The organism is Streptomyces alanosinicus (assembly GCF_014650595.1).
Classification (GTDB): Bacteria; Actinomycetota; Actinomycetes; order Streptomycetales; family Streptomycetaceae; genus Streptomyces; species Streptomyces alanosinicus.
This window is the reverse complement of sequence record NZ_BMVG01000038.1, coordinates 1-56,216: the sequence shown is the minus strand read 5'-3', so window position 1 is coordinate 56,216 and position 56,216 is coordinate 1. Positions and strand designations below refer to the sequence as shown.

Sequence of the window (56,216 nt, the reverse complement as noted above, 5' to 3'; positions counted from 1 at the left end):
CGGCAGGCGGGACTTTCGCAACACGCCCTAGCTCCTCCCGTCCGGTTCTCCGGACGGTGCCCCCTCGGACAGCGGCCGGATCAGCGTCCCGATGCCGGCGCAGAGCAGGTCCAGGCTGCGGGTGAACTTCTCGTCAGGCCCGCGCTCGGCCGCGGCGGCCGCCGTCCGGGGGAAGCTCCGGTGGAGGGCGGCACCGTCCTCGGCCGTGACCGGCACCGCGGGTGGCTCGCTCTGTTCCTGGAGCACGTAGCCGGTGACGTGGCTGAGCACGGTGTCGGCGGCGGTGCCGCGATGCTCCGGGGGCACGCCGGCCTCGGCGAGGGTGGTGAGCAGCCGTTCCATCAGCGAGAGCGCGCCGGGGCTGAGGGTTTTCGGGCTGCCGGCGAGCATGATCGCCCCACCGGGGTGCTGCCGGATGCTCTGCCGCAGGGCGACGGCCTGCGCCGTGACCCGCGCCGACCAGCCTGCCTGCGCGGGCAGTCCGGCCAGGGCGGCGGTGCCGGCCTCGTATGCCTGCCCGGCCACCCGGTCGGCCATCAGCTGGAGCAGCGCGGCCCTGCTGGGCACGTGGTAGTAGAGGCTGCCGGCGTGCACGTCGAGCCGGTCCGCGACCTGGCGCACGGAGAAACCGTGGTAGCCGGTCTGCGCGAACACCGCCATCCCCGCGTCGATGATCCGGTCTGCGGTCAGCTTCACGGCCGCAGTCTAGCGAGCCGAGCCCGCTTTCAAACACTGTTTGAAAAAGCCCCGGGTCACGCTACTGTCATGATCAGCGAAATCGCACACGGCCTGGAGGGGGGTGGTGACGATGGACATCGTGCTGTTCAACGTGACCACGGCGGCACTGATGGTGCTGATGTTCAAAGGTGGTCTGGCCTTGATCGGCCAGAGCACGCTGGGACAACGGCGGATCCCCTGGGCCGGTGTCGGCCTGACCGGGATCGCGCTCGCCGGGGTGGCCCTCCAGCTCTGCTGGTCGGGGGCGATGGGCGCGCTCGACGCGGACCCGTCGAAGTCCGGCTGGTGGCGCGTGGTCACCTCGGTCTTCATGCAGAACGGCGGCTTCGGCGGGGCGGCCTGGAACATCGTCACCCTCGCCGCCGTCGCGGCCTTCGCCGACTGGTTCTGGGGTGCGCCGCTGACGCTCGGCCTGTTCGCCGCGGGCATCCTGCTGCCGGAGCAGATCGACAAGCTGTGGGGCCAGACCTCCCACAGCACCGACCCCCGCAACTTCGCCGGCAGCTCCGGTGCCACCTACTTCCTGGGCGCGACGCTGGCCGCGGCCCTGCTGCTGCGCGGCGGCGCCGACGAGAACTCCGGCGAGGCCGCCGGCCAGGGTGCCGGGAAGGGCTCCGACGACGAGGGCGCGAGCCGCGGCACGGCCGTCCGCAAGAACCGGCTGCTCGCGCTCGGCGTGCCGGTGCTCGGGCTGGCGATGTGGTTCGCGCAGGAGAACGGGCACGGGCTGGTCTCCTGCTACGGCTTCGCCCTCGGCGCACTCGCCTGGGCCGTGTTCCGCACCGTTCTGCACCCGGACCGCGACCTCCGGCAGCCGCCGCGCACGACGGTCGCCTCACTGACCGGGCTCGTCGGCCGGCGGACCCGCAGCGCCGGCTAGCCGGCAGGCCCCCGCCCCGCCCCACGCCACTCGCGCCATTCCACCTTGACCACGAGGGAGCCGGCATGTCGGAAAACCTGCGCCGGGAAGTGTCGAAGCTCGTCGACCAGGAGGTGGCCAAGATCCTGGAACAGACCGACCGCGACGTGGCCCGTACGGTCAACCGCGCGCTGGGCGTGAGCGACGACGCCCCGGCGTTCGACACCGCCCGCTGGCAGGCCCGGCTCGACGAGCTCCTCACCGCCCACCACATCCCCGGCGCCGCCCTCGCCGTGCTCGCCGACGGCGAGATCCACGAGGTGGCCGCCGGCATCCTGCACACCGGCACCGGCGTCACGGTGACCCCGGACTCCGTGTTCCAGATCGGCTCCGTCAGCAAGGGCTACACCGCGGCCATGGTGGTGCTGCTCGCCGACGCCGGGAAGCTGGACCTCGACGCGCCGGTCGCGGACGTCCTGCCGGACTTCGCGGTCGCCGACGCCGGGGCCACCCGGACGATCACGCCGCGCCAGCTGCTCAACCACACCAGCGGCATCGAGGGCGATTACGTCAACGACACCGGCCGGGGCGACGACTGCCTGGCCCGCTACATCGAGGGCGTCCGGACCGTCGGCCTGACCAACCCGCCCGGCGTCACCATGTCGTACTCCAGCACCGCCTACAACGTCCTCGGCCGGATCGTCGAGGTGGTCACCGGCCAGACCTGGGACGAGGCGCTCAAGGAGCTGCTCCTCGCCCCGCTCGGGCTGGAGCACACCATGACCCTGCCCGAGGAGGTGCTGCGCTTCCGCGCCGCCATGGGGCACATGGGCGAGCCGGGCGAGACCCCCGTCCCCACCCCGCTCTGGAACATGCTGCCGCGTTCGGCCGGCCCGTACGGCGGGATCAGCGCGACCGCCGCCGACGTGGCCCGGTTCGCGCGGGCCTTCGTGGACGGCGGGACCGCGCCGGACGGCACCCGGGTGCTGCCCGCCGCCGTGGTCGAGGCGATGCTGACCCGCGAGGTCGAGATGCCCGACCAGTGGTTCCTCGGCGCCCACTGGGGCCTGGGCTGGGGCCTGTTCGAGTGGGACGGCGCGCGCGGCTTCGGCCACGACGGCAGCACCTTCGGCCAGCTCGCCTACCTGCGTGCCATCCCGGAGAAGGGCCTCGCCATCGCCCTGCTGACCAACGGCGGCGGGGCCGCGCCCAAGGTCTTCGAGGCACTCTGCCGCGAGCTCTGCGCCGAACTCGCCGGTGTCACCATGCCCGGGTTCGCGCCGGCCTCCGAGCCCCTGGCCGTGGAGACGGGGCCGTTCCTCGGCAGCTACAAGCGCGAGGGCTTCCTGATGACCATCACTGCCGGCGACGGCGGCCCGGACACACTGCGGCTGACGTACGAGGGCGCGGACGGCCTGGCGGGCTCCTTCGACCCGCTGGTCTGGCACCTGACCCCGGTCTCGCACACACCGGTGAAGACGGTGTTCGCCGGCCGCCGCAACGAGCAGGACGCCTGGATTCCCGTGGTGTTCTACGCCCTCGCCGACGGCAGCCGGTACGTCCACTTCGGCGTCCGCGCGACGGCCAAATCCGCCTAGCGTCGGGCTCTCACCCTTTCCGCGCAGGGCCGGCCACGCAGGTAGGGAAAACCCCCTGCTGAGTGGGGTGTTGGTCGCAATGCGCCGAGTGTGCCGGGAACGGCAGAGTCCAGCCATGAACATTTTTCGGTTCGACTCTCGGTTCGACGGAAGTTCAGCCAAGCACGCAGCCCTCGCCCTGGTGTGTGCCGTGACCGTACTGGCGGCGGCCGGATGCGGAGACGACAGCCGGCGCGTTTCCTCGCCTGCCCACCCGCATCCCGCAACGCGCGGTTCGGTGGTCTCCGTGACCCCCGTGGCGGACCTGGACGCCAAGGAGGTCGCAGCCCGCGTGGCCAAGGCGGGTATCGATGCGACACAGGTCCGCTACGGCGTGCGGGCCGACCGGATCGTCTATCGCACCGTCGATTTCAAGGGCAAGCCCACCACGGCCAGCGAGCTGGTCGCGATACCGAAGAACGACGATCGCGACCTTCGCGTCGTGTCCTGGCTGCACGGCACCGAGGTGTACCGGGGAGAGGTGGCCTCGGTGAACGACGAATCGCCCGACCGGGCCACGGCGCTGCTGTTCGCCTCGACCGGGCGCGCGGTATCCGCCCCGGACTACCTCGGCCTGGGAAAGGGCCCCGGAACCCATCCGTACGGGAACCCGAAGGCGACCGTCACCGCCTCGGTGGACGCGTTGCGGGCGACACGCACGTTCGCCCGCAGGGAAGGTCGCGGCCTCGACCGGCGCGTACTCGTCAGCGGGTTCTCCCAGGGCGGCCCCGCCACGATGCTGGTCGGGCGGGCCCTGCAACAGGGCGCCGATCCGTATTTCCGTCCGGGTGCCCTCGCCCCGGTCGCCGGCCCGTTCCATCTGAGCGGTTTCGAGGCCGCCGCGGCAGACGACAAGGTCGACCGGTCCTCGCTCTACCTCGCCTATTTCGCGACCGCGTGGAACCGGATGTACGGCTTGTACGGCGCCCCGGACCAGGCGTTCCGAGCGCCTTACGACAAGACGGTGGAGACGCTGTTCGACGGCGACCACAAGGCGTCGCAGATCGCGGCCGCACTGCCCAGGACCTCGAAGCAGCTGTTCACCGAAGCCTTCCTTCAGAAGGTGCGCCACCCCACGGGGGATCTGCGGCGCAATCTGGAGGTGATGGACACCACCTGTGACTGGCGGCCCGATGTTCCGGTGCACCTTTTTCACGCCAGGGGCGACAAGGACGTCTCCTTCACGAACTCCCTGCGCTGCCGGCGCCAGCTGACGGCCAAGGGTGCTGACCAACAGCTCAGTGATGTCGGCGAGTTCGACCACAGCACGACGATCCTCAAGGCCCTGCCACAGGTAGTGCGCGAGTTCGACAGGGCTCGCTGAGCCGACCCGCGATATCCGCGCAAAGCCCCAGGGCGCAACGGTAGAGCCGAAGCAACGGCCGGGGCCGCCACCCCCCACAGGAGAGGCCCCGGCCGTCGCGCTGGCGGGTCGCGTGCGGCCCGTACTTCCTTCAGCGCCGTGAGTGCGTTTTCTGTCACACCCCGGGGACGCTCGGCCCTTACCCTGCGCACACTCTTACCCGGTCACGAGTTAGTTGCATCTTCTACGGACATGGACGGGGAGCGGTTTCACGCCGTATCGTGCCTTTCGCGCCGACCGGGAACCAGGCGTAAAGGGAGTGCGGTGCTGGGGGACGACGCGGAGCTGACCACCGCGGTGCGTGCGGCACAGAACGGCGACGAGGCCGCGTTTCGTACGGTGTACCGCGCCGTGCACCCACGCCTGCTCGGATACGTCCGCACGCTGGTCGGTGATCCGGATGCCGAGGACGTCGCGTCCGAGGCCTGGCTGCAGATCGCCCGCGACCTCGACCGGTTCAGCGGGGACGCCGACCGGTTCCGTGGCTGGGCCGCCCGGATCGCCCGCAACCGCGCCCTGGACCACATACGGATGCGCGGCCGCCGCCCCGCCATCGGCGGCGACGAGACGGAACTGACCGGCCGGGCCGGCGAGGCCGACACGGCCGGCGAGGCCATGGAGGCCCTGGCCACCGACAGCACCCTCTCCCTCATCGCGCGGCTCCCGCAGGACCAGGCCGAGGCGGTCGTGCTGCGCGTCGTGGTCGGTCTCGACGCCAAGACCGCCGCCGAGACGCTCGGCAAACGCGCCGGTGCCGTCCGCACCGCGGCACACCGTGGTCTGAAGCGGCTCGCTGAGCTGCTCGGCGACGATGCGGAATCCGTGGGGACGCTCGGCGCGCTCCCACCCCAGAGAGAACCGCGCCGAGGCGCGGCGTCGTCCGCGACTGTGACGGATTCGCGTGCGCGGACGCAGAAGGACATGTGATGGCCGACGAGCAGGACAAGTGGCTGAACCGTGAGACGGCGGAACGTCTGCTGAGCGGTGAGTCGCTGGAAGCCGTCGACGCCTCCGCCCGTGACCAGGCCGAACGCCTTTCCCGGGCGCTTGGCGCGCTGTCCGCGCAGACGGCCCCGGCCACCGGTGAACTCCCCGGTGAACAGGCCGCCCTGGCCGTGTTCCGCAAGGCCCGCGAGGCCGCCGAGGCCGAACGGACCGCCGCCGTCCGCGCCGACGGCGCCGGCGAGGCGCCCCGGCCCGGTGCCGACGCGGGCCTGGTCCGCCTCGGTGTCCCGCCCCGTACCGGAATCCACGGCCGGCGGCCGCGCTGGGCCCGGCCGGTGCGGCTGGTCCTGGCCGCCGCGATGACCGCGGGCACGCTCGGCGGGGTCGCCATGGCCGCCGGGGCCGGGATGCTGCCCGTGCCGTTCGGGCCCGCGCACCCCCGCCCCGCCACCTCCGTCTCCGCCGGCGACCCCTCCGGGACGCCGCCCGCCTCCGACTCGCCACAGGGCAGCACCGGCGGGACTCCGGGCCCCGGCACCCCGAGCGGCAGCGCGGGCGCGCACCGCGGCGGCGCCTTTGGAGACAGCGCCGGACCGGACGACGGCACGGGCCCGAGCGCCTCGCCGGGCGCCGGTGATCCGCCCGGCTCGCCCGGCAGCCGGTGGAAGGACGCGGCCGCCGCCTGCCGGGACATCCAGGACGGTAAGGGCCTGGACGCCGGGCGCCGGCGCGCGCTGGAGAACCTGGCGGGCGGGAGCGCCCGTGTCAGCCGCTACTGCAAGGTCGTCCTGGCCGCAGCCGACTCGCTCGGCGGCAAGGGCGACGACAACGGCGGCAACGGCAACAGCGACAACGGGAACGGCCAGGGCGACGGCAAGGTGAAGGGCAAGGGCAAGGGCGGCGACAAGGACGGCGGCAAGGGCCGGCACGCCGACGGCGCCGGCGCGCCCCTTCCCCCCGCCCTCGCCCCGGCGCACCCCGCACTCGCTCCGGCGCACTCCGCCCGGACGAGTACCACCTCGCTGCGCCCCCTCGTGCCAACGCTGTGACCTGCGGTTTTGTGGTCGTTGAAAATTTCTCCGCGCAGGGTGTGACGTTTTTGAAGCCCGGGGCGCAGTAATGAGTGAGCCGACTGGTCATCGGCCATCGCACTGAGCCGGGGTTCCCCCCGTACCCATGGCTCGTGCACCTGGCGCGGGCGGGACACGTTCCCCCGGTCCCGCCCGCGCCCCGCAACCCTCTCTCACCAGTGGACGACGACCTTGTCGCCCACCCGCACCTGCGCGAACAGCTGCTGGATCGCGGCCTCGTCCCGGACGTTCACACACCCGTGCGAGCCGCCCGCGTACCCGCGCGCCGCGAAGTCGTACGAGTAGTGCACGGCCTGGCCGCGGCTGAAGAACATCGCGTACGGCATCGGCGAGTGGTAGAGCGTCGACACCCAGTTCCGGGCCTTCCACTCGATGTGGAAGACACCCTCACGGGTCGGCGAGTACTGCGTCCCGAACCGCACCGCCGTCGTCTCCACCGTCCGCCCGCCGACCATCCAGCGCAGCGTCCGCGTCGTCTTGTCGATGCACAGGACACGGCCGGTCAGACAGCGCGGGTCGGGCGCGCCGGCCGGCTGGCCGCCCATCAGATACAGCTCCCACTGGCCGGGCGGGTGGGTCATCCGCACCAGCCGCTGCCAGGTGACGATGTCCGTCCGCCCGGTCTGCGGCAGCCCGCGCTTGCCCTGGAAGCCGCGGACGGCCCGTTCGGTCAGCGGGCCGTACGACCCCGAAGGTCCTTCGGACAGCCAGTCCAGCTGGCGCAGCCGCGCCTGCAGCTCCCGTACCCCGGACCCGCTGTCGCCGCGCGACCACAGCACACGGGCAAGGGGCAGGGCCGGTGTCGGCTGGGCCGGCGTCGGCTGGGCCGGACGGGTGGGATCCGCGCCCAGGCCTGCCGGGGTGCGGACATTCAGGGGCGCCCTGGCCTTGCCATTGGCGTCCAGGGGCTGCGCGGTGCAGCCGCAGAGGGCGGCGAGGGCGGCGACCGAGGCGAGTACGGCGGCGGGTCTTCCCGAGATCCTCATGCCGGGGATGTTTCCCAGCGTGACCGTCATCGAACGACGGGGCATGGTGAGGGTGACAGGACGTACTGCGGAGGCATCCATGGCGCGTGAGTCGGAATCGGGGCTGCCGATCGAGCCGGTCTACGGACCACAGGCGCTGGACGGCTGGGACCCGGCCCGGAAACTGGGCGAACCGGGCGCGTACCCCTTCACCCGCGGTGTGTACCCCAGCATGTACACCGGCCGGCCCTGGACCATGCGCCAGTACGCCGGATTCGGTACGGCCGCCGAGTCCAACGCCCGCTACCGGCAGCTGATCGCCCATGGCACCACGGGCCTGTCGGTCGCCTTCGACCTGCCCACCCAGATGGGCCACGACTCCGACGCGCCGCTCGCCCACGGCGAGGTCGGCAAGGTGGGCGTGGCGATCGACTCGATCGAGGACATGCGGGTGCTGTTCGACGGCATCCCGCTCGACGAGGTCTCGACGTCGATGACGATCAACGCGCCGGCGGCCCTGCTGCTCCTGCTCTACCAACTGGTGGCCGAGGAGCAGGGCGTGCGCGCCGACCGGCTGACCGGCACGATCCAGAACGATGTGCTCAAGGAGTACATCGCGCGTGGCACGTACATCTTCCCGCCGAAGCCGTCCCTGCGGCTCACCGCGGACATCTTCAGGTACTGCACCGCCGAGATCCCGAAGTGGAACACGATCTCCATCTCCGGCTACCACATGGCCGAGGCGGGCGCATCACCCGTTCAGGAGATCGCGTTCACCCTGGCGGACGGTGTCGAGTACGTCCGTACGGCGGTGGCGGCGGGCATGGACGTCGACGACTTCGCCCCCCGGCTGTCCTTCTTCTTCGTGGCCCGTACGACGCTGCTGGAGGAGGTCGCCAAGTTCCGGGCGGCGCGCCGGATCTGGGCGCGGGTGATGCGGGAGGAGTTCGGGGCGCGCGACCCCAGGTCCCTGATGCTGCGTTTCCACACCCAGACGGCCGGCGTCCAGCTGACGGCCCAGCAGCCGGAGGTGAACCTGGTCCGGGTCGCCGTCCAGGCGCTGGCCGCGGTGCTGGGCGGCACCCAGTCGCTGCACACCAACTCCTTCGACGAGGCCATCGCCCTGCCCACGGACAAGAGCGCGCGGCTGGCCCTGCGCACCCAGCAGGTGCTGGCGTACGAGACGGATGTGCCGGCGACGGTGGATCCGTTCGCCGGCTCCTACGCGGTGGAGCGGATGACGGACGACGTCGAGGAGGCGGCCGTCGCTCTGCTGCGCCGGATCGGGGACCTGGGCGGGGCGGTGGCGGCGATCGAGCAGGGCTTCCAGAAGGCCGAGATCGAGCGCAACGCGTACCGGATCGCCCAGGAGACCGATTCCGGCGAACGGGTGGTCGTGGGCGTCAACCGCTTCGCCCTGGACGCGGAGGAGCCGTACGAGCCCCTCCGCGTCGACCCGGCCATCGAGACCCGCCAGCGAGAACGCCTGGCGAAGCTGCGGGCCGAGCGGGACCAGGGGGCGGTGGATGCCGCGCTGGACGCGCTGAAGAAGGCGGCCGAGGGGGAGGGCAACGTGCTGTATCCGATGAAGGAGGCGTTGCGGGGGCGGGCGACGGTGGGGGAGGTGTGCAACGCGCTGCGGGGGGTTTGGGGGGCTTACGAGCCGTCGGAGGTGTTCTGAGCTGGGCGGTTACTTCGTATGGGTGATCATGGGCGGAATCCCTCCGTTCCCGGTTACGCTCGTGGAGCGTGAGCCCCGAAAAGGAGGACGCCATGGCCGTACTGCAGCAAGAGATGACCGTCGGCGAAGCCGCCGACCTTCTTGCCCGTGCACTGCCTGGCCGCCGCGTGGAGATTCTCCAGGGGAGGCTCATCGTGACACCGCCGCCGGACGGTTCGCATGCACTGTCGTTGACGTGGCTGGTCGAAGCATTCGGTGGAGCGGGAGCGCGGAAGGTAGGGCTCAGATATGTGCAGGGCATCGGCCTGTGGCTGCCGGACCTGCCGGACGACTTCGCGGTTCCGGACTTCTCGGTCGTGGACGAGGACTTCCGTGATGCTCATGTCCAGAAGAACTGCTACGCGCCGAACGTTTTCCGACTGGTCGTCGAGGTGACCTCGTCGAACTGGTCCGACGACCTCGGTCCCAAGGTCGAGTGCTATGCCCAGGCCGGCCTCCCCGTCTACCTCATCGTGGACCGCAAGCACGACGAGGTCCTGCTGTACACCGACCCGGCCGACGGCGAGTACCCCGCCCCCGTCCGCTTCGAGCGCGGCCAGACCGTCCCCCTCCCGGAATCCGTCGGCGTCACCCTCGATCTCTCGGTGGACGCCCTTCTCGACGGCGACGACTGACCGTCTCACCCCGAGAAGCGCCCGAGATACATCCCTAGCCCCTCCGCCGTCTCGCCCGCCCAGCCCACATACCCGTCCGGGCGGATCAGGAAGACACCCGGGCCGTACGACTGCGGGGCCGCCGGGAGTGCGCGGATGCCGGGGGCGGTGGTCCGCGCGCCTAGCAGGGTCCAGTGCGGGCCCCGGAAGGCGTCGAAGAGGCGGACGCCGGACACCGTGGCGTCCGGGGCGCGGTCGCCCGCCCGGACGCCGGCCGGATCGGTCCGTGTCTCCACGCTCAGGGACGACTCCCGGTAGCCCAGCCCCAGCTGCACCGTCGCCTCGCCGCGGCGCACCTCGCCGCGGTGCACGCCCGTCGAGAGGTCGAGCATGGCCGCGGCGACCGCCCTGCGCTCCTCCTCGTAGGTGTCGAGCAGGGCGTCCGGTGCCCCGGCCCGCAGTACCGCGCCCAGCTTCCAGCCCAGGTTGTAGGCGTCCTGGACGCTGGTGTTCATGCCCTGGCCGCCGGCCGGGGAGTGGACATGGGCCGCGTCGCCGGCGAGGAGGACCCGGCCGGCCCGGAAGCGGTCCGCGAGGCCGGTGCGCGGGTGGAAGTCGGAGGCCCAGAGCAGTTCCGTGATGTCCTCGGCGGCCAGGTGTGTGTACGCGGCCGCCAGCGCGCGGATGCCGTCCAGGGACAGGTCCCCTTCCGTGCCCTCCGGCAGGCGCGCCTGGAGCTGGAAGTCGTCCGTACCGGCCAGCGGGCACAGTGCGACCCCGGTGCCGTCCTCCTTGAAAAAGGTGTGCCAGTAGTCGCGGTCCAGGCCCTTCAGACGGACGTCCGCCACCAGGAACGGCGCCGGGTCGACCCTCTCCCCGGCCATGCTCACGCCGACCGCGCGCCGGATCGCCGAGCGTCCGCCGTCGGCCGCGACGACGTAGGCCGCGCGGGCGGTCGTACCGTCGGCGAAGCGCACGCTCACGCCGTCCGCGTCCTGCTCCAGCCCCGTCACCTCGCGCCCGAAGGCGACCTGCCCGCCCAGTTCCACGAGCCGCTCGTACAGGATCTCCTGGGTGCGCCACTGCGCGATCATCCGGGGTTCGGTGTACGGCGCGCCCTCGTCGGCCTCGACCTTGTCGAACATCGACTGCCGGTCGAGCCGCTCGCCGTCCTTCCACAGCATCCGGTCCGGATAGGGGCCGCTCGCCGCCCGGACCGCGTCCAGGACGCCGAGGTCGTCGAAGACCTCCTGGGTGCGGGGCTGGAGCCCCTTGCCGCGCGAGCCGGGGAAGAGCGCGTCCGCCCGCTCCACGACCAGCGCGTCCACGCCCCGGCGGGCGAGGTCGATGCCGAGGGTGAGACCGGTGGGACCCGCGCCCACGATCAGGACATCCATCATAATTCTCCTTAACGATGTTAAGTGCCTTCGGGCATGAGCGTGCCCTTAACGCCGTTAGGCTGTCAAGTGTGAGCCCCGAGAAACGCGCCCCCCTGGATCGCCGTCGCGTCGCCGACACCGCCCTGCGGCTGCTGAACGAGAGCGGCCTGGAGGGCCTCACCCTGCGCGCCATCGCGAAGGAGCTGGACGTCAAGGCACCCGCGTTGTACTGGCACTTCAAGGACAAGCAGGCGCTGCTGGACGAGATGGCGACGGAGATGTACCGGCGGACGGTCGCCGGCAGCGCGCTCGATCCCGCCGACACCTGGCGGGAGAGGCTGCTGACGTCGAGCCGTGGACTGCGCGCCGCCCTGCTCGGCTACCGCGACGGGGCGAAGGTCTTCAGCGGTTCACGCTTCACGGGTACGGAATTCGCCCCCGCGATGGAGGCGAACCTGCGGCTGCTGACCGGGGCCGGGCTCACCGTCGCCCAGGCGGTCCACGCGGGCCGTACGGCGCATACGTACACCGTCGGCTTCGTCATCGAGGAACAGGGCGTGCGGCCCCTCCCGGGCGAGCGCCGGGAGGGGTACGACATCACGGAACGCGCCCGGCGACTGGCCGAGTACCCGCTGGCCGCCGAGGCCGGCGGGCTGCTCTTCGACGGCTACGACGAGCAGTTCGAGGAGGGACTGGCGATCGTCGTCGCGGGCATCGGGGCGCGGTACGGGCTTGCGTGACGCCCCCGCCCCCGCCCGGCCGGGCAGGCTCTGCGGCCGGCCCTAACGCCTGGCCGCGCGGGCGCTGCGGATCGCCCGGGTGAGTACCGGGGGCAGCAGGTCGACGGCGACCCGGCGGGCCCGGCTCGGGTTGCGCCTCGGTGCGGGCCGGGACGGTGCCGGCGCGGGAGCGGCGGCCGGGGCGGGCGCCGGCGCCTCCTGCGGGGCCGGCACCGGCTCCTCGGCGGCCTCCGCGTGCTTGGACGGCGGGAACTCCGGCGCCCGCATGCCCTTCGACTTCAGCCGGATGATCCGGTGGCCCGCGGCCTCCTGGACGCTCAGATGGCAGTCGGAACGCTCCCCTGCCATCGCCAGCAGCTCCTCCTGGACCGGCTCCGGGTCGCCCCAGGTGCCGTAGAGCTTCTGGGTGCTCAGACAGATGGGGCGCAGTCCGCGGTTGAGCACGGCCTCCCAGGCGGCGATGGAGACACCGGGGGTGTGCTCGGAGCGGAAGTCGTCCAGGACGACGATGCCGTCCTGGAGCAGCAGGTCGTGGGCGGCTCCTATGTCGCCGTGCACATGCTCGTACAGGTGCGAGGCGTCGATGTGCACGAACCGGCAGGAGTCCGCCGCCACCTCGGAGGGCACCACGGAGCTGGGTCCCTGCAGCACCCGGGGGAGTTCGTCGTGGAAGGAGCGGTAGTTCTGCTCGAAGACGTCCCGGGTGAGCGCGCTGTACGACTTCGTCGACTCGGCCCGGTTGGCGTCGTCGGGCGCCTCGCCCTCGAACAGGTCGCACACGGTGTACTTCTCCGCGGGCCGCTGATGCTGCCCGATGAAGATCGCGCTCTTTCCCATGTACACGCCGACTTCCAGCAGATCACCTCGCATCCCGGCGGCTTCCTGCCGGCTGAGGAACCAGTCGAAGAGCAACTGGTCGAGCACCGGGAACCACCCGGGGACGTCATCGAGGTGGCGGGGAGGTCGCGTCGTTTCCTGGATGGTGGCCATGCGGAGTGGGGACTCCTTCGTACGGCGTCTGTGGGAACCCTGCGGGGCGCCTGTGCGGCGAGGGCTCTACCGTGCCTGCCCGAGGCCCCTGTTCAAAACCCAATTCCAGGTGAACGACTGTCCAACTTCCGTTCTTTCAGGGCCTTCTTCAGACGCGGGCCGAACGGCTTCTCCACGTACCGGTGGATCAGCCATGCGAGCGCCAGCATCCCGAGCACGGTCGCGGCCAGGGTCGCCCACGCGGGCAGGCCGAGTCCCCGGTGCAGCACCCGGATGGCGAACCAGCCCAGATGCTCGTGGATCAGGTAGAAGGGGTAGGTCAGCGCGCCGGCCGTGACCAGCCAGCGCCAGGAGGCCCAGCGCATCCAGCCCAGCGCCACGACGGCGACGGCCGCGAAGGCGAGGGTGACGATCAGGATGACGACGTACGGATCGCGGTGCGGGTGCGGGCCCCACAGGCCGAGGGTGGCCTCGCGCTGGGCGAGCAGCCAGGACATCACGACGATGCCCCACGCGAGCAGATCGCTGCCGAAGCGGTGGATCAGGTACAGCGCCAGACCGCCGATGAAGAAGGGCGCGTACTCGGGCATGATCACCTGGTTCAGCAGGGTGTTGGTGGTCGAGTGGCACAGGACGGTCGCCAGCGTCCAGACGCAGGCGAACAGCACCACCCGGCGGTAGGTCACCCCGCGCAGGACGACGACGAGCGCGAACAGCGCGTAGAAACGGACCTCGACCCAGAGCGTCCAGCACACGCCCAGGACGCGGGTCGCGCCCATCGGTTGCTGGAGCATCGTCAGATTGACGAGGAACTCGTCCAGCCGGACCGCGTGGACCACGACGGGCAGTGCGAGGGACGCCCCCGTGATCAGGAGCAGGGCCACCCAGTAGGCGGGGTAGAGGCGCGCGACCCGGGAGCGGAAGAAGTCACCGAGGGTGCGGCCCCAACTGCTCATGCAGATCACGAAACCGCTGATGACGAAGAAGAACTGCACACCGAAATTGCCGTAGACCGCCGCCCGGGACAGGGTGGGGAAGAGGTGTGCGGGACTCGCGTGCCAGGACGCGGAGACCGTGCCGCCACGACCGACATAGTGGTAGAGGCAGACCATCAGCGCGGCGACGAGCCGCAGGCCGTCCAGGGCGAGCAATCGGCTCTGCGGCCTGGATACGGGAGCCGTTCCGGGCGCCGGGGCCGTGGGAACGGGGGCGAGAGTGGGGGACGAGGCAGCCATGATGTTCGACATTTACCCGAACATCCGCTCATCGTCTCGGTGGTTAGTGTGAAATTATCTGAAATAAGTCAATAGTTGAGATGACATCCAGGTGAACGAGGCCGGGCGGACCCCCTGCTGGGCCCGCCCGCCTCGGTGTCGTACGGCGTTCGCCTCAGCGCCGTACGGAGTTGCGCAGACTGCGTGCCGTGCGTGCCACCCGGCGGACCGTCGCGTTGCGCGGGATGAACGCCAGTTGGGCCGGCACACCGCCGGGCAGGGCCAGCGAGGACAGGCGGCGGCGCTTGAAGTAGCGCACCGTGCCCGCGTTCAGGTTCTTGGCGAGCCAGGACTCGGCGTGCGCGCGCAGCCGCGGGTAGATCTTCGGCTGCATCGCGAAGCCCACCGCGCGGATCAGCGCGCCGAGCGCCTCGACGTCCGTGCCGGCGCGCTGCTCGGTGACCGCGGCACGGTCGCCGAGGTCGGGCAGCAGCGCGTCGACGATGGTCACCGGGATCCGGTTGCTGTTCTCGTACGGCGCCAGCTGCTCCAGCAGCACCTCGGTGCCGATCCGGGCGACGGGCAGGCCGTAGAGCGCCTGCGCCGTGAGCAGGGCGGTGGAGAAGCAGCCGACGACCAGCGCGGGACGCATCCGCTGGTACAGCACCTCGGCGAGGACCGGGGTGTCGACCACGGTCAGCTCGACCTTCAGCTTCTCCGCCTCCTGCTCCAGGGAGCGGGTGAAGCTCGCCGGGGCGGACGGGTGCGGCTTGAACACCACCCTGGTGTGCCCGAGCGCGGCCGCGCCCCTCAGCATCCGCACATGGAGGTTCTCCTCCTGCTCGGCGGTAAGGATCTCCAGCGCCGACAGGTACTGGCCGAGCAGCAGCGCCGGCTCCTCGATCTCCGGCAGACCGGCGCCGGCGGGCGCGAGAGCGGCGAGCACCTTGGTGAACGCGGCCGTCGGCACGACCTCGCCCGGCACGTCGAACTCGGTGAGCAGCAGCGGTGTAAGGCCCGGCACCAGGTCCAGGTGCAGCACCCGGTCCACCCGGGTGCCGACCAGCGGGTCGATCTTGTTGCGGGTGGGGCCGTAGCTCATCAGGCCGTCCGCGTAGACCGTCACCGGGGCGCCGGTGAAGATCTGCGCGAGCGCCAGGGACGGGTTGACCTGGATCGACTCGACGGCCAACTCGACGTCTTCGTCGCCCAGTTGCCACTCGTGCCGCAGGAAGCGTTCCCACAGCGGCATGTCGTCCACGCGGGGCGCCCAGCCGCCCGGGTGGAACGGGAAGATCGTCTCGTTGTACGAGATCACCTCGTCGAAGCGGTCGCGCAGCTTGTCGAAGCCGGGTCCCTCGTCGAGCGCGGGCGTGGTCTCGGGCGCGGCCGCGTTGTTGCACACCAGCAGGATCCGCCGGTCGGCCGGGCGGAAGCAGCCGGAGTCCAGGGCGGCGGCCAGCGTGGCCGTGCCGTACAGGGTCGACGCCTGGAAGATCTGGACGGTCACGCGGCGGCCCCCGCGGTGGCGGGACGGCGGCGCAGCCGGCGCAGCTTGCCGGCGCGCTGGATGTCCATGGAGTCCAGCGCCTCGTCCAGCACGTCCTGCGGCATGCGCCGCAGCGCCGCGGCACTCATGGATTTCAGTTTCTTCGCCACCGCGGGCTCGAACCTTTCGATGGATCCCAGATGATGGGAAATGATGGCGCAATAGGTACGGACGGCCTTCGGCAGCAGTTGGTCCGCGTCCCGGTCCTGGGCGGTTTCCGCGATCACCTGATCGAACGCACGAATGAAATCGAGTTGTCGGACATCGCCGATCTGGGTGAGCGAAGACGCGACCCCGCGCCGGTAGAAAACGCCGAGCATGCTCACCGCGGCGAACGAATCCGCCTCCCGGTGCAACTTCCAGATCCACGGCCGGTCCTCGGCCGTGCGCAGCCCGTCGGTGAAGTGCAGCAGACCCTTGTCGACCAGCCGTCGGTGGTAGATGCCCGCCCACGCGAACGCGTAGTCCACGGACGTCGAACGGTCGGCGGGCAGGATCGCCTCGCGCGGGTTCATCACCACACCGCGCCGCCCGACCGGCGCCCGGTGCACCTGACGTGAGCGCGCCGTGCACTGCACATGGTCGGTGCGGATGAAGTCGCAGCCCAGTTCCTCTATGGCCGAGACGAGCTGCGCGAAGTAGCCGGGGGCGAGCCAGTCGTCGCCGTCCAGGAAGGTCAGGTACTCGCCGCGCGCCCGGTCGATACCGGTGTTGCGCGCGGTCGCCAGCCCTCCGTTCTGCTCGTGCCGGACGAAGACAGCCCCCGGCAGCTCGCGCTCCGCGCGCGCGAGGATCTCTGGTGTCCCGTCGCGGGAACAGTCGTCGACGAGAATGAATTCGAAGTCCTCACGCGCGTTCGCCTGCAGGCTCCTGAGCGTGTCGGATGCGTATTGCTGCACGTTGTAGAACGGCACGATGACGGAGAGCTTGACCACGTCAGGGACGTTAGGGGGAAGCCCGTCATTCGTCTTGACCGCGTGCTTGATACTGGGTGAACGGCACGTGGCGAAGCTGTGAACCAGGCTCTTTTCCCGTGTTCCGGCGGCCCGATTCGCCATTCAGCGGTGCGCTGTTAACCGTTTGTTGTATTCGGGTTGGGCGGAACCTCGGAATGGCTTTCTAGCGTCTTCGGCGTGCCAGCAAGTGCTACGAAGTCCCTGCGGGTCGCCGTCCTCGCCGATTCCGACACCCGGTGGAAGTGGGGTGCGCTCACCGCGCAGCGCCTCGCTCCCGCGGATGCCGAGATCCGGCTCGACGGCTACCTCCTGCGAGGACGCGCCACCCCGACAGCCCGCCAGCTGAAGGAGGTCGGCGTCCGCGCCGACTCCCTGCGTGAGGTCACCGGCGTCGAGTTCCTGCGTGCCATGGGCGCGGCCGCCGAAGACCAGTACGACGTGCTCATCCTCGCGCTCGTCGGCGGCGGCGTCCAGGCCATGCTGCACGGCCTGCGCGCCACCTGGGCAGGCGCCGGCAAGCGTCCCGTCGTCGTCACCGGATACGTCGGTGTCGTCTACGAGAAGCTCACCGACGGGCTGCTGCTGCGGCACGGCGCCGACCTCGTCCTCGCCAACTCCCGGCACGACGCGGACCGGTTCCGCGCCGTGTACGAGGGCGTGGGCGCCGACGCCTCCGCGGTCACCGAGGTCGCGCTGCCCTTCCTCGGCGGGGCGCCGTACACCGGTGAACACGAGCCGTACACCGTGGTGTTCGCGGCCCAGCCGTCCGTCCCGGACAGCCGCAAGGACCGTACGTACCTGCTGAACCGGCTCATCGGGCACGCCCGGAAGCACCCCGAGCGCGAGGTGCTGCTGAAGCTGCGCTCCAAGCCGGGCGAACACACCACCCACATCGAGGAGTTGCCGTACCAGAAGCTGGTGCAGGGCAAGGAGCTGCCCGCCAACTTCCGCCTGGTGTACGGCCATATGGGCGAGGTGCTGGACCGCACCGACCTGCTGGTCACGGTCAGCTCCACGGCCGCCCTGGAGGCCCTGCACCGCCGTATCCCCACGGTCGTCCTCACCGATCTGGGCGTGCGCGAGGTGCTCGGCAACCACCACTTCACCGGCTCCGGCTGTCTCGCCTCCTGGGACCAGCTCGACGCCGGGCACCGGCCGACGGCGGACGAGGAGTGGGTGTCCCGGCAGGGCGTCGCGGCCGACGGCACCTACACCACCGCGTTCGACACGGCGCGCGAACGTATCTCCAAGCTGCTGGACCGCCCCGGCGGCCTGCCGCCCCTCACCCCCTACTACACCCCCGAGACCGCGCCCGGCTATCTGCCCGGCATCCTCGCCCGGCACCACCTCGGCCCCGACGGCGTCCCGCTGCCCGGCGCGCCCGCCGCCGACAAGGAGCCCGGCCCGGTCCGCCAGATCGTGCGCCGCGCCGCGCGTGGCGCCTACCGCCACGGCGTGCAGCGGGTCGCCCCGGTGATCCGGCGGATGGGGGAGCTGTGACCTTCCAAGGAGACTCCATGTCCAACCCGGAAGCGGGCCAGGGCGCAGCGGTGCGCCGGGTGCTCGCGGTGATCCCCGCCCGCGGCGGCTCCAAGGGCGTGCCCGCGAAGAACCTGGCGCCCGTCGGCGGCATCCCGCTCGTGGCCCGCGCGGTGCGCGAGTGCCGGGCGAGCCGGCTGGTGACCGATGTCGTCGTCTCCACCGACGACCAGGCCATCGCCGCCGCCGCCCGCGAGGCCGGCGCCGAGGTCGTGCTGCGCCCGGCCGCCATCGCCGGGGACACGGCGACCTCCGAGGCCGCGGTCCTGCACGCCATGGACGCCCACGAGGCGCTGCACGGCGCGCCGGTCGACGTGGTCCTGCTCGTGCAGTGCACCAGCCCGTTCATCGTCCGCGAGGACATCGACGGGGTGGCCGGCGCGATCGTCGAGAACGGCGCGGACACGGCCGTCACCGTGGCCCCCTTCCACGGCTTCGTCTGGCGGGAGGCCGACCAGGAGGCCGAGGGCGGCGTGGGCGTCAACCACGACAAGTCCTTCCGGCCCCGGCGCCAGGACCGCCCCCAGGACTTCCTGGAGACCGGCGCCGCCTACGCGATGGCCGCGGCCGGCTTCCGCGAGCACCGGCACCGCTTCTTCGGCCGTACCGAAGTGGTGCACACCGACCCCGCGCGCGTGCTGGAGATCGACGACCCGCACGACCTGGCCCGCGCCCGCGCGCTGGCCCCCCTGTTCGACGCGGACCTCCCCCACTCTCGGCTTCGCTCGAGCGGGGGGACCCCCATCGGTTCGCTGCCGGCCGCCGACGACATCGACGCGGTCGTACTGGACTTCGACGGCACCCAGACCGACGACCGGGTGCTGATCGACTCCGAAGGACGGGAGGTCGTCTCCGTGCACCGCGGAGACGGACTCGGCATCGCGGCCCTGCGCAAGAGCGGCCTGAAGATGCTGATCCTGTCCACGGAACAGAACCCTGTGGTCGCCGCCCGCGCCCGGAAGCTCAAGCTCCCGGTGCTGCACGGCATCGACCGCAAGGACCTCGCGCTGAAGCAGTGGTGCGAGGAGCAGGGCATCGCGCCGGAGCGCGTGCTCTACGTCGGCAACGACGTCAACGACCTGCCGTGCTTCGCCCTCGTCGGCTGGCCCGTGGCGGTCGCGAGCGCCCACGACGTCGTACGCGGCGCCGCACGCGCGGTCACCACCCTCCCCGGCGGTGACGGCGCGATCCGAGAGATCGCCAGCTGGATCCTCGGCCCCTCTCTCGATTCCCTCCCCAAGTAAGGAAATCTCCCCCATGAGCAGCAACTCCCGCATCCGTTCCTTCGGTTCGCGCGAGGTCGGCCCGGGCCGCCCCGTCTACATCTGCGGCGAGATCGGCATCAACCACAACGGTGAGCTGGAGAACGCCTTCAAGCTGATCGACGTGGCCGCCGAGGCCGGCTGCGACGCCGTCAAGTTCCAGAAGCGCACCCCGGAGATCTGCACCCCGCGCGACCAGTGGGACATCGAGCGCGACACCCCCTGGGGCCGGATGACCTACATCGACTACCGCCACCGCGTGGAGTTCGGCGAGGACGAGTACCGCCAGATCGACGAGTACTGCAAGAGCAAGAACATCGACTGGTTCGCCTCCCCGTGGGACACCGAGGCCGTCGCCTTCCTGGAGAAGTTCGACGTCCCCGCCCACAAGGTCGCCTCCGCGTCGCTGACGGACGACGAGCTGCTGAAGGCCCTGCGCGCCACCGGCCGCGCGGTCATCCTCTCCACGGGCATGTCCACCCCGAAGCAGATCCGCCACGCGGTCGAGGTCCTCGGCTCGGACAACATCCTGATGTGCCACGCCACCTCGACCTACCCCGCGAAGGCCGAGGAGCTCAACCTCCGCGTGATCAACACGCTGGAGAAGGAGTACCCGAACGTCCCGATCGGCTACTCCGGCCACGAGACCGGCCTGCAGACCACGCTGGCCGCCGTCGCCCTCGGCGCCACGTTCGTCGAGCGCCACATCACCCTCGACCGCGCGATGTGGGGCTCCGACCAGGCCGCCTCCGTCGAGCCGCAGGGCCTCACCCGCCTCGTCCGCGACATCCGCACCATCGAGGCCTCCCTCGGCGACGGCGTCAAGAAGGTCTACGACTCCGAGATGGGCCCGATGAAGAAGCTGCGCCGCGTCGCCGGCGTCGTCGCCGAGGCGGAGATCGCCGCGGCCGCGGGCGAGCCGGTCACGGTCTGAGTGTTCTGATCGCTTTACTGGTTCCCTCACGGGTTCCCCTACGACGGGACGGTCGTACGCCGATGAGCCCCCGCGCCGGTCACGCCGGCCACCCACCCCGCACGCTCGCCTTCGTGGAGAGCCCGGTCCAGCTGCTGAACGTGCTGGAGTGGGCGCATCTGCAGGGCCTGCGCGGCGCGGATCCGGATCCACTGGGGTCCGTGCCCGCGCAGATACGGCGGACGGTGGCCGACGTACCGCCACCGGCCGGTGCGGAGCTCACGGTCGTCGTGCTGTCCCCGACCGACCCCATGACCCGGGGCCAACTGCGCCGCATGGCGGACCTGGCCCGGGACGAGGGGTACCGGGTGCGCTGGGAGGAGGCGCGGGGCGGCACGACGGCGCCCTTCTCGACGATCGGCGGCCTGGCGGGCGCGCTCCGCCGCGCCGACCGCATCGTGATGGGAGACCCCTTCTCCCGCTACGTACAACTCCTGCTGACGATCACCCGCGCCCATGACCTGATCGTGGTGGACGACGGCACGGCGACGATGGAGTTCGTCGCGCAACTCGCCCGCGGCGAACGCCTGGTCCGCTGGCACCGCAAGGGCGGCCGCCCCGGCCCCCGTGACCTCCTCTTCGCCCCGGTCTCCTCCTCGGCCCGCCGCCGGCTGACGCCCAGCGCCCACCGCCGGGTGGAGGTCTTCTCCTCCATGCCGGTGACCGAGACCCCGGACGGGGTGACGGTCACGGTCAACGACTTCTCCTGGACCCGCGCCCGCTTCGGCCCGCCCCGCATCACCAAGGGCGCGGACATGGTGGGCACGTCCCTGGTGGAGACGGGCGTCGTGGACGGCGACCGCTACCTGGACGCGGTCCGCGCTCTCTCCAAGGCCCACGGCACGACCCGCTACTTCGCCCACCGCCGCGAGAGCACGGAGAAACTCCACCGCCTGGCCGCCGAGACCGGCCTGGAGATCGTCCGCCCGGACCTCCCCCTGGAACTGATCGCCCGCCGCGGCCCCATCGGCCGTACGATCCTCAGCTTCCCCTCCACGGTCGTCCACACCCTGCCACTGGCCCTCGTGGGCACCGGCGTCCGGGTCGCCGTCTGCGACATCGACCCCTCATGGCTGACCGAGAACGCCTCCCCCCGCGCCCAGGGCTTCCTGTCAGGCGTGACGGGAACGGCCCGCGACGTCCACCGACTGGCGGCGGTGACACCGGCGTAGCGCGCCGGGCCTCCGGTTGTCGAGGGTGGCCACGCCATCAACTCCGAAATGCAGGACCGGAGTTGGCGAAGGCACGGTCGTCGACAAGCGCACCGGCGAGTCCTGCACCACGGACAGCAACGGTGTCCAGTCCTGCACCACCGACCACGAGCTCCGGACACAGCGCGGTGGTGCGGATGGCGGTGGACGGCTGACCGCGCCGTTCGTCGTGACGTCCTGGAGCCGATGGCGGCCGCCACGACGACGTGGCGACGCACCAGGTCGGCTCGGGCCCCGCGAGCCCGGTCACGATCCGGTCCGGCTCCCGCGGCGTGGGGCGTACGCCGGCCGTGCGCGCCGGCTACGCCTTACGGACCAGCACGAACGCCCGTGCCCGGCTCTCCTCGCCGGTCGGCTCGCGGCGTACCCCGGCGACCAGCTCCAGGCCGGCTTCCGCCAGCCCTTCGATGACCTGCTCCGGGGTGCGCCAGTAGTAGTCGAGGTCGATCTCGTGGCCGAAGCGCTCCGGCAGGTGGAGGCGGCCGGGCTCCTCGCCGGTCTGGAAGGCGAGGAGGGCGTGGCCGCCGGGCAGCAGGGTGCGCTGGAACTCCGCGAAGGCCGTCGGCAGGTGGGCGTCGGGCACATGGATCGTCGAGTACAGGGCGAGGATGCCGCTCAAGGTGGCATCGGGCAGGTCCAGAGACGTCATCGAGCCGACATGGAACCGGAGTTGGGGATAGGTGTCCCGGGCCAGTGCCACCATGGCGGGGGAGAGGTCGACCCCGAAGGACGGCACACCCAGCCCGTCCAGCAGCGCGGTGACATGACCGGGGCCGCTACCCAGGTCGGCCACCGGGGCCGTGCCGTGTGCGGTGGCCAGCTCGGCGAAGGCGCTGATCAGGGCGGTGTCCAGCGGATGGAGGCCGCCGGCCGGGAACTGGGCCGCGTAGTCCTTGGCGATCGCGTCGTAGGAGGTGCGGGTCGGGCGCAGGAAGGGCTCTGTCGCATCGGTCACGGCTGCGGACCCTACCGGCACGGGACCGCCGGCGGAGCCGGTCCAGGAGGCCGGGGCGGGGTCCGGTTCGTGGACATGACGCGCGTGACTGCCCGTGGGCGTGGTATGCGTGGAGAGAGAAACAGTGGTTTTACCCATCAGAGTCCGCCCCCATGCGTCCGCCGGTCAGATTTTCTTCCCCTAACGGGCTGAACTTTTGTTGATCGAGGGGTAGTTGGCCAGCCGGGCGTCCTACCCTTCAGAGGGTGAAGCAATTGATGTCCCTAGAGTCCGAGGCCGGCCTCGCGGGGGATGTGCTCCCCGGCGCGCTGAGCGATGCCCTGCACGCCGAACTCGTCGCGTTCCGTCGCGACTTGCACATGCACCCTGAGCTGGGCAATCAGGAGTTCCGTACAACAGCCGCGATCAAGGAACGGCTGGAGCGGGCGGGGCTTCGCCCCCGCGTGCTCGCCAAGGGGACCGGACTCGTCTGTGACATCGGCCTGACCGAGGGCCGGCGCCCGCCCGTACCGCTTCTGGCGCTGCGCGCGGACATCGACGCCCTGCCCATCCCGGACACCAAGACCGACTGCTCCTACCGGTCGACCGTGCCCGACCGGGCGCACGCCTGCGGACACGACGTCCATACGACCGTCGTGCTCGGCACCGGGCTCGTCCTCGCGGACCTGCACGCCAAGGGCCTGCTGCCCCGGCCGGTGCGGCTGCTGTTCCAGCCCGCCGAGGAGGTGCTGCCCGGCGGCGCCCTCGACGCCATCGAGGACGGGGTGCTCAAGGGGGTCGGGCGGATCCTCGCGGTGCACTGCGACCCGCGCGTCGACGCCGGGAAGATCGGGCTGCGGCACGGGGCGATCACCAGCGCGTGCGACCGGCTGGAGGTCGCCCTGGACGGGCCCGGCGGGCACACCGCCCGGCCGCATCTGACCACCGACCTGGTGACCGCCGTCGCCCGCGTCGCCGTCGACGTGCCCGCGGTGATCGGCCGCCGCGTCGACGCCCGCGCCGGTCTCGTCCTCACCTGGGGCCGGATCGAGTCGGGCCACGCGCCGAACGTGATCCCGCAGCACGCCGAGCTGTCCGGCACGGTGCGCTGCCTGGACCTGGAGGCCTGGCGGGAGGCCCCCGACGTCGTGCACGCCGCCATCGACGAGGTCGCCAGCCTGCACCGGGCCAAGTCCGAGATCACCTATGTGCGCGGGGTGCCGCCGGTCGTGAACGACAAGGAGTCCACCGAGCTGCTGCGCCGGGCCATGGCCGCGCGGCGCGGCCGGGACTCCGTCGAGAGCACCGAGCAGAGCCTCGGCGGCGAGGACTACTCCTGGTACCTGGAGCATGTGCCGGGCGCCATGGCCCGCCTCGGGGTCCGCAAGCCCGGCGAGCGCACGGTGCGCGATCTGCACCAGGGCGACTTCGACGCCGACGAGCACGCGATCAAGGTCGGCGTGGAGATGTTCACGGCAGCGGCCTTCCTGGAGCCCAACGCCGTACCGGAATGAGAGCCGACGGCCCCTGCGGGGGCCGTTCGCCTGACCGGCGTAATTCGGCCGCAGGCCTTTTGCGCATAGTGCGCAACAGCCTCAGAAGGCGGGCAAGACCCCGAGTTCAGATGCCGTTTGCCTCGAATCGATAACGGCTTCGAGAGGGGGTTTTTTGCGACATCTACGCGCGTTACGATGCCGCGAAGCCGACGCCGCCGGGGCGATACGGCTCGAGCACTGGCATGGTGCTCACATCAAGCGCCTGCAAGGCGCTCAGGTCAGGTGAAGGAGCCTCCCGTGCGCCGGGTAGCCAAGCTTTCCGCTGCGTGTATCGCGACCGCAGCACTCGCCGTGACTGCCACCGCGTGTGGCAGCACTTCCTCCGACAACACCACCTCGTCCTCCTCCGGGGGCGGCGGCAAGGGTGTCAAGATCGGTCTCGCCTACGACGTCGGCGGCCGTGGTGACCGCTCCTTCAACGACTCCGCCGCGCGCGGTGCCGACAAGGCCGAGAAGGAGTTCAGCGGTTCCATCAAGGAGCTGACCGCCAAGACCTCCGACACCGAGGCCGACCGCGAGCAGCGGCTGTCGGACCTGGCCCAGGCGGGTTACAACCCGATCGTCGCCGTCGGCTTCTCGTACGCCCCCGCCGTCACCAAGATCTCCGCGAAGTTCCCGAAGACCAACTTCGGCATCGTCGACTCGGTCGTCGCCGCCAAGAACGTCAACAGCATCACCTTCACCGAGGAGCAGGGCTCCTACCTGGCCGGTGTCGCCGCCGCGCTGAAGACCAAGAAGGACCACGTCGGCTTCATCGGCGGTGTCGACAACCCGCTGATCAAGAAGTTCGAGGCGGGTTACGTCCAGGGCGTCCACGACACCAACCCCAAGGTCAAGGTCGACGTCCAGTACCTGTCCCACGGCCAGGACTTCTCCGGCTTCTCCAGCCCCGACAAGGGCCAGCAGGCCGCGCAGGGCATGCTGGACAACGGCACCGACGTCATCTACACCGCCGCCGGCTCCTCCGGCAACGGCGCGATCGAGGCCGTGCACGGCGCCAAGGGTGCCTGGGCCATCGGCGTGGACTCCGACCAGTACAACATCCCGGGTCTGGCCCAGTACAAGAGCTCGATCCTGACCTCCATGGTCAAGAACGTCGACGTCGGCGTGTACGACTTCATCAAGTCCGTCCACGACGGCAAGCCGCTCGCCGGCAACAACGTCTACTCGCTCGCCAAGGGCGGTGTCTCGCTCGCCACGAGCGGCGGCTTCATCACCGACATCCAGCCCAAGCTGGACGCCGCGAAGAAGAAGATCGTCGACGGCTCGATCAAGGTCAAGACCACCCCGTGACCTGACGGACCCGGCCGGTTCCCGCTGAGGGGGCCGGCCGGCTCCGCCGGACTTCGGCTCGGCGAGGAAGCGTCGCCCCCGCGGCCCTCGTCGAGCCATAACAATGTGTCAACTCTACGCGTGTAGCGTGGAGTTGCCGCGCTAGCGTCGCCGACGCCTGCCACCTCCCCTATGCAGCCCCTTTCCCCGAGGAGAGTGCGCCATCAACGCGTCCAGCCCTCCCGCTGCCGTCGAACTGCGCGGCATCACCAAGCGTTTCCCCGGTGTCGTTGCCAACAAGGACATCGACATCACCGTCCGCACCGGGACCGTCCATGCCCTGTGCGGTGAGAACGGCGCCGGCAAGTCGACCCTGATGAAGATCCTCTACGGCATGCAGCAGCCGGACGAGGGCACCATCACGGTGGCCGGCGAGCAGGTCGTCCTGCACAACCCCGGCGACGCCATCGCCCGCGGCATCGGCATGGTGCACCAGCACTTCATGCTCGCCGACAACCTCACCGTGCTGGAGAACGTCGTTCTCGGCGCGGAGAAGCTGTACGGCATCGGCGGCAAGGCCCGCGCCAAGATCAAGGAGATCTCGGACGCGTACAGCCTGAACGTCCGTCCCGACGTCCTCGTCGAGGAGCTGGGTGTCGCCGACCGCCAGCGCGTGGAGATCCTCAAGGTCCTCTACCGCGGCGCCAAGACCCTCATCCTGGACGAGCCCACCGCCGTGCTCGTACCGCAGGAGGTCGACGCCCTCTTCGACAACCTGCGCGAGCTGAAGGCCGAGGGCCTCACCGTCATCTTCATCTCCCACAAGCTGGGCGAGGTGCTCTCCGTCGCCGACGAGATCACCGTCATCCGGCGCGGTACGACGGTCGGCACCGCCGAGCCGTCCAAGACCACCTCCAAGCAGCTCGCCGAGATGATGGTCGGCAGCGAACTGCCCACCCCGGAGACCGCGGAGTCCACCGTCACGGACGTCCCGATGCTGAAGGTGGCCGGGCTGCACCTCGCGCAGACCGACCTGGAGGGCATCGAGCGGATCGTCCTGGACCAGATCTCCTTCACCATCCACAAGGGCGAGGTCCTCGGCATCGCCGGTGTGGAGGGCAACGGCCAGTCCGAGCTGGTCGAGGCGATCATGGGCATGCGCGACCCCGACGCCGGCGTGATCACCCTCGACGACGCCGACATCTCCCACGCCCCCACCCGCCACCGCCGCGAGTCCGGCATCGGCTACATCCCCGAGGACCGCCACCGCCACGGCCTGCTCCTCGAGGCCCCGCTGTGGGAGAACCGCATCCTCGGCCACGTCACCGAGAAGCCCAACTCCAAGGGCGGACTCCTCGACATCAAGGCCGCCCGCGCCGACACCGAGCGGATCGTTGCTACCTACGACGTCCGCACCCCCGGCATCGAGGTCACCGCGGCCTCGCTCTCCGGCGGCAACCAGCAGAAGCTGATCGTCGGCCGCGAGATGAGCCACAACCCCAAACTGCTCATCGCCGCCCACCCCACCCGCGGTGTGGACGTCGGTGCCCAGGCGGCCATCTGGGACTACATCCGCGAGGCCCGCCGCGAGGGCCTGGCCGTCCTGCTGATCTCCGCCGACCTGGACGAGCTGATCGGGCTCTCCGACACCCTGCGGGTGATGTACCGCGGCCGTCTGGTCGCCGACGCCGACCCCGCCACGATCACCCCCGAAGAGCTGGGCTCCGCCATGACGGGTGCGGCCACCGGCCACCTGGAGCACGCAGAGGACGACGAGCGATGAACAAGCTGACCTCACGGATCGACAAGGAGCGGCTGTTCCTCGGCCTCGCCGCACCGGTGCTGGCGGTCGTCGCCGCGCTCGTCGTCACCGCCCTGGTGATCCTCGCGACCGGCAAGAACCCCGGCCCCGCCTTCAACGACATGCTGACCTACGGCTTCGCCAGCGACAGCCAGGTCTACATCCTCAACAAGGCGACCACGTACTACCTCGCGGGTGTCTCGGTGGCCATCGGCTTCCGGATGAACCTGTTCAACATCGGTGTCGACGGCCAGTACCGGCTCGCCGCGTTCTTCGCCGCCGTCCTCGGCGGCGCGCTGACCGTGCCCGGCTGGCTCGCCGTCCCGCTGATCCTGATCTGCGCCATGGCGACCGGCGCCCTGTGGGCGGCCATCGCCGGCATCCTCAAGGTGACCCGCGGCGTCAGCGAGGTCATCTCGACGATCATGCTGAACTCGATCGCCACCGCGATCATCGCCTACCTCCTGCAGCCCGGAAAGCTGGCCCAGCTCCAGCAGGGCGGCACCGTGGTCGCCACCAAGCCGCTGCCGTCCGGCTCGCACTTCTTCAGCATCGACACCGGCCCGGCCGGTGACCTGTGGGGCTTCATCTTCATCGCCGCCGCCGTCGGCATCGCGTACTGGTTCGTGCTCGGCCGCACCCGCTTCGGCTACGACCTGCGCACCGTCGGCCAGTCCGAGAGCGCGGCCGCCGCCAGCGGTGTGTCGGTGAAGAAGATGATCGCCACCAGCATGATCATCTCGGGTGCGGTGGCCGGTCTGATCGGCATGCCGACCCTGCTCAACGACAGCTACCAGTTCAGCAGCGACTTCCCGACCGGCATCGGCTTCACCGGCATCGCCATCGCGCTGCTCGGCCGTAACAACCCGATCGGCATCGCGCTCGGCGCCCTGCTGTGGGGCTTCCTGGAGCGCACCACCAACCACCTGGAGTTCCAGGGCTACGACAAGGAGATCCTCGGCGTCATCCAGGGCGTCATCGTCCTGTGCGTCGTGATCGCCTACGAGGTCGTACGCCGCTACGGCCTCAAGCGCCAGCAGCAGAAGGTCGGCGCCGAACTCGCCGCCCAGGCCGCCGCCCCGACGAAGAAGCAGGAGGTGGCGTGATGACTGCCACGATGACCGACACGCCGCCGCCCGCGGCGCCCAAGGCGGCGGGCGCGCCGCAGCGCTCGGGCCGCTCGTTCGGCCAGATCCTCCTGCTCGTCGCGGGTGCGCTGCTGCTCGTGGCCGCGGTCCGGATGATCACCGGCTCGCAGGACCTCGACTCCGCCGGGCAGGTCAGCGCCGCCCTCGGCCTCGCCGTGCCGATCGGCCTCGCCGGTCTCGCCGGTCTGTGGTCCGAGCGGGCCGGTGTGGTCAACATCGGCCTCGAAGGCATGATGATCCTCGGTACCTTCGGCGCCGGCTGGATCGGCTGGCAGTCCAGCCCCTGGCTCGGCCTGCTGGCCGGCATCGGCTTCGGTGTCGTCGGCGGTCTGCTGCACGCCGTCGCCACCGTCACCTTCGGCGTCGACCACATCGTCTCCGGTGTGGCGATCAACCTGCTCGCGCTCGGCGCCACCCAGTACCTCGCCAAGCTGTTCTTCACCGGTGGTGCGGCGGCCAACGCGGGCGGCAACCCCAAGCAGTCCCCGCCGGCGGCCGCGCTGCCGGACGTCACCGTGCCCGGCCTCTCCGACGGCCTGCAGACGATCGAGAACCACCACTGGTTCCTGATCTCCGACATCGCCGGCATCCTCGGCGGCCTGATCACCCACCTGTCCGTGATCACCGTCCTGGCCGCGGCGCTGTTCGTGGCCAGCTGGTGGCTGCTGTGGCGCACGTCGTTCGGTCTGCGGCTGCGCTCCTGCGGCGAGAACCCGACCGCCGCGGAGTCGCTCGGCGTCAACGTGTACTCGTACAAGTACGCGGCCGTCGCCGTCTCCGGCGGTCTCGCCGGCCTCGGCGGTGCCTTCCTGGCCCTGGTCACCTCGCACACCTACCTGGAGGGCCAGACCGGCGGCCGCGGCTACATCGGCCTCGCGGCGATGATCTTCGGTAACTGGCGTCCGGGCGGCCTGGCGATGGGCGCCGGCCTGTTCGGCTACTCCGACGCGCTCCAGCTGCGCAACGGCGGTACGACCGTCCACGCGCTGCTGCTCCTGCTGGTCGTCCTGCTCGCGGTCCTGGCAGGCTGGAAGCTGTACCGCAAGGCGATGCTGCAGGGCGTGATCAGCCTCGTCATGGCCGGACTGATCCTGGTCTGGTACCTGCTCACCGACACCGTCCCGAGCGACTTCGTCGGCGCCACGCCGTACGTCGTCACGCTGCTGGTGCTGTCCCTGTCGGCGCAGCGCCTGCGGATGCCGAAGGCGGACGGTATGCGCTACCGGAAGGGCCAGGGCAAGTGACACAGCAAGTCGCCGAGTTCGACTGGGAGGCGCTGCGGGAGGTGGCGCGGGAGGCGATGTCCCACGCCTACGCCCCCTACTCCGGCTTCCCGGTCGGCGTGGCGGCCCGGGTCGACGACGGCCGCACGGTCACCGGCTGCAACGTCGAGAACGCCTCCTACGGTCTAGGACTGTGCGCCGAGTGCGGTCTGGTCTCGGACCTGCAGCGCTCGGGCGGCGGCCGGCTCACCCACTTCACCTGCGTGGACGGCAAGGGCGACCTGCTCGTGCCGTGCGGGCGCTGCCGCCAGCTGCTGTACGAGTTCGGCGGAGCGGACCTCCTGCTGGACACCCCCGCGGGCGTCCTGCCGCTGTCCGAGATGCTGCCCCAGGCCTTCGGCCCGGAAAATCTCACCAAGTAACGCATGCAATGCCGTACGGCCCCTTCGAGCGTGGTTTCGCCTTCGGAGGGGCCGTCCGTTTCGCAATTCTTCGAAGGGAACGCCATGGCCATGGACGCCATCTCCGTCATCCGCACCAAGCGGGACCGCGGCGAGCTGACCGACGAGCAGATCGACTGGGTCATCGACGCGTATACGCGCGGCGAGGTCGCCGACGAGCAGATGTCCTCGCTCGCCATGGCGATCCTGCTCAACGGCATGAACCGCCGCGAGATCGCCCGCTGGACCGCGGCCATGATCGCCTCCGGCGAGCGCATGGACTTCTCGGCCCTGTCCCGCCCGACGGCCGACAAGCACTCCACCGGCGGCGTCGGCGACAAGATCACCCTCCCGCTGGCCCCGCTCGTCGCGGCCTGCGGCGCCGCGGTGCCCCAGCTCTCCGGCCGGGGCCTCGGCCACACCGGCGGCACCCTGGACAAGCTGGAGTCGATCCCCGGCTGGCGCGCGCTGCTCTCGAACGAGGAGATGCTGCACGTCCTGGACACGACGGGCGCGGTGATCTGCGCGGCGGGCGACGGCCTGGCCCCGGCGGACAAGAAGCTCTACGCGCTGCGTGACGTCACCGGCACGGTGGAGGCGATCCCGCTGATCGCCTCGTCCATCATGTCGAAGAAGATCGCCGAGGGCACGGGCTCGCTGGTGCTGGACGTGAAGGTCGGCACCGGCGCCTTCATGAAGACCCTGGACGACGCCCGCGAACTGGCGTCCACGATGGTCGGCCTCGGCACCGACCACGGCGTGAAGACGGTCGCGCTCCTGACCGACATGTCGACCCCGCTCGGCCTGACCGCGGGCAACGCCCTGGAGGTCCGCGAGTCGGTCGAGGTCCTGGCGGGCGGCGGCCCCGCGGACGTCGTGGAGCTGACGGTCGCCCTGGCCCGCGAGATGCTCGACGCGGCCGGCATCAAGGACGCCGACCCGGCGAAGGCCCTGGCCGACGGCTCGGCGATGGACGTCTGGCGCCGGATGATCGCGGCGCAGGGCGGCGACCCGGACGCTCCGCTGCCCACGTCGAAGGAACAGCACGTCATCAAGGCCCCCTCCGCCGGCGTCCTCACCCGCCTCGACGCCTACGACATCGGTGTCGCGGCCTGGCGCCTGGGCGCCGGACGTGCGCGCAAGGAGGACCCGGTGCAGGCGGGCGCGGGCGTGGAGATGCACGCCAAGCCGGGCGACACGGTGACCGAGGGCCAGCCGCTCCTCACCCTCCACACGGACACCCCGGAGCGCTTCGAGTACGCGCTGCAGGCGGTGGAGGGTTCGTACGACATCGCGGAGGCGGGGACCGAGTTCACGGCGACGCCCGTCGTGCTGGAACGTATCGCCTGACCAGGTAGTTTCTCGTTCGGGTGAAGGGGATCGGTGGACCCGTGCCGGTCCCCTTCGGCATGCTGGGATCGGTGACGTACCGATAGGAGACCGCCATGAGCGCACTCACCGTGAGCCAGGACCCCGACCAGAACTGGGACGACCTCGTCCGGTACTGGGAGGAGATGGAATGGCCCGAGGGCAGCAAGGTGGAGATCATCGAGGGGATCATCACCGTGTCGCCTTCACCCGCCCATCGCCACAACGTGATCGCCGGCCGCATTCAGCGTCGCCTCTACCCAGTGATCCCTGAGGAGTGGGAGATCTTCCAGACCCAATCGATCGCCGTACCGGCACGGCTGGGCATGCTCGTCCCGGACCTTCTGGTGATGCCGGTGCAGGAGCACCTGGAGACGGACTCCTACGTCCCCGCCGCCCTCGCCGAACTCGTCGTCGAGGTGACCTCCAGGTCCAACGCCCGTCACGACCGCGTCAGCAAGGCCGCCGCCTACGCCACCGCGGGGATCCCCCTCTACCTCCTGACCGACTGCTGGGCCCCCGGTGGCCCCACCGCGACGCTCTACGGCGAACCGAAGGGCGACGTCTACCGGGTCCTCAGCGCAGTCAAGTTCGGTGATCCCATCAAGTTGCCGGCGCCGTTCGACGTCACGATCGACACCGGTGAGTTCCCCGTCGACTGAACCTCGGCCTGGGCCTTTACCTGGGCGATGAGTTCGGCGCGCTCCGGCGGTCTACCGACCGTGGATGCCAAGGAACCCGCTGTGCTCACGCTGCCCGGTCCCGTCGCCCGGGACGAGGTGGCGGGGCTGTGTGATCAGGTGCGGGGGCTGCTGGCGGGTGGCGGGGGCTCTGTCGTCGTATGTGATGTGGGCGGGCTCGGGCCTCCGGGGCTGGCCGTCGTGGACCTGTTGGCGCGGCTGGAGCTGACCGCCCGCCGGGCCGGCGGGCGGATCCGGCTCAGGGACCCCGACCCCGCGCTACACGCCCTTCTCGGCCTCGTCGGACTCCGCTTCCAGGTGGAGGGGCAGGTCGAAGAGGGGGAACCACCGCTTGGTGTCGAGGAAGCAGTGGAAACCGGTGATCCGGCCCCCTGACAGCTCCAGCACCTGCACGGCCCAGGGGCTGAATCCGCCCCGCTCCTCGTCCGGCTTGTAGTGCGCGAACCCCGGCAGGCCGTTGACCTGCACCGGCAGCAGCCGGGAGCCGGCGCAGGAGGCACCGAGCGTGGTCATGAAACCGGTGATGTCCGCCGTACCGCGCAGCCACAGGTCGAACGGCGGCATCGTCATGACGGCGTCCTCGTGGAGCAGTGCCGTCAGCGCCGTCATGTCATACCCCTCGAACGCCTTCACATAGCGCTCCAGGAGCCTTTGCTGCTCCTCGTCCAGCGGGTCCGAGACCGCGCCCGCGTCACCCGCGTCCGCCCGCTCCGCGAGCGTGGCCCGCGCCCGCTGCAGCGCGCTGTTGACCGAGGCGACCGTGGTGCCCAGCAACTCGGCGACCTCGCTCGCCTTCCAGGCCAGCACCTCGCGCAGGATCAGCACCGCCCGCTGCTTGGGCGGCAGTTGCTGCAGGGCCGCCATGAAGGCCAGCCGGACGGATTCCTTGGCGACCGCCACCTCGGCCGGGTCGACGACCTGCGGCAGCACGCGCGCGTCCGGCATCGGCTCCAGCCAGGTGTGGTCGGGGCGGGGGGAGAGGGCCGCCTGGGCGAGCGGTGTCGACTTGGTGAGATCCATTGGTCTCGCCCGCTTGTTGCCCGCCGTCAGCATGTCCAGGCACACGTTCGTCGCGATCCGGTACAGCCATGAGCGAAGGCTGGAGCGGCCCTCGAACGTGGCGTAGCTCCGCCAGGCCCGCACCAGGGTGTCCTGCACCGCGTCCTCGGCCTCGAAGGAGGACCCGAGCATCCGGTAGCAGTACCCGGTCAGTTCGGTCCGGTGCTTCTCCAGTGCGACGTCGAGGTCCGCCGTCGCCGTGTCACTGCCCATCGTCCACCCACCCCTGTGGCCTGTTCTGTGACGCTCCTTCGCGCCACTTGGGAAGCTACCGCAGGGGACTGACAATGGCCCCCGGAGTGTGTGAAAGCGCAGGTCGCGGACGGGGCGCCTCAGTGGGCGTTGGCCACAAGCGCACTCCGGGCCGCCACCCGGGCCGCCCGCGTGCCGAGCACCGTGATGGTGACGACACCCAGGACCGCGAGCAGGCCGACACCGACCGTACCCGCCCAGCCGTCCGCGTGGAACGCCGTCGCGCCCACCATGCTGCCGACGCTGGAGCCGATGTAGTACATGGACTGGTACAGGGCCGAGGCCTGGGCGCGGCCGTGCACGGCCGTCTTGCTGACCGCCGAGGAGGCGACCGCGTGGCCCGCGAAGAAGCCCGCCGTGATCAGTACCAGCCCCAGCAGGACCAGCGGCAGCGCCGGGGCCAGCGAGAGCAGCAGACCCGCGGCCGTCGTCCCGCCCGCCAGATACAGCGCGCCCCGGCGGCCGAGCCGGCCCACCAGCCGGCCCGCCACGGACGCGGAGACCGTGCCCACCAGGTAGACCAGGAAGATCGAGCCCGCGATGCCCTGCGGCAGCCCGAACGGCGCCTCGGTGAGCCGGTAGCCGATCACCGTGTAGACGCCGCCGAACACCGTCATGAACAGCGCGCCGATCGCGTACAGGCGCCGCAGCAGCGGGTTCGCGAGATGGTCGCGGACCGTGCCGAGCAGGATCCGGGGCCGCAGCGAGCCCGCCGTGAAGTGCCGGGGAGCCGGCAGCAGCAGCCGGAACGCCACCGCGCAGCCGACCGCGATCACGCCGATCACCCCGACGGCGACCCGCCAGCCCCATTCCTGGGCCACCCAGCCGGTGATCACCCGGCCGCTCATGCCGCCGACGCTGTTGCCCGCGACGAACAGACCGATCGCCGTGATCAGCGCCTTGGGCCGGACCTCCTCGGCCAGATAGGCCTGCGCCGAGGCCGGCAGCCCGGCCAGCGCCGCACCCTGCACCGCCCGCAGCACCACCAGCGCGCCGATCGACGGTGCGAACGGCACCAGCAGTCCGACCACGACCGCGACGGCCAGCGAGGCCGTCATCACCGAACGGCGGCCGTAGCGCTCCGACAGGGCGCTCATCGGCAGCACGAACAGGGCCAGTCCGCCGGTCGCGGCCGCCACCGTCCAGCTCGCCTCGCCCGCCGCGACCCCGAACTCGCCGGAGATCAGCGGAAGCAGGGCCTGCGTGGAGTACAGCAGGGCGAAGGTGGCGACTCCGGCGAGGAAGAGGGCGAGGCTCATCCGGCGGTAGCCGGGGCCGCCCGGGGTCATCCGGGAGTCGGAGCCGGTGGAGTCGGCGGAAGGGACGGGCGTGGCGGCGTCCACGGTGGTGGACGCCCCGGTACTGGCGGGAGACATGCTTCGACCGTAGGCAGGGCAGATTCATCCGTCCAATGCATGGAACGGCCATAATCGTTCCCATGGTGCATCAGCAAAGCTCACCGGCTCGTCTGTCATCGAACAGTGACACAGAAGACATGTCTGAGATGTCGCGGGTGCTCGCGCCGCGCCTCGCCTACTTCGCCGGCGTCGCCCGCACCGAGCACGTCACCCGGGCCGCCCACGAGATGAACGTCCCGCAGTCGACCCTCTCCCGCGCGATGGTCCGCCTGGAACGGGACCTGGGCGTCGACCTGTTCGCCCGCCACGGCCGCACGGTCTCGCTCACCACCGCCGGCCGCACCTTCCTCACCTCCGTCGAACGCGCCCTCGCCGAGATCGAGCGGGCCGCCGAGGAGGTGCGCGCCGACACCGACCCCGCCGCCGGCAAGGTCGCCTTCGGCTTTCTGCACACCATGGGCGCCGAGACGGTCCCCGGCCTCCTGCACGCCTTCCGCGCCGACCATCCGCGCGTCCGCTTCAGCCTTGTCCAGAACTACGGCGAGGCCATGCTGGAGCGGCTGCGCGCCGGCGAACTGGACCTCTGTCTGACCTCTCCGGTGCCCGACGCCCCCGACCTGGTCGCCCGCCGCCTGGACGAACAGAAACTCCGCCTGGTCGTCCCCGCCGACCATCGCCTCGCCACCCGCCGCCGGATCCGCCTCGCCGAGGCGGCCGAGGAAACCTTCGTCACCCTGGAGCCCGGCTACGGCCTCCGCCGCATCTTCGACGCCCTGTGCGGTGAGGCCGGTTTCCGCCCGAAGGTCGCCTTCGAGGGCGAGGAGGCGGAGACCCTGCGGGGCCTGATGGCGGCGGGCCTGGGAGTGGCGCTGCTCCCGCCGCCGACGGTCCCGCGACCGGGCGTGGTGGAACTGACGGTCACGGCCCCGAGAGCGGTCCGCGAGATCGGCGTCGCCTGGCTGGCAGGCCGCCCGGACACCCCACCGGTGGCCGCGTTCAAGAAGTTCCTGCTCTCAAGGCGGGGCAATCTGCTGGCCGCCTGACCACGAGCCCTACCGCTGCAGCGACTTGCCGAACCCCACGGCCAACGGCATCCGGAGCCCGATCGGCGGCGGAGCCGCCAGCGCGTCCTCGACCGGCCGCGACACATGGTGCCCGAACAACGCCCCCATCATGAAGTCGGCGGCCAGACAGCCCACTTCGTCCCGATGGCCGCTCAACTCGTGTCCGTCGGAGTGCACTTCGAACCGGCACACCTCCCGATTCGTCTTCTTCGCCCGCGCCGCGTACCGGAACGACAGCTCGGGATCGGTCCGCGCGTCGTTCGTGCCGTGCACGATCAGCACCCGGCGCCCGGCCAGCTGCCGCACCGGCTCGGCGGGCACGGCCACATCGTCCTCGGGGAGCCAAGGGGCCAGCGCCACAACGGAGTTGACGGCTTCATGCCCGCCGGCCCGCAATGCCGCCCGGCCGCCCATGTCCACTCCGACGAGGCACACGGGAACATCGCCGTATCGTCGTACGACCTCGTCGGCGGCCCATTCCGCGTCCGCCGCCAGATGCGCCTCGCTGCCGTTCCAGCCCCGGTACCGATAGCGGACGGCATGGACAGCGAGCCCCTCCGGCCGTCCCGCGTGAGCGAGCCGGCGGCCCAGCGAGCGCAGCGTGATCGTCGCCCGGACGGAGGACGGCCTGCGGGCGGAGACCTCCTCCCCGCCGGGGAGCAGCAGCACCGCTCCGCTGACCGCCGTCGGCGCCGGGCCGACCGTCTTCCCCAGCCCGGCCGTGCGGACCGGTGTCGCCTGCTGTCCCATGACAGAACAGTGTCAGAAGGTGCGGTGTACGAAACCCGTATGTGCGGTCACCGTTGGGTATCGACGGAAAAGTGCCCGGAAACAGCCGTCGCGTCCACCGGTCGCTCTACGCGCGTAGGCGTTAGAGTGCGGAAATGACGAGCGAGACCGCACCGGCCGGGACCGTCTCCGCGAGTGTCCCGGCGCACGTTCCGACGCCGGACCAGATCCGCCGGGCGCCCAAGGTTCTGCTGCACGATCATCTCGACGGAGGCCTGCGCCCCGGCACCGTCGTCGAACTCGCCCGGGACACGGGCTACTCGGAGCTGCCCGAGACCGATCCGGACAAGCTGGGTATCTGGTTCCGCGAAGCCGCCGACTCCGGCTCGCTGGAACGGTATCTGGAGACCTTCCAGCACACCGTCGGCGTCATGCAGACCCGGGAGGCGCTCGTCCGCGTCGCCCGGGAGTGCGCCGAGGACCTCGCCGAGGACGGAGTCGTCTACGCCGAGGTGCGCTACGCCCCCGAGCAGCACCTGGCGGCCGGGCTGACCCTGGAGGAGGTCGTCGAGGCCGTCAACGAGGGGTTCCGGCAGGGCGAGCGGCTCGCCCGCACGGCCGGCCGGCGCATCCGGGTCGGCGCGCTGCTGACCGCCATGCGGCACGCGGCCCGCTCCCTGGAGATCGCCGAACTCACCAACCGTTACCGGGACTCCGGCGTCGTCGGCTTCGACATCGCCGGCGCCGAGGCCGGCTACCCGCCCACCCGGCACCTGGACGCCTTCGAGTACCTCAAGCGCGAGAACAACCACTTCACCATCCACGCCGGCGAGGCCTTCGGGCTGCCGTCCATCTGGCAGGCGCTGCAGTGGTGCGGAGCCGACCGGCTCGGGCACGGTGTGCGGATCATCGACGACATCGAGGTCCGCGAGGACGGTTCGGTGCAGCTCGGCCGGCTCGCGTCGTACGTCCGTGACAAGCGGATCCCGCTGGAGCTGTGCCCCAGCTCGAACCTGCAGACCGGGGCCGCGCCCTCCTACACCGAGCATCCCATCGGACTGTTGCGAAGGCTGCATTTCCGGGCCACCGTGAACACCGACAACCGGCTGATGTCGCACACGAGCATGAGCCAGGAATTCGAGCATCTCGTCGCCGCCTTTGGTTACACGCTCGACGACATGCAGTGGTTCTCCGTCAATGCCATGAAATCCGCGTTCATTCCTTTCGATGAACGGCTGGCGATGATCAATGACGTCATCAAGCCGGGATATGCGGAACTGAAATCCGAATGGCTGTTTCAGCAGACGGCCTCGACCAGGGCTTCTGACGCGTCTGCGGGATAAGGGCGGCGCGCCGGGGTCCGGAATGTGAACGGGGCGTTCACAACCCGTCCGCATTTCGGTGTTTGCGGCGGGCGATCGGCGATGTTTACGGTCAAGGACCGTTCATCGTTTTTGCACCCCGTCCCCTCGTTTCAAGGACGCATTTACATGAAGCACTCTGCTGCCAGGACCTTCGGTGTCGCCGCTCTCGGTGCCGCCTTCGCCGCGCTCGGCTCGGGCGCGGCCAACGCGGCCGTGGCCGTCCCGGACGCGACCCCGGCGCTGAACACCGCCACCCGGACGCTGCCCGCCGAGAACGTCGGCGCGGCGCAGCCGGGTGCCGCCGACGCCGCCCTCACCCGGGGCCAGCACGCCCTCACCCAGGGGCAGGACGCCCTGGGGGCCGGGGTGGCCGCCACCCGGCCGGCCGTCGAGAACGCGCTGCAGGGAGGGCCGACCGGGCCGCTCCAGAGCCGCATCGGCGGACTGCAGGCACCGAACCTGCCCACCGGAGGCCTGTCCCCGCAGAGCCTGCCCACACAGAACCTCCCGATGAAGGGGGTCACGCTCGGCTGACGCCGACCGCAGTACGACGCCGTCGGGGCGCCCCGGTCCGGTCCGGGGGCGCCCCGACGGCGTTTTTCACGCACGGGCGCCGGCCGCCCGTCGTCGGACGGGCCGTCACCAGGCGGTCTGCGACTTGCCCTCGGCCGGGAGCAGGATCCACAGGGCTATGTAGAGCAGGAACTGCGGGCCGGGCAGCAGGCAGGACAGCAGGAAGAGCACCCGCATCGTCGTCGCGGAGGTGCCGAAGCGCCGCGCCAGAGCTGCGCACACTCCGCCGATCATGCGGCCGTGGGTGGGACGGGCAAGGGCGGTCATGACGGCTCCTCCGTGTCGTTTCGTTCGTTCGCTGTCCTTCAGCTGCCTTCGACGATACGGAGACGAAGCGGACGAAGCGTCACTCTACGGAGCTATTCCGACCCTGGGAATCGTCGGGGTACGCCCCTGAGACAGCTCCTCCTGGACCGTTGCGGGCCGCTCTTCGGCGTCGTCCCGCAGCTCCTGTTGCTCCTGTCGCTCCTGCCGGCGCCGCAGCCGGACGCGGCCCGCGGGCACGACGAGCAGATGGGCCAGGAGCACGCCGGCGGTGTTGAGCAGCACCGAGTCGACGTCCACCACCCGGCCGGGCACGCCGGTCTGCAGCAGGGCGATGCCGAGGGAGATCAGGGCGCCCGCGGCGGCCGTACGGATCAGGGAGGCCAGCGGGGAGACGGTGAGCCTGCCGTGCGCCATCGGCAGCAGCACGCCGAGCGGGGCGAGCAGCGCCAGGCCCTCGCCGATCCGTCTGGCGGCCTGGGGCCAGCCCAGCGCCAGGTCGGCGCGGATACCGGCCAGGGGACGCAGATTGGGCGGTGTCACCCAGGGCACGTCCAGGGGGCGCAGCATCAGCCAGGCGACAAGGGCGAGGTGGGCGACGAGGAGAACGCCGCCCGTCGCCCGGATGCGGATCGCGGCGCTGCCGCCGATGGAGCCTTGACGCTGCACGCACCCCTAGACGCACCGCCGGGCCGCAACGGTTCCGGGCTGGAACTTTTTTCGCCACCCCGCGGCCATCGCCGCAGCCATGGCCGCGGCCATCGTCGCGGCCGTGGCCGCAGCGCCGCCGCAGCCGTCGCGGCCCGGCGGGGGCCGCGACACGCCCGCGGCGGATCCCGCTACCTGCCCACGACCGTGCTCGACGGCGGGACCGCGTTGCCCGGGCGGTCGCGGACGTCGGCCGTGCACGCGTAGCGGTGGAGAAGGCCGGTGTCCGGGCCGCCCAGGATGACCGAGCCGTCGCCCTCCGTCGCCGCCGAGTCGGACAGGGTGCACACCAGCTGCGCCAGCGCGTAGGAGGCCAGACGCGACGGGGGCGTGCTCAGCCGGAGCGCGTCCTCGGGGTCCTTCGGGCCGGGCCCGCGCACACTGAGACCGCCCTGCACATACGTCGTATAGCCCGCGGAGCGCTCCGCGGCCGAGGGGGACGCCGCGAGCTGGTCCAGCAGGCCCTGTGCCACGATCACCCGGCGCCGTGCGTCCGGGGTGCCCTCAGGGACGCGCACCGCGCGGTCGACGGCCACCAGGGACGCCCCGCACAGCAGGAAGACCTGCACGGGCACACCCCGCGCGGACTGCGCGGACAGATCGGGGCCGGGCAGGGAGCACGGCACCCGCGAGGGCGCGGCGCCGAAGTCGGTCGGCACCTGGGTGGCCCGGATGCCGCAGCCGCTGAGCAGCAGGCCCAGGAGGGGCAGCGCCAGCAGGCGTCGTACGGTCATGACCCCTCCTTTCCTGAACTTCCCGAGCCGCCTGTCTCTCCTGGATTCCCCGCGCCGCCGTCGCCGTTCCGCTCGCCTTCGTCGGGCTCCTCGGTCAGCCGGGAGCCGTCCCGCGGCAGCCGCAGGGTGAACACCGCGCCGCCGTCGGGCGAGTTGGCGGCGGTGATCTCGCCGCCGTGGATATGGGCGTTCTCCATGGCGATGGACAGCCCGAGGCCGCTGCCCTCGGAGCGCGGCCGGGAGGCGCTCGCCTTGTAGAAGCGGTCGAAGACGTGCGGCAGGACGTCCTCGGGGATGCCGGGTCCGTGGTCGCGGACCTGGATCACCACATCCGCGTCCTGCGCGTCGGACACGCGCACCGACACCCGCACCGGCGATCCGCCGTGCTTGAGCGCGTTGCCGATCAGGTTGGCGAGGATGACGTCCAGCCGGCGCGGATCGATGCGGGCGTGGATGCCGCGTTCGGCGTCCAGGTCGACCGCGTCCAGCCAGGCGCGGGCGTCGATGCAGGCGGTGATCTGGTCGGCGAGGTCGACGTCGTCCAGGACCAGCCGGGCGGTGCCCGCGTCGAAGCGGGTGACCTCCATCAGATTCTCGACCAGGTCGTTGAGGCGACGGGTCTCGCTGACGACGAGCCGGACGGCGGGCTCGATCATCGGGTCCATCGACCCCGACTCCGCCTCCAGTTCCTCCTCCAGCACCTCCGTCACCGCGGTGATCGCCGTCAGCGGTGTGCGCAGCTCATGGCTCATGTCCGCGACGAAGCGGCGGGACGCGTCGTCCCGCGCGGCCATCTCCGCGACCCGCTTCTCCAGCGCCTCGGCGGCGTTGTTGAACGTCCGTGACAGATCGGCGAGTTCGTCCGTGCCGGAGACCCGCAGCCGGGTGTCCAGCCTGCCCTCGCCGAGCCGCCGGGCGGCCACGCCCAGCCGGTGCACCGGTTTCAGCACGGTGGTGGCGGCGGCCTGCGCGAGCAGCGCGGCGCCGATCAGGGCGAGCCCGGTGGCGATGCCCAGCGACCAGGCCAGCGAGTTGAGGTCCTTCGCCTCCGGCTCCAGGGACTTGGCCATATAGCCGGTGGGGCCGCCGCCGATCACCTGGGTGCCGGCCACCAGATACGGCGTGCCGTGCTCCACGACCCGCTGCCAGTACAGGTGGTACGGCTCCTTGTTGGCGTCGGTCACCTTCTGCTGCCTGTTCACGGCCGTGCGCAGCGTCTTCGGGACGTCCTCCAGCGCGAAGCCGTTGATGCCGCCCGAGTTGCCGTACACCGTCTTGCCGCCCGTGTCCTGGGCGACCAGGAGCACGCTGAAGCGCTGGCTGCTGGCCGCCATCTGGCCCGCCGCGCGCTGGAGTTGGTCCTGGGTGGGGTGTTCCGGCAGCGCGCCCGCGCGGTTCTGCATCTCCTGCCGGAAGTCACGCAGCACCGCGTCCTGGGCGCGGGTGAGCACCGCCTCGCGGTTGAGCCAGTAGGCGATGCCCGACGCCGACACGGCCGCCGTGAGCGCGACCAGCCCGAAGACGACGACCAGGCGCAGCCTGAGGCTGGTGAACCTGAGCCGTGACAGATTTCCCTTGCGCCCCGCGGCCCAGCCGCGCAGCCCCCCTTGCTTCTCGGTCACTGAGGCGAGTCCAGGCGGTAGCCGACACCACGGACGGTACGGATCAGGGTCGGGGACGAGGGCACGTCCTCCACCTTGGCGCGCAGCCGCTGCACACACGCGTCCACCAGGCGCGAGTCGCCCAGGTAGTCGTGCTCCCACACCAGCCGCAGCAGCTGCTGGCGGGACAGCGCCTGACCGGGCCGCCGGCTCAGCTCCAGCAGCAGCCTGAGCTCGGTCGGGGTCAGCTGCAGATCCTCGCCGTTCTTCGTCACGGTCATCGCCGAGCGGTCGATGACGAGGCTGCCGAAGGTCGCCGCATCGCTGGACTCGCGCTCCCCGCGCCGCAGCACGGCCCGGATGCGGGCGTCCAGCACCCGGCCCTGGATGGGTTTGACGACGTAGTCGTCGGCTCCGGACTCCAGTCCGACCACGACGTCGATGTCGTCGCTGCGCGCGGTCAGCAGGATGATCGGCAGCTGGTCGGTGCGCCGGATGCGCCGGCACACCTCGAAGCCGTCGATGCCGGGCAGCATGACGTCCAGCACGATCAGGTCGGGCCGCTGCTCACGCAGCAGCTTCAGACCGTCCTCACCGCTGGCAGCGGTCGCCACGCGATGGCCCTGGCGCGTCAGAGAGAGCTCCAGGGCCGTCCGGATGGCGTCGTCGTCCTCGATCAGCAACAGGGAAGGCACTCGCACATTCTGGCCCATGGACAGGGTGTCGTACGACCTGCGCGCACCAGGCCTTTCCTACCGCCACTCTCTGTGCACGTCCTGTGATGGTCCTGGGTGGGGCCCCTGTGACAGGTCTGTGACAGTCGGCGGACACGTCCATGAAGTCACCCCGGCAGTCTTTTGGTCACGGGCAGGGCGGCAGACCGAACCGGCCCGGTACGACCGAACCACCGGAAGTCCACAACGGGGAGCGCGAGATGAACACGCTGCACAGCATCAGCACCAGCGCCGTAATCACGCGTCTGCACGATGTGAACCGGGGGTCCGAGAAGTCCGGTGCCGTGAGCGGGCGGGGGTGCGCTCGCGGCACCGGGCGTCAGCACACCGCGTACATGACGGTGGTTGACGGACACGCGGGGGAGAACAAGGGAGCGCACGGGGGATCCGCGTACAGGGAGGACTCGGGGGAGCAGCGGCGCTCCCTGACGGAGGCGGAGTTCACCGCCTACGTCCAGGAGCGCCGCGCCTCCCTGTACGCCACCGCCTACCACCTGACCGGCGACCGCTTCGAGGCCGAGGACCTGCTGCAGAGCGCGCTGTTCTCGACGTACAAGGCGTGGGACCGGATCAGTGACAAGGCGGCGGTCGGCGGATACCTCCGCCGCACCATGACGAATCTGCACATCAGCGCCTGGCGGCGCCGCAAGCTCAACGAGTACCCGACCGAGGAACTGCCGGAGACGCCCTCCGACACGGACGCGATGCGCGGCACCGAACTGCGCGCGGTCCTGTGGCAGGCGCTGGCCCGACTGCCCGAGCTGCAGCGCACCATGCTGGTGCTGCGCTACTACGAGGGCCGTACGGACCCGGAGATCGCGGAGATCCTCGACATCAGTGTCGGCACGGTGAAGTCCAGCATCTGGCGGTCGCTCCGTCGGCTGCGCGAGGACGAGGTCCTCAGCTTCGGCCGTGACGAGGAGGACGCCTTCGGCGAACTGGTCGCCTGAAGGCAAGGGGTCACTGGGGGGTGACCCGAGGGGGACACGGGGGAGAACGGGAACCACCGGGGGGTGGGTCCACGGGGGACGAACGAGGGAGGGGAATCGGGGGAACGGGGGAAAGAGGGAGCGGGACTGGAGGGCCGGGGGGTCCGTCCAGTCCCGCTTTCTTCGTGTGGGTTTCCTTCGCGCGGGCGGGAGCCCTACGCCGCCGACTGCTGGTGTGTGTGCCGTCCCGCCGCCGCGGCGGCCAGCCGGCCCAGCGCCTCGTCCCGGCCGCACGGATGCGCGCCCAGGGCCACCTGGCGGGTCACGATCGACCGCTCCGTGCGCATCAGCCGCCAGCCGCGGCGCAGCAGGAACGGCACCGACTTGCGCCCCTCCTTCAGGTCGCGCAGGAAGCGGCGGCGGAAGGTGGTGACGGAGCCCCGGGTCAGGCACAGCGCGTCCGCCAGCACCCCCAGTTCACGGCAGCGCTCGACGATCTCCGCCGCGAAGATCCCCTCCGCGACGAACAGCGGGGTACGGCCGATGCGCAGCGTCTCCGCGCCGGTACGGGCGCTCCGCCCGATGTCGTACACCGGCACCGGTGTCGACCCGGTGGCGCACAGCTGGGCGATGGCCTCGACGGCGACGTCCGCGTCCCAGGACCGCGGGTGGTCCCAGTCGATGTCCGAACTCCCCTCCACCAGGGGCAGAGTCGGGTCGTCGCCCTCCTTGTAGAAGTCGTCGAGGCGCAGCACGGGGAGCCCGGAACGGGCGGCGACGAGGGACTTGCCCGAGCCCGAGGGGCCGCACAGCAGCACGACACGGGCGGGGGACGGGAGATGAAGGCTCACGGAACACCAGTTTGACGCATGGCGGGCCGCCTGCCGACCCCGCGGGTCGGCTTTTGAGCGTGACCCTCGCCTCAACTACTCTTCGTGTCGAACTCGTTACCCAACGCAATGCAAGGTGGCCCCCAGATGGCACGACACGCGTCCCCCCTCAACCACAGCGCGAAGCGCGCCCTGATCGTCCTCGCGACCGCCTCGGCGGCGCTGGGCGCGGGGGTGGCCACGGCGTCCGCGGACGCCGCTCGCGCCGCGGAGGCACCCGGGCACACCGCCCTGCTCGGGGCGACGTCCCCGGCGGCCGGCACCCAGGTGCCGGGGCTGACCGACTACGCCGCCGTGCCCCTGGAGGCGCTCCAGTACACCCCGATCGCCCACACCCGGGTCCTTCCGGTGGACGAAGGCGACCTCGCCAGCCTGACCGGACCGCTCGCCCGCACGGGCCCGATCGGCATCGTTCCGGTGACGGAAGGGCTCGGCGGGGTGCTGGGCGGCATGGCCGGGATGCGGTAGCCGGCCGTGGACGAGAGAGCCGCGCCCTCCCCGGACGGAGGGAGGACGCGGCTCTCGGTCGTGCGGGCCGAACCGGCCCGGTGCGGTGGTGTCCCGGTCAGTACGACGAGCCCGACGCGCCCAGCGAACCCGTCGGGTGCCAGACCGTCTTGGTCTCCAGGAACGCCGTCAGCCGGTCGATGCCCGGCGTGTCGAAGTAATCCACAGCCTGTGGACGGAGCGTGCGCTTCAGATTGTCGGCCGCCGCGATCTCCAGCTCCTTCGCCAGCGCCTCGTCGGCGCCCGCGAGGTCGATCGCGTTGACGTCCTGGTGCGCGGCCAGCGGCGCCGCGATCTCCGCCGTACGGCCGGACAGGACGTTGACCACGCCGCCGGGCACGTCGGAGGTGGCCAGCACCTCGGCCAGGGAGAGGGCCGGGAGCGGGGACTTCTCGCTCGCGATCACGACCGCCGTGTTGCCGGTGGCGATCACCGGGGCGACGACCGAGACCAGGCCCAGGAAGGACGACTTCTGCGGGGCCAGGACGGCGACCACGCCGGTCGGCTCGGGCGAGGACAGGTTGAAGAACGGGCCCGCGACCGGGTTGGCGCCGCCGGTCACCTGGGCGATCTTGTCGGTCCAGCCCGCGTACCAGACCCAGCGGTCGATCGCGGCGTCCACGACCGCGGCCGCCTTCGCCTTGGACAGGCCCTCCGCGTCGGCGACCTCGCGCACGAACTGCTCGCGGCGGCCCTCCAGCATCTCCGCGACGCGGTAGAGGACCTGGCCGCGGTTGTACGCCGTCGCGCCGGACCAGCCGCCGAACGCCTTGCGCGCGGCCACGACCGCGTCACGGGCGTCCTTGCGGGATGCAAGCGGAGCGTTGGCCAGCCACTTGCCCTTGCCCGCCGCGCCGGCGGCTGATGTCTGCGTGGTCACCTCGTACACCCGGCCGCTCTCGGAACGCGGGAACTTCCCGCCGACGTACAGCTTGTAGGTCTTGAAGACCGACAGTCGCGGTTCGGTCTTTTCGGTCTTCTCAGACATCGAGGTACGCCTCCAGGCCGTGTCGGCCGCCCTCGCGGCCGAAGCCCGACTCCTTGTAGCCGCCGAACGGCGAGGTCGGGTCGAACTTGTTGAACGTGTTGGACCAGATCACGCCCGCGCGGAGCTTGCTCGCCACCGCCAGGATGCGGGAGCCCTTCTCGGTCCAGATGCCCGCCGACAGGCCGTACTGCGTGTTGTTCGCCTTGGCGACCGCCTCGTCCGGCGTGCGGAAGGTGAGGACCGACAGCACCGGGCCGAAGATCTCGTCGCGGGCGATGGTGTGCGCCTGGGTGACGTTCGTGAACAGCGTCGGGGCGAACCAGTAGCCGGAGGAGGGCAGTTCGCAGGCCGGGGACCAGCGCTCGGCGCCCTCCGCCTCGCCCTGCTCGGCCAGCGCGGTGATCCGGGCCAGCTGCTCGGCGGAGTTGATCGCGCCGATGTCGGTGTTCTTGTCCAGCGGGTCGCCGAGGCGGAGGGTGGAGAGCCTGCGCTTGAGGGAGTCCAGCAGCTCGTCCTGGACCGACTCCTGCACCAGCAGCCGGCTGCCCGCGCAGCAGACCTGGCCCTGGTTGAAGAAGATGCCGGTCACGATGCCCTCGACGGCCTGGTCGATCGGGGCGTCGTCGAAGACGATGTTGGCGCCCTTGCCGCCCAGCTCCAGGGTGAGCTTCTTGCGGGTGCCGGCGACGGTCCGCGCGATCTCCTTGCCGACGGCCGTCGAGCCCGTGAACGCCACCTTGTTCACGTCCGGGTGCGCGACGAGCGCGGCGCCCGCGTCGCCGTAGCCCGGAAGGATGTTGACGACACCCTTGGGCAGGCCGGCCTGGCGGCAGATGTCCGCGAAGAACAGGGCGGACAGCGGGGTCGTCTCGGCGGGTTTCAGGACGACCGTGTTGCCGGTCGCGAGGGCCGGGGCGATCTTCCACGCCAGCATGAGGAGCGGGAAGTTCCACGGGATGACCTGACCGGCCACGCCCAGCGGCTTCGGGTTCGCACCGAAGCCCGCGTGGTCGAGCTTGTCGGCCCAGCCCGCGTAGTAGAAGAAGTGCCCGGCGACCAGCGGGAGGTCCGCGTCGCGGGTCTCCTTGATCGGCTTGCCGTTGTCCAGCGTCTCCAGGACTGCCAGCTCACGGCTGCGCTCCTGGATGATCCGGGCGATGCGGAAGAGGTACTTGGCGCGCTCGGAGCCGGGCAGCGCCGACCACTTCGCGAAGGCCTTGCGGGCGGCCTTCACGGCGCGCTCGACGTCCTCGGCGCCCGCCTGGGCGACCTCGGAGAGGACCTCCTCGGTGGACGGGCTGACCGTCTTGAAGACCTTGCCGTCGGCCGCCTCGACGAACTCGCCGTCGATGAACAGGCCGTAGGAGGGCGCGATGTCGACGACGGCGCGGGACTCGGGCGCCGGTGCGTACTCGAATGCGGATGCGGATGCCATGGTGATCAGTCCACCGTCACGTAGTCGGGGCCGGAGTAGCGGCCGGTGGCCAGCTTCTGACGCTGCATCAGCAGGTCGTTCAGGAGCGAGGAGGCGCCGAAGCGGAACCAGTGGTTGTCCAGCCAGTCCTCGCCGGCGGTCTCGTTGACCAGGACCAGGAACTTGATCGCGTCCTTGGTGGTGCGGATGCCGCCGGCGGGCTTCACGCCGACCTGGACGCCGGTCTGGGCGCGGAAGTCGCGCACGGCCTGGAGCATCAGCAGGGTGTTGGCGGGCGTGGCGTTGACCGCCACCTTGCCCGTCGAGGTCTTGATGAAGTCGGCGCCGGCCAGCATGCCGAGCCAGGAGGCACGGCGGATGTTGTCGTACGTCGACAGCTCGCCGGTCTCGAAGATGACCTTCAGCCGGGCGCTCGTCCCGCAGGCCTCCTTCACGGCGACGATCTCGTCGTACACCTTCAGGTACTTGCCCGAGAGGAAGGCGCCCCGGTCGATGACCATGTCGATCTCGTCCGCGCCCGCGGCGACGGCGTCGCGCACGTCGGCCAGCTTCACGTCGAGGGCGGCGCGGCCGGCCGGGAAGGCGGTGGCGACCGAGGCGACCTGCACGCCGGAACCGGCGACGGCCTCCTTGGCGACGGCCACCATGTCGGGGTAGACGCAGACGGCCGCGGTCGTGGGGGTCGTCCGGTCCGTCGGGTCCGGGTGGACCGCCTTGGCGCCGAGCGCCCGGACCTTGCCCGGGGTGTCCGCGCCTTCCAGCGTCGTCAGGTCGACCATCGAGATGGCGAGGTCGATGGCGTACGCCTTCGCGGTGGTCTTGATGGAACGGGTGCCGAGAGATGCGGCGCGCGCCTCCAGGCCGACCGCGTCGACGCCGGGCAGCCCGTGCAGGAAGCGGCGCAGCGTGCTGTCGGACGCGGTGACATCCGAGAGAGCGTGAGCTGTGGGTGCGGTAGTGGGCATGGTCACCAGACGAGCATATCTACGCGCGTAGCGGATGTATAGCCCCGAGCTCGCTCACATCTGAGTCGGCTATCACGGATGAGCGCTGGACCGCGGGCTGAGGGATTGCATCCCGCAGGCTCAGGGATTGCATCCCGCGGGCTCACGGATTCCATGCCGCGCGCTCGGGGATTGCATCCCGATGCCCGGGCGATCGGCGAGGCGCCGCAGGCATGCGGCAGACTTGGGCCATGACCACCCCGGACCACCAGTCACCCGCGTCACAGTCGCCGGTACCCACGGCCAAGGACCGGATCTACCGCTCGCCCATGGCGCTCGCGGGCGGCGTGCTGTTGCTGCTCGTCGTCGGCTGGCTCGGCTTCGACGCGCTGTTCCAGGGCCATGGCCGCGCACCCTGGCTGGCGCTCGCCGGGATGATCCTGATCGTGCCGCTGGTGACCGCCTTCACGCTGCGTCCGGCGGTCTTCGCGAACGAGGACCGGCTGCGCATCCGCAACCCGTTCCGGGTGGTCGGCCTGCCCTGGGGCGAGATCGTCTCGCTGCGCTCCGGCTACTCCAACGAGGTCGTCGCCAAGTCCGGCCGCAAGTACCAGCTGTGGGCCGTCCCCGTCTCGCTGCGGGCCCGCAAGAAGGCGGAGGCCCGCAAGTCGCGCGCGGCCGCTGACGCGGCACGCGGCGGCGCCGCCCCGAGCCGCGGGCTCGGCGGCCTCGGTGTCTTCGGCGGCGCCGGTGACTCCGCCGCGGCGGACGGAGCGACTCGCGCGGACACCGACCAGGTCATGGACGAGCTGCGGGAGATGCTGGAACTGCGGGGCGAGGCGGAGTCGGCGCAGGGAGAGGTCACCGTGCGCTGGGCGTACGAGGTGATCGCCCCGGCGGCGGCGGGCGCGGTCCTGCTCGCGATCCTGCTGGCGACCGGCTGAGCGGGCCGGCGGCCACGCCGGAGGCGAAGGAGAGACGTCGGAGGCGAAGGAGATCGGACGCGAAGGAGGAAAGGGGTGCCCCCGGGCTGGGGGCACCCCTTCGGCGTGCGTACGGCTCAGAGGCCGGCGGCCGTCGACAGATCCCGCTTCAGCGCGGTCAGCAGCTGCGCCGCCTCCGCGTGGGCGGCCGGCAGACCTGCGTGGTCCGCGACCGGTACGACGACCTCCAGGTAGCACTTCAGCTTGGGCTCGGTGCCGCTCGGGCGGACGATCACCCGGGCGCCGTCGAGCGTGTAGCGCAGGCTGTCCGTGGGCGGCAGCCTGTCCGTGCCCTGCGTGAGGTCCTCGGCCCTGGTGATGGCCAGGCCCGCCAGCTCGGTCGGCGGCTGCTCGCGCAGGCGGCGCATCGCGTCCGCGATCAGCGAGAGGTCCTGGACACGGACCGAGAGCTGGTCGGTGGCGTGCAGACCGTGCTCGACGGCGAGGTCGTCGAGGAGGTCCAGGAGGGTACGGCCCTCCTCCTTGAGCTGCGAGGCCAGCTCCGTGATCAGCAGCGCGGCCGTGATGCCGTCCTTGTCGCGGACCCCCTCGGGGTCCACGCAGTAGCCGAGGGCCTCCTCGTAGCCGTAGCGCAGGCCGTCCACGCGGGCGATCCACTTGAAGCCGGTCAGCGTCTCCTCGTAGGGGAGGCCCGCCTTCTCGGCGATCCGGCCGAGCAGGGAGGAGGAGACGATCGACTCGGCGAACACGCCGGTCGCGCCCCGGCGGACCAGGTGGGCGGCGAGCAGGGCGCCGACCTCGTCGCCGCGCAGCATCCGCCAGTCGGCGCCGTCCCGGACGGCCACCGCGCAGCGGTCGGCGTCGGGGTCGTTGGCGATGACCAGGTCCGGGTCGGTGGCGTGGGCCTGCGCGAAGGCGAGGTCCATCGCGCCCGGCTCCTCCGGGTTGGGGAAGGCGACCGTCGGGAAGTCCGGGTCCGGGTCGGCCTGTTCGGCGACCAGCACCGGCTCGGGGAAGCCGGCGCGGGCGAACGCGGCCAGCAGGACGTCCCGGCCGACCCCGTGCATCGCCGTGTAGACGGTGCGGGCGGTGCGGGGCGAGCCCGCGGCGAGGACGGCGTCCGTACGGGCCAGATAGGCGTCCAGGACCGACTCGTCCAGGATGTCCCAGCCGGCCTCCGGGCGCGGTACGTCGTCCAGGGCGGCGATCGCGTCGATCTCGGCGGCGATCTCCGCGTCGGCGGGCGGCACGATCTGGGAGCCGTCGCCGAGGTAGACCTTGTAGCCGTTGTCCCGGGGCGGGTTGTGGCTGGCGGTGACCTCCACGCCCGCGACCGCGCCGAGGTGCCGTATGGCGAAGGCGAGCACGGGGGTGGGCAGCGGGCGGGGGAGCACGGCGGCGCGCAGACCGGCGCCGGTCATCACGGCGGCGGTGTCGCGGGCGAAGTCGGCGGACTTGTGGCGGGCGTCATAGCCGATGACGACGAGTCCGCCCGCCTGGCCGTTCTTCTTCAGGTAGGCGGCGAGGCCCGCGGCCGCCCTGATGACGACGCTGCGGTTCATGCGCATCGGGCCGGCGCCCAGCTCGCCGCGGAGACCCGCGGTGCCGAACTGGAGGGTGCCGCTGAAGCGGTCGGACAGCTCCGCTGTGTCACCGGCCTCGATCAGCTTGGCCAGTTCGTCGCGGGTCTCCGGGTCGGGGTCCTCGGCGAGCCATGCGTCGGCCCGTGCGATGAGATCGTGCACGTCTGGATCAACCTCTCCGTGTTTGCGTGGGCCACTGGGGGCTGTGCCCCCAGACCCCCGTTTCCCACCCGCCCACGCGAGAACGCGGGCTGAAAGCGGGCGACAGAACAGCGGGCTGCTTACAGCTTGCCCAGCACCTGGCCCAGCAGCTCGCCCATCCGTGCCGCCGAGTCGCGGCCCGCCTGGAGGACCTCCTCGTGGTTGAGGGGCTCGCCGGTCATGCCGGCCGCCAGGTTGGTGACCAGGGAGATGCCCAGCACCTCGGCGCCCGCCTCACGGGCGGCGATGGCCTCCAGCACCGTGGACATGCCGACCAGGTCCGCGCCGATGACACGGGCCATGCGGATCTCGGCCGGGGTCTCGTAGTGCGGGCCGGGGAACTGCGCGTAGACGCCCTCCTCCAGGGTGGGGTCGACCTCCTTGCACAGGGCGCGCAGCCGGGGGGAGTAGAGGTCCGTCAGGTCGACGAAGTTCGCACCGACGATCGGGGACGTGGCCGTCAGGTTGATGTGGTCGCTGATCAGGACCGGCTGGCCGGGGCGCATGCCCTCGCGCAGGCCGCCGCAGCCGTTGGTGAGGACCACGGTCTTGCAGCCGGCGGCCACCGCGGTGCGCACGCCGTGGGCGACGGAGGCGACGCCACGGCCCTCGTAGTAGTGCGTGCGGCCCAGGAAGACCAGGGCGCGCTTGTCACCGAAGGAGTACGAGCGGATCTTGCCGCCGTGCCCCTGAACGGCCGGCGGCGGGAAGCCGGGCAGCTCGGTGACCTGGAACTCGGCGTCGGGTGCGCCCAGGGCGTCGACGGCCGGAGCCCAGCCGGAGCCCATCACGAGGGCGACGTCGTGGGTCTCGGCGCCGGTCAGTTCGCGCAGGCGCGCGGCGGCGGCGTCGGCGGCGGCGTACGGGTCGCCCTGGATGTCGTCCGGAAGAAGAGATGCGTTCACGTCGACGAGAGTAGCTCCTCTTCGCCTACGCGCGTAGATGACAGAGCCCACGGGATGGCGATCGTTGTCTTGTCGTTTCCAACGAATGCCGCCGCCCCGCGGGCGGTGCGATCACTCATCGGCGATCACTCGTCGGTGATGAGGACGTCCTTGTCGTTGAAGACCTCGACGATGAAGATCAGCAGCCGGCCGCGGCTCACCGTGTACTCCACCAGGATGTTCTGCGTGAGCCGGATCGTGCGGTCGTCGCCGGTGGAGCCTATGGGCCGGGACACCGCGAGGAAGGGGTCGCGGGCCAGCAGGGCGATGCCCTTGTCGAACGAGTTCCGCTGCCGCTCGTCGAGGCGGTCGCGGGCCGCCGCGGCCTGGACCGTGTAGTAGACGTCGTAGGTGGTCGTGGGGGCCATGCGCTCTCCCGTGGATGCGTCCGTGCACTCGATTTTAGAGTCGGTGCCCCCTCAGCAGGGCCGTTTCCTCAGCTCCATCACATAGTCATGGGGCGCCCCGGCCGACTCCGCCGCGTCGGCGATCTCGCCCAGGTAGCGCGCCGAGGGCAGCCCGCCCTCGTAGCCGTTGAGGACGTACGTCCATGCCGTCTCCTCGCCTTCGAGGGTGTGCGCGCGCACCCGCACCCGGCGGTAGAGGTCCAGGCCCCCGCCCTCCCACCGGTCGAGGGACTCCTCGTCCATGGGCGCTATGTCGTACAGCCCGACGAAGACCTGGGCGAGCGGATCCTCGACGATCGTCGCCAGTGCACCCTCCCAGCCCAGCTGTTCACCGCCGAACGTCAGCCGCCAGCCGTTCAGCCAGCCCGTGGCGCGCAGCGGGGAGTGCGGGGCGCGGAACGACATCAGGCGCGCGTCGAGGTTGCCGGCGTACGCGGCATAGAGCGACATGAAGAGAGGGTACGGCAGGGAAAGTCCCGTCACTCGCGCCCCGGAAGGCACTCGTGTGTGCCCCCGGGCAGTAGCACCTTGAAGCGTGCGGGACAATGGGGTACGTGACTCGGATCGTGATCATCGGTGGCGGACCCGGCGGATATGAAGCGGCCCTGGTAGCCGCGCAGCTCGGTGCGGAGGTGACCGTCGTCGACTGCGACGGTCTGGGCGGAGCGTCGGTACTGACCGACTGCGTGCCGTCGAAGACCCTGATCGCCACGGCCGAGGTGATGACCACCTTCGACTCCTCCTACGAGGAGCTGGGCATCATCGTCGCCGACGACACCCCGCCGCTGGAGCAGGCCGCCCGGGTGGTCGGCGTCGACCTGGGGAAGGTCAACCGCCGGGTGAAGCGGCTGGCCCTCGCCCAGTCGCACGACATCACCGCGTCCGTCACGCGGGCCGGCGCCCGGGTCATGCGCGGGCGCGGCCGGCTGGACGGCATGCAGGGCCTCGACGGGTCCCGCCAGGTCGTCGTCACCGCCGCCGACGGCACCGAGGAGACCCTCACCGCCGACGCCGTCCTCATCGCGACCGGCGGTCACCCCCGTGAGCTGCCCGACGCCCAGCCCGACGGCGAGCGCATCCTCAACTGGACCCAGGTCTACGACCTCACCGAGCTGCCGGAAGAGCTGATCGTGGTCGGCTCCGGTGTGACCGGTGCCGAGTTCGCCGGCGCCTACCAGGCGCTGGGCTCGAAGGTCACGCTCGTCTCCTCCCGGGACCGGGTGCTGCCCGGCGAGGACCCGGACGCCGCCGCCGTGCTGGAGGACGTCTTCCGGCGCCGTGGCATGAACGTCATGGCCCGCTCCCGCGCCCAGTCCGCCAAGCGTGTCGGCGACCGGGTCGAGGTGACGCTGGCCGACGGCCGGGTCATCACCGGCTCGCACTGTCTGATGGCCGTCGGTGCCATTCCGAACAGCGCCGGGCTCGGCCTGGAGGAGGCCGGCGTCAAGCTGCGCGACTCGGGACACATCTGGACCGACAAGGTGTCCCGGACGACCGCTCCCGGCGTCTACGCGGCCGGCGATGTGACGGGCATCTTCGCGCTCGCCTCCGTCGCCGCCATGCAGGGACGTATCGCCATGTACCACTTCCTCGGCGACGCGGTGACCCCGCTGAACCTGAAGACGGTCTCCTCCAACGTCTTCACCGACCCCGAGATCGCGACCGTCGGCTACACGCAGGCGGACGTGGACGCGGGCAAGATCGACGCCCGGGTCGTGAAGCTCCCCCTGCTGCGCAACCCGCGCGCCAAGATGCAGGGCATCCGCGACGGCTTCGTGAAGATCTTCTGCCGCCCCGGCACGGGCATCGTCGTCGGCGGTGTGGTCGTGGCGCCCCGCGCCTCGGAACTGATCCACCCCATCTCGATCGCCGTCGACAACAATCTGACGGTCGAACAGATCGCGAACGCATTCACGGTCTACCCCTCCCTTTCGGGGTCGATCGCGGAAGTGGCCCGGCAGCTGCACACCCGCAAGGCGACCGCGGAGGCCTGATGACGTGCGCGGACTTCTCGCTGGTCACGGGGAGTTGCCGCGTGTGCGTACGGCATGGTCGGGGCGAGTAGGTCCTATACCACTTCCCGCCCCGCCATGCGAACAACTTCTGTTATTCGGCGCAAACTGCTGAAAGCAGACGGTCGCTGGGGTTACTGTCAGTTTCGTGTTCGCTGCTGAACGTCGCCAATTGATCCTCGAAATGGTGCGTGCGAACGGTGCCGTGTCGCTCCGTGAGCTCGCCCGCGTCGTCCAGACCTCCGAAGTAACCGTACGGCGGGACGTGCGGGCACTGGAGGCAGAAGGACTCCTCGACCGCCGGCACGGCGGTGCCGTACTACCGGGTGGATTCACGCGCGAGTCGGGCTTTCCGCAGAAGTCCCATCTCGCGACCGCCGAGAAGACGGCCATCGCCGACCTCGCCGCGGGACTCGTCGAAGAAGGCGAGGCCATCGTGGTCGGCGCGGGTACCACCACGCAGGAGCTGGCCCGCCGGCTCGCGCGGGTGCCCGGCCTCACGGTCGTCACCAACTCGCTCCTGGTCGCCCAGGCGTTGGCCCATGCCAACCGGGTGGAGGTCGTGATGACCGGTGGCACCCTGCGCGGCTCCAACTACGCCCTCGTCGGCTCCGGCGCGGAGCAGTCCCTGCAGGGGCTGCGCGTGTCCAAAGCCTTCCTCTCCGGGAGCGGCCTCACCGCCGAACGGGGCCTGTCCACCTCCAACATGCTCTCGGCCTCCGTCGACCGGGCCCTCGTCCAGGCCGCCGCCGAGGTCGTGGTCCTCGCCGACCACACCAAGCTCGGCACGGACACGATGTTCCAGACCGTGCCGACGGACGTCATCACCCGCCTGGTCACCGACGAGCCCCCGCCGCACGACGACCGTGCCGCCACCGAGTTGCAGGCACTCGCCGACCAGGGGGTGCAGATCGCCGTGGCCGGGGCGAGCGGGGCCCCTGCGGGGGGTGAGCAGGCCCCGGTGCGGCGCGCACCCCTGCCGGGGCCGCGGAGGGGGCATGTGGCGCTTCGGGCGGGTGCGGGGTTGGAATCGACGGGGGCCGAGCGGGGGCGGGTCGCTGATCTGCGGCGGCGGTGAGGGTGCGTAGTCGCAGTGCGGTGCCTGGTGGTTCGGCGGGTGCGGGTGCGTTGTCGCTTGTCGCGCAGTTCCCCGCACCCCTTGGCGGCGCTGCCCCTTAGGGACTCAAGCCGTGCCCTGAGCTTCGGGAAAAGGGCGACGCCCGGTAGACCGAGAAAGTCGGTCCGCCGGGCGTCGTTCGTAGAGCGTGCGGTCAGTCCTTGATCTCGCAGATCGAGGCGCCGGACGTGACGGAGGCGCCGACCTCGGCGGCGAGGCCCTTGATGGTGCCCGCCTTGTGGGCGTTCAGGGGCTGTTCCATCTTCATGGCCTCCAGGACGACGACCAGGTCGCCCTCCTTGACCTCCTGGCCCTCCTCGACGGCGACCTTGACGATCGTGCCCTGCATCGGGGAGGCGAGGGTGTCGCCGGAGGCCACCGGCCCGGACTTCTTGGCCGCGCGGCGCTTCGGCTTGGCGCCGGCCGCGAGGCCCGTGCGGGCCAGGGACATACCGAGGGAGGACGGGAGGGAGACCTCCAGTCGTTTGCCGCCGACCTCGACGACGACGGTCTCGCGGCCGCTCTCCTCGTCCGTCTCGGTGTCGGCGGGTGCGGCGAAGGGTTTGATCTCGTTGACGAACTCGGTCTCGATCCAGCGGGTGTGGACGGTGAACGGGTCGGTGGAGCCGGTGAGTTCGGGGGCGAAGGCGGGGTCCTTGACGACCGCGCGGTGGAAGGGGATGGCGG

General features: G+C 71.0%; 54 protein-coding genes. 29 read left to right on the top strand and 25 right to left on the bottom strand.

The window, feature by feature from the left end; genetic code table 11:
- Positions 1-27: 27 nt before the first annotated feature.
- The gene (locus tag IE277_RS38655; RefSeq protein ID WP_189958424.1) at positions 28-696 is read right to left on the bottom strand and encodes a TetR/AcrR family transcriptional regulator; all 669 of its coding nucleotides are present in this window, start codon (positions 694-696) and stop codon (positions 28-30) included.
- A 112-nt stretch (positions 697-808) separates the two neighbouring features.
- On the opposite strand from IE277_RS38655, the gene IE277_RS38650 reads away from it, so the two are divergent.
- The 5 genes from IE277_RS38650 (at position 809) to IE277_RS38630 (ending at position 6,591) form a co-directional block, all read left to right on the top strand.
- The gene (locus IE277_RS38650; protein WP_189958440.1) at positions 809-1,618 is read left to right on the top strand and encodes a hypothetical protein; all 810 of its coding nucleotides are present in this window, start codon (positions 809-811) and stop codon (positions 1,616-1,618) included.
- Positions 1,619-1,683: 65 nt separating this feature from the next.
- A complete protein-coding gene (locus IE277_RS38645; RefSeq protein ID WP_189958423.1) occupies positions 1,684-3,195 on the top strand; it encodes a serine hydrolase domain-containing protein in 1,512 nt (503 codons plus the stop codon).
- Positions 3,196-3,481: 286 nt separating this feature from the next.
- Complete coding sequence (locus tag IE277_RS38640; RefSeq protein WP_229882282.1) at positions 3,482-4,558, top strand: alpha/beta hydrolase family protein; 1,077 nt, start codon at positions 3,482-3,484, stop codon at positions 4,556-4,558.
- Between the two features lie 303 nt (positions 4,559-4,861).
- Complete coding sequence (locus IE277_RS38635) at positions 4,862-5,524, top strand: RNA polymerase sigma factor (RefSeq protein WP_189958421.1); 663 nt, start codon at positions 4,862-4,864, stop codon at positions 5,522-5,524.
- A complete protein-coding gene (locus tag IE277_RS38630) occupies positions 5,524-6,591 on the top strand; it encodes a hypothetical protein (RefSeq protein WP_189958420.1) in 1,068 nt (355 codons plus the stop codon). The genes IE277_RS38635 and IE277_RS38630 overlap by 1 nt, the downstream gene beginning before the upstream one ends.
- A gap of 194 nt (positions 6,592-6,785) precedes the next feature.
- Here IE277_RS38630 and IE277_RS38625 read toward each other — a convergent pair whose 3' ends face one another.
- Complete coding sequence (locus IE277_RS38625; RefSeq protein WP_189958419.1) at positions 6,786-7,619, bottom strand: L,D-transpeptidase family protein; 834 nt, start codon at positions 7,617-7,619, stop codon at positions 6,786-6,788.
- 79 nt (positions 7,620-7,698) lie between these two features.
- On the opposite strand from IE277_RS38625, the gene IE277_RS38620 reads away from it, so the two are divergent.
- Together IE277_RS38620 and IE277_RS38615 are read left to right on the top strand one after the other, a co-directional pair.
- Entirely contained in the window at positions 7,699-9,279 is a 1,581-nt protein-coding gene (locus tag IE277_RS38620; protein WP_189958418.1) for an acyl-CoA mutase large subunit family protein, read from the top strand.
- A gap of 92 nt (positions 9,280-9,371) precedes the next feature.
- Complete coding sequence (locus IE277_RS38615) at positions 9,372-9,953, top strand: Uma2 family endonuclease (protein WP_189958439.1); 582 nt, start codon at positions 9,372-9,374, stop codon at positions 9,951-9,953.
- A 5-nt stretch (positions 9,954-9,958) separates the two neighbouring features.
- Here the strand turns inward: IE277_RS38615 and IE277_RS38610 are convergent, their stop codons facing one another.
- Positions 9,959-11,332: an FAD-dependent monooxygenase gene (locus IE277_RS38610; protein ID WP_373310973.1), complete on the bottom strand. Its 1,374-nt coding sequence runs from the start codon at positions 11,330-11,332 to the stop codon at positions 9,959-9,961.
- Positions 11,333-11,400: 68 nt separating this feature from the next.
- Between IE277_RS38610 and IE277_RS38605 the strand changes: the two genes are divergently transcribed.
- The gene (locus IE277_RS38605) at positions 11,401-12,051 is read left to right on the top strand and encodes a TetR/AcrR family transcriptional regulator C-terminal domain-containing protein (RefSeq protein ID WP_189958417.1); all 651 of its coding nucleotides are present in this window, start codon (positions 11,401-11,403) and stop codon (positions 12,049-12,051) included.
- A gap of 42 nt (positions 12,052-12,093) precedes the next feature.
- On the opposite strand, the gene IE277_RS38600 is transcribed toward IE277_RS38605, so the two are convergent.
- From IE277_RS38600 to IE277_RS38585, 4 genes are all read right to left on the bottom strand, one after another.
- Positions 12,094-13,041: a class I SAM-dependent methyltransferase gene (locus IE277_RS38600; protein ID WP_189958416.1), complete on the bottom strand. Its 948-nt coding sequence runs from the start codon at positions 13,039-13,041 to the stop codon at positions 12,094-12,096.
- 92 nt (positions 13,042-13,133) lie between these two features.
- A complete protein-coding gene (locus IE277_RS38595; protein ID WP_189958415.1) occupies positions 13,134-14,276 on the bottom strand; it encodes an acyltransferase family protein in 1,143 nt (380 codons plus the stop codon).
- A 154-nt stretch (positions 14,277-14,430) separates the two neighbouring features.
- Positions 14,431-15,765 carry an alpha-2,8-polysialyltransferase family protein gene (locus IE277_RS38590; protein WP_189958414.1) on the bottom strand — a complete coding sequence of 445 codons (1,335 nt, stop codon included), beginning with the start codon at positions 15,763-15,765 and terminating at the stop codon, positions 14,431-14,433.
- Positions 15,762-16,739 (bottom strand): glycosyltransferase family 2 protein, encoded by a 978-nt coding sequence (locus IE277_RS38585; RefSeq protein ID WP_189958413.1) that lies wholly within the window; start codon positions 16,737-16,739, stop codon positions 15,762-15,764. The genes IE277_RS38590 and IE277_RS38585 overlap by 4 nt, the downstream gene beginning before the upstream one ends.
- Before the next feature lie 198 nt (positions 16,740-16,937).
- Between IE277_RS38585 and IE277_RS38580 the strand changes: the two genes are divergently transcribed.
- The 4 genes from IE277_RS38580 (at position 16,938) to IE277_RS38565 (ending at position 21,706) form a co-directional block, all read left to right on the top strand.
- Positions 16,938-18,260, top strand: a complete 1,323-nt coding sequence (locus tag IE277_RS38580) for a DUF6716 putative glycosyltransferase (RefSeq protein WP_189958412.1) — start codon at positions 16,938-16,940, stop codon at positions 18,258-18,260.
- Between the two features lie 17 nt (positions 18,261-18,277).
- Complete coding sequence (locus tag IE277_RS38575) at positions 18,278-19,543, top strand: N-acylneuraminate cytidylyltransferase (RefSeq protein WP_189958411.1); 1,266 nt, start codon at positions 18,278-18,280, stop codon at positions 19,541-19,543.
- Between the two features lie 13 nt (positions 19,544-19,556).
- Positions 19,557-20,495 (top strand): N-acetylneuraminate synthase family protein, encoded by a 939-nt coding sequence (locus IE277_RS38570; protein ID WP_189958410.1) that lies wholly within the window; start codon positions 19,557-19,559, stop codon positions 20,493-20,495.
- Between the two features lie 62 nt (positions 20,496-20,557).
- Positions 20,558-21,706, top strand: a complete 1,149-nt coding sequence (locus IE277_RS38565) for a hypothetical protein (protein WP_189958409.1) — start codon at positions 20,558-20,560, stop codon at positions 21,704-21,706.
- A gap of 340 nt (positions 21,707-22,046) precedes the next feature.
- Here the strand turns inward: IE277_RS38565 and IE277_RS38560 are convergent, their stop codons facing one another.
- Positions 22,047-22,700, bottom strand: a complete 654-nt coding sequence (locus IE277_RS38560; protein WP_229882281.1) for a class I SAM-dependent DNA methyltransferase — start codon at positions 22,698-22,700, stop codon at positions 22,047-22,049.
- Between the two features lie 257 nt (positions 22,701-22,957).
- On the opposite strand from IE277_RS38560, the gene IE277_RS38555 reads away from it, so the two are divergent.
- From IE277_RS38555 to IE277_RS38515, 9 genes are all read left to right on the top strand, one after another.
- Positions 22,958-24,193: an amidohydrolase gene (locus IE277_RS38555; RefSeq protein WP_189958407.1), complete on the top strand. Its 1,236-nt coding sequence runs from the start codon at positions 22,958-22,960 to the stop codon at positions 24,191-24,193.
- Between the two features lie 279 nt (positions 24,194-24,472).
- The gene (locus IE277_RS38550; RefSeq protein WP_189958406.1) at positions 24,473-25,528 is read left to right on the top strand and encodes a BMP family lipoprotein; all 1,056 of its coding nucleotides are present in this window, start codon (positions 24,473-24,475) and stop codon (positions 25,526-25,528) included.
- Between the two features lie 235 nt (positions 25,529-25,763).
- Entirely contained in the window at positions 25,764-27,290 is a 1,527-nt protein-coding gene (locus IE277_RS38545) for an ABC transporter ATP-binding protein (RefSeq protein ID WP_189958437.1), read from the top strand.
- Positions 27,287-28,414 carry an ABC transporter permease gene (locus IE277_RS38540; protein WP_189958405.1) on the top strand — a complete coding sequence of 376 codons (1,128 nt, stop codon included), beginning with the start codon at positions 27,287-27,289 and terminating at the stop codon, positions 28,412-28,414. The genes IE277_RS38545 and IE277_RS38540 overlap by 4 nt, the downstream gene beginning before the upstream one ends.
- Positions 28,414-29,700, top strand: a complete 1,287-nt coding sequence (locus IE277_RS38535; RefSeq protein ID WP_189958404.1) for an ABC transporter permease — start codon at positions 28,414-28,416, stop codon at positions 29,698-29,700. The genes IE277_RS38540 and IE277_RS38535 overlap by 1 nt, the downstream gene beginning before the upstream one ends.
- Positions 29,697-30,101, top strand: a complete 405-nt coding sequence (locus IE277_RS38530; protein ID WP_189958403.1) for a cytidine deaminase — start codon at positions 29,697-29,699, stop codon at positions 30,099-30,101. The genes IE277_RS38535 and IE277_RS38530 overlap by 4 nt, the downstream gene beginning before the upstream one ends.
- Positions 30,102-30,191: 90 nt before the next feature.
- Entirely contained in the window at positions 30,192-31,469 is a 1,278-nt protein-coding gene (locus IE277_RS38525) for a thymidine phosphorylase (protein WP_189958436.1), read from the top strand.
- 95 nt (positions 31,470-31,564) lie between these two features.
- The gene (locus IE277_RS38520) at positions 31,565-32,149 is read left to right on the top strand and encodes a Uma2 family endonuclease (protein WP_189958402.1); all 585 of its coding nucleotides are present in this window, start codon (positions 31,565-31,567) and stop codon (positions 32,147-32,149) included.
- A gap of 27 nt (positions 32,150-32,176) precedes the next feature.
- Entirely contained in the window at positions 32,177-32,563 is a 387-nt protein-coding gene (locus IE277_RS38515) for an STAS domain-containing protein (protein WP_189958401.1), read from the top strand.
- Here IE277_RS38515 and IE277_RS38510 read toward each other — a convergent pair.
- Together IE277_RS38510 and IE277_RS38505 are read right to left on the bottom strand one after the other, a co-directional pair.
- The gene (locus IE277_RS38510; protein ID WP_189958400.1) at positions 32,447-33,460 is read right to left on the bottom strand and encodes a sigma-70 family RNA polymerase sigma factor; all 1,014 of its coding nucleotides are present in this window, start codon (positions 33,458-33,460) and stop codon (positions 32,447-32,449) included. The two genes, IE277_RS38515 and IE277_RS38510, sit on opposite strands and share 117 nt — an antisense overlap.
- Before the next feature lie 119 nt (positions 33,461-33,579).
- Complete coding sequence (locus IE277_RS38505) at positions 33,580-34,875, bottom strand: MFS transporter (protein WP_189958399.1); 1,296 nt, start codon at positions 34,873-34,875, stop codon at positions 33,580-33,582.
- 62 nt (positions 34,876-34,937) lie between these two features.
- Here IE277_RS38505 and IE277_RS38500 point away from each other — a divergent pair, with 62 nt between their 5' ends.
- Complete coding sequence (locus IE277_RS38500) at positions 34,938-35,900, top strand: LysR family transcriptional regulator (protein ID WP_189958398.1); 963 nt, start codon at positions 34,938-34,940, stop codon at positions 35,898-35,900.
- Between the two features lie 9 nt (positions 35,901-35,909).
- Here the strand turns inward: IE277_RS38500 and IE277_RS38495 are convergent, their stop codons facing one another.
- Positions 35,910-36,671, bottom strand: a complete 762-nt coding sequence (locus IE277_RS38495; protein ID WP_189958397.1) for an alpha/beta fold hydrolase — start codon at positions 36,669-36,671, stop codon at positions 35,910-35,912.
- A gap of 134 nt (positions 36,672-36,805) precedes the next feature.
- Between IE277_RS38495 and IE277_RS38490 the strand changes: the two genes are divergently transcribed.
- Both IE277_RS38490 and IE277_RS38485 read left to right on the top strand, forming a co-directional pair.
- Complete coding sequence (locus tag IE277_RS38490; RefSeq protein WP_189958396.1) at positions 36,806-37,993, top strand: adenosine deaminase; 1,188 nt, start codon at positions 36,806-36,808, stop codon at positions 37,991-37,993.
- A 147-nt stretch (positions 37,994-38,140) separates the two neighbouring features.
- A complete protein-coding gene (locus tag IE277_RS38485) occupies positions 38,141-38,548 on the top strand; it encodes an ATP-binding protein (protein WP_189958395.1) in 408 nt (135 codons plus the stop codon).
- A 105-nt stretch (positions 38,549-38,653) separates the two neighbouring features.
- Here the strand turns inward: IE277_RS38485 and IE277_RS38480 are convergent, their stop codons facing one another.
- From IE277_RS38480 to afsQ1, 5 genes are all read right to left on the bottom strand, one after another.
- Complete coding sequence (locus tag IE277_RS38480) at positions 38,654-38,854, bottom strand: PspC domain-containing protein (RefSeq protein WP_189958394.1); 201 nt, start codon at positions 38,852-38,854, stop codon at positions 38,654-38,656.
- A gap of 84 nt (positions 38,855-38,938) precedes the next feature.
- Positions 38,939-39,520 carry a VanZ family protein gene (locus IE277_RS38475; RefSeq protein ID WP_189958393.1) on the bottom strand — a complete coding sequence of 194 codons (582 nt, stop codon included), beginning with the start codon at positions 39,518-39,520 and terminating at the stop codon, positions 38,939-38,941.
- A gap of 170 nt (positions 39,521-39,690) precedes the next feature.
- Entirely contained in the window at positions 39,691-40,293 is a 603-nt protein-coding gene (locus IE277_RS38470; protein WP_189958392.1) for a hypothetical protein, read from the bottom strand.
- On the bottom strand, positions 40,290-41,915 hold the full coding sequence (locus tag IE277_RS38465) for an ATP-binding protein (protein ID WP_189958391.1): 1,626 nt from the start codon (positions 41,913-41,915) through the stop codon (positions 40,290-40,292). Before IE277_RS38465 ends, IE277_RS38470 begins: the two co-directional genes overlap by 4 nt.
- Positions 41,912-42,589 carry a two-component system response regulator AfsQ1 gene (afsQ1, locus tag IE277_RS38460; RefSeq protein ID WP_189958390.1) on the bottom strand — a complete coding sequence of 226 codons (678 nt, stop codon included), beginning with the start codon at positions 42,587-42,589 and terminating at the stop codon, positions 41,912-41,914. The genes IE277_RS38465 and afsQ1 overlap by 4 nt, the downstream gene beginning before the upstream one ends.
- Positions 42,590-42,828: 239 nt before the next feature.
- Between afsQ1 and IE277_RS38455 the strand changes: the two genes are divergently transcribed.
- Positions 42,829-43,578: a SigE family RNA polymerase sigma factor gene (locus IE277_RS38455; protein ID WP_189958389.1), complete on the top strand. Its 750-nt coding sequence runs from the start codon at positions 42,829-42,831 to the stop codon at positions 43,576-43,578.
- Between the two features lie 194 nt (positions 43,579-43,772).
- On the opposite strand, the gene IE277_RS38450 is transcribed toward IE277_RS38455, so the two are convergent.
- The gene (locus tag IE277_RS38450) at positions 43,773-44,408 is read right to left on the bottom strand and encodes a uridine kinase family protein (protein WP_229882280.1); all 636 of its coding nucleotides are present in this window, start codon (positions 44,406-44,408) and stop codon (positions 43,773-43,775) included.
- Between the two features lie 126 nt (positions 44,409-44,534).
- Between IE277_RS38450 and IE277_RS38445 the strand changes: the two genes are divergently transcribed.
- Complete coding sequence (locus IE277_RS38445; protein ID WP_189958388.1) at positions 44,535-44,915, top strand: hypothetical protein; 381 nt, start codon at positions 44,535-44,537, stop codon at positions 44,913-44,915.
- Positions 44,916-45,012: 97 nt separating this feature from the next.
- On the opposite strand, the gene IE277_RS38440 is transcribed toward IE277_RS38445, so the two are convergent.
- The 3 genes from IE277_RS38440 to deoC are packed head-to-tail and all read right to left on the bottom strand — an operon-like array spanning position 45,013 to position 48,342.
- Positions 45,013-45,942: an aldehyde dehydrogenase family protein gene (locus IE277_RS38440; RefSeq protein ID WP_189958387.1), complete on the bottom strand. Its 930-nt coding sequence runs from the start codon at positions 45,940-45,942 to the stop codon at positions 45,013-45,015.
- A complete protein-coding gene (locus IE277_RS38435; protein WP_189958386.1) occupies positions 45,935-47,377 on the bottom strand; it encodes an aldehyde dehydrogenase family protein in 1,443 nt (480 codons plus the stop codon). The genes IE277_RS38440 and IE277_RS38435 overlap by 8 nt, the downstream gene beginning before the upstream one ends.
- A gap of 5 nt (positions 47,378-47,382) precedes the next feature.
- Positions 47,383-48,342 (bottom strand): deoxyribose-phosphate aldolase, encoded by a 960-nt coding sequence (gene deoC / locus IE277_RS38430; protein WP_189958434.1) that lies wholly within the window; start codon positions 48,340-48,342, stop codon positions 47,383-47,385.
- 230 nt (positions 48,343-48,572) lie between these two features.
- Here deoC and IE277_RS38425 point away from each other — a divergent pair, with 230 nt between their 5' ends.
- Entirely contained in the window at positions 48,573-49,265 is a 693-nt protein-coding gene (locus IE277_RS38425; RefSeq protein ID WP_189958385.1) for a PH domain-containing protein, read from the top strand.
- A gap of 116 nt (positions 49,266-49,381) precedes the next feature.
- On the opposite strand, the gene IE277_RS38420 is transcribed toward IE277_RS38425, so the two are convergent.
- From IE277_RS38420 to IE277_RS38405, 4 genes are all read right to left on the bottom strand, one after another.
- Complete coding sequence (locus IE277_RS38420; protein ID WP_189958384.1) at positions 49,382-51,010, bottom strand: phospho-sugar mutase; 1,629 nt, start codon at positions 51,008-51,010, stop codon at positions 49,382-49,384.
- Between the two features lie 119 nt (positions 51,011-51,129).
- On the bottom strand, positions 51,130-51,954 hold the full coding sequence (locus tag IE277_RS38415) for a purine-nucleoside phosphorylase (RefSeq protein WP_189958383.1): 825 nt from the start codon (positions 51,952-51,954) through the stop codon (positions 51,130-51,132).
- Between the two features lie 125 nt (positions 51,955-52,079).
- Positions 52,080-52,361, bottom strand: coding sequence for a type II toxin-antitoxin system RelE family toxin (locus IE277_RS38410; RefSeq protein WP_189958382.1), 282 nt, complete (start codon positions 52,359-52,361; stop codon positions 52,080-52,082).
- Positions 52,362-52,412: 51 nt separating this feature from the next.
- Positions 52,413-52,850 (bottom strand): gamma-glutamylcyclotransferase family protein, encoded by a 438-nt coding sequence (locus IE277_RS38405; RefSeq protein ID WP_189958381.1) that lies wholly within the window; start codon positions 52,848-52,850, stop codon positions 52,413-52,415.
- 95 nt (positions 52,851-52,945) lie between these two features.
- Between IE277_RS38405 and IE277_RS38400 the strand changes: the two genes are divergently transcribed.
- Both IE277_RS38400 and IE277_RS38395 read left to right on the top strand, forming a co-directional pair.
- Entirely contained in the window at positions 52,946-54,394 is a 1,449-nt protein-coding gene (locus tag IE277_RS38400) for an NAD(P)H-quinone dehydrogenase (protein ID WP_189958380.1), read from the top strand.
- Positions 54,395-54,560: 166 nt separating this feature from the next.
- Complete coding sequence (locus IE277_RS38395; protein ID WP_268252704.1) at positions 54,561-55,490, top strand: DeoR/GlpR family DNA-binding transcription regulator; 930 nt, start codon at positions 54,561-54,563, stop codon at positions 55,488-55,490.
- 193 nt (positions 55,491-55,683) lie between these two features.
- On the opposite strand, the gene IE277_RS38390 is transcribed toward IE277_RS38395, so the two are convergent.
- A partial coding sequence (locus tag IE277_RS38390) for an acyl-CoA carboxylase biotin carboxyl carrier protein subunit (protein WP_189958379.1) occupies positions 55,684-56,216 on the bottom strand: 533 nt, incomplete at its 5' end.

What these genes read in the sequence shown, in the direction of transcription:
- IE277_RS38625 (WP_189958419.1), bottom strand. Translation starts at nt 7,619, where the DNA reads ATGAGGATCTCGGGAAGACCCGCCGCCGTACTCGCCTCGGTCGCCGCC.
- IE277_RS38570 (WP_189958410.1), top strand. Translation starts at nt 19,557, where the DNA reads ATGAGCAGCAACTCCCGCATCCGTTCCTTCGGTTCGCGCGAGGTCGGC.
- IE277_RS38485 (WP_189958395.1), top strand. Translation starts at nt 38,141, where the DNA reads ATGAAGCACTCTGCTGCCAGGACCTTCGGTGTCGCCGCTCTCGGTGCC.
- IE277_RS38600 (WP_189958416.1), bottom strand. Translation starts at nt 13,041, where the DNA reads ATGGCCACCATCCAGGAAACGACGCGACCTCCCCGCCACCTCGATGAC.
- IE277_RS38645 (WP_189958423.1), top strand. Translation starts at nt 1,684, where the DNA reads ATGTCGGAAAACCTGCGCCGGGAAGTGTCGAAGCTCGTCGACCAGGAG.
- IE277_RS38495 (WP_189958397.1), bottom strand. Translation starts at nt 36,671, where the DNA reads ATGGGACAGCAGGCGACACCGGTCCGCACGGCCGGGCTGGGGAAGACG.
- IE277_RS38455 (WP_189958389.1), top strand. Translation starts at nt 42,829, where the DNA reads ATGAACACGCTGCACAGCATCAGCACCAGCGCCGTAATCACGCGTCTG.
- IE277_RS38515 (WP_189958401.1), top strand. Translation starts at nt 32,177, where the DNA reads ATGAGTTCGGCGCGCTCCGGCGGTCTACCGACCGTGGATGCCAAGGAA.
- IE277_RS38630 (WP_189958420.1), top strand. Translation starts at nt 5,524, where the DNA reads ATGGCCGACGAGCAGGACAAGTGGCTGAACCGTGAGACGGCGGAACGT.
- IE277_RS38410 (WP_189958382.1), bottom strand. Translation starts at nt 52,361, where the DNA reads ATGGCCCCCACGACCACCTACGACGTCTACTACACGGTCCAGGCCGCG.
- IE277_RS38535 (WP_189958404.1), top strand. Translation starts at nt 28,414, where the DNA reads ATGACTGCCACGATGACCGACACGCCGCCGCCCGCGGCGCCCAAGGCG.
- IE277_RS38435 (WP_189958386.1), bottom strand. Translation starts at nt 47,377, where the DNA reads ATGGCATCCGCATCCGCATTCGAGTACGCACCGGCGCCCGAGTCCCGC.
- IE277_RS38520 (WP_189958402.1), top strand. Translation starts at nt 31,565, where the DNA reads ATGAGCGCACTCACCGTGAGCCAGGACCCCGACCAGAACTGGGACGAC.
- IE277_RS38505 (WP_189958399.1), bottom strand. Translation starts at nt 34,875, where the DNA reads ATGTCTCCCGCCAGTACCGGGGCGTCCACCACCGTGGACGCCGCCACG.
- IE277_RS38650 (WP_189958440.1), top strand. Translation starts at nt 809, where the DNA reads ATGGACATCGTGCTGTTCAACGTGACCACGGCGGCACTGATGGTGCTG.
- IE277_RS38480 (WP_189958394.1), bottom strand. Translation starts at nt 38,854, where the DNA reads ATGACCGCCCTTGCCCGTCCCACCCACGGCCGCATGATCGGCGGAGTG.
- IE277_RS38445 (WP_189958388.1), top strand. Translation starts at nt 44,535, where the DNA reads ATGGCACGACACGCGTCCCCCCTCAACCACAGCGCGAAGCGCGCCCTG.
- IE277_RS38425 (WP_189958385.1), top strand. Translation starts at nt 48,573, where the DNA reads ATGACCACCCCGGACCACCAGTCACCCGCGTCACAGTCGCCGGTACCC.
- IE277_RS38440 (WP_189958387.1), bottom strand. Translation starts at nt 45,942, where the DNA reads ATGTCTGAGAAGACCGAAAAGACCGAACCGCGACTGTCGGTCTTCAAG.
- IE277_RS38620 (WP_189958418.1), top strand. Translation starts at nt 7,699, where the DNA reads ATGGCGCGTGAGTCGGAATCGGGGCTGCCGATCGAGCCGGTCTACGGA.
- IE277_RS38615 (WP_189958439.1), top strand. Translation starts at nt 9,372, where the DNA reads ATGGCCGTACTGCAGCAAGAGATGACCGTCGGCGAAGCCGCCGACCTT.
- IE277_RS38555 (WP_189958407.1), top strand. Translation starts at nt 22,958, where the DNA reads ATGTCCCTAGAGTCCGAGGCCGGCCTCGCGGGGGATGTGCTCCCCGGC.
- IE277_RS38595 (WP_189958415.1), bottom strand. Translation starts at nt 14,276, where the DNA reads ATGGCTGCCTCGTCCCCCACTCTCGCCCCCGTTCCCACGGCCCCGGCG.
- IE277_RS38540 (WP_189958405.1), top strand. Translation starts at nt 27,287, where the DNA reads ATGAACAAGCTGACCTCACGGATCGACAAGGAGCGGCTGTTCCTCGGC.
- IE277_RS38500 (WP_189958398.1), top strand. Translation starts at nt 34,938, where the DNA reads ATGGTGCATCAGCAAAGCTCACCGGCTCGTCTGTCATCGAACAGTGAC.
- IE277_RS38400 (WP_189958380.1), top strand. Translation starts at nt 52,946, where the DNA reads ATGGGGTACGTGACTCGGATCGTGATCATCGGTGGCGGACCCGGCGGA.
- IE277_RS38470 (WP_189958392.1), bottom strand. Translation starts at nt 40,293, where the DNA reads ATGACCGTACGACGCCTGCTGGCGCTGCCCCTCCTGGGCCTGCTGCTC.
- IE277_RS38405 (WP_189958381.1), bottom strand. Translation starts at nt 52,850, where the DNA reads ATGTCGCTCTATGCCGCGTACGCCGGCAACCTCGACGCGCGCCTGATG.
- IE277_RS38510 (WP_189958400.1), bottom strand. Translation starts at nt 33,460, where the DNA reads ATGGGCAGTGACACGGCGACGGCGGACCTCGACGTCGCACTGGAGAAG.
- IE277_RS38490 (WP_189958396.1), top strand. Translation starts at nt 36,806, where the DNA reads ATGACGAGCGAGACCGCACCGGCCGGGACCGTCTCCGCGAGTGTCCCG.
- IE277_RS38610 (WP_373310973.1), bottom strand. Translation starts at nt 11,332, where the DNA reads ATGATGGATGTCCTGATCGTGGGCGCGGGTCCCACCGGTCTCACCCTC.
- IE277_RS38525 (WP_189958436.1), top strand. Translation starts at nt 30,192, where the DNA reads ATGGACGCCATCTCCGTCATCCGCACCAAGCGGGACCGCGGCGAGCTG.
- deoC (WP_189958434.1), bottom strand. Translation starts at nt 48,342, where the DNA reads ATGCCCACTACCGCACCCACAGCTCACGCTCTCTCGGATGTCACCGCG.
- IE277_RS38575 (WP_189958411.1), top strand. Translation starts at nt 18,278, where the DNA reads ATGTCCAACCCGGAAGCGGGCCAGGGCGCAGCGGTGCGCCGGGTGCTC.
- IE277_RS38565 (WP_189958409.1), top strand. Translation starts at nt 20,558, where the DNA reads ATGAGCCCCCGCGCCGGTCACGCCGGCCACCCACCCCGCACGCTCGCC.